Origin of the sequence: Loigolactobacillus backii, from assembly GCF_003946275.1 — a bacterium.
GTDB classification, from domain to species: Bacteria; Bacillota; Bacilli; order Lactobacillales; family Lactobacillaceae; genus Loigolactobacillus; species Loigolactobacillus backii.
Map to the genome: position 1 here is coordinate 1 of NZ_RHNQ01000009.1, position 47,759 is coordinate 47,759.

A 47,759-nucleotide genomic window follows, 5' to 3' on the forward strand; every position below is an offset into this window, starting at 1 on the left:
GGTAAGTACCAATTAAGCTCTTCATACTTAGGTGGCGACTACTCAGCTGCTAACCAAGAACGTGTTGCTAACAACTACGTTACTTCCCGTTACGGTTCATGGACTGGTGCCCAGGCCTTCTGGCAAGCAAACGGTTGGTACTAGACTTAAATTAAATAAATGATAAAACTAAAAGCGTTAATTAGTTTGATTAAAAAATCAAATTAATTAACGCTTTTTTATTTGGTTTAAACAATGGAACTAATACAAAACTAAAGTAGTTGTTATGTGAAATACAATCTAAGTGCAATTTAATTGTTAAAGCTTGGTGCGTTAGCCGGGGTTGGGACATTCATACTGCCTTGAACGCTACGGCCAGTTGTATAATCGAAAACAAAATTAGGTTGGACATTGAAAATATAAACGTTAAAATTTAGAGTTTTATCGGTACTAATTGCCTGAAGCTGAACGCCCCGGGGCATGAGCTCATTTCCGCGGAAGATTGCGTGGGGTTGATAAATAACTTGTTTGCCAGCGCGCAGTGCATCGCGAACTTCGGTTTCGTAAATTGTTTGGATTCTTTGGTTACTAAAGGCAGTCTGTGTAAATAAATTTTTAAGGTTGTTTTGATCGCCACTTTGTTGGCTAGGGTCATAATTACCGTCAAGGCTAATTCCCTTTGATAGGGAGTAGGCAACTAAATGCCCGCGATTTAAAATCGCCGTTTTACCCGCAAATTTTTGGTGCCAGCCAGTTGGTTGAACAGTTTGTCGGACACGAAGTGCATCATTTGCGACATTTCGTGATTCCAAATAGGCAGTGTTTGCACTGCTCGTTCGATTTAGACTATCCAGTGAGGAATAAATAACGCGGTTGGTGTGCCAATCAGCCGGATTGAGTGTTGATTTACCACCATTAACTTGGACGATTGGGTTTTGACCAGACTGATAATTAAGCGCGGCTAACTGAGTGGAACTAGTTGCTTTTGTGTTAGTTGCTGAAGATGATTGCTTAGTTTTATTTTTAGTCTGTGTAACGGTCGTGCTAATATTTTCGGCAACTGTGGTAACTTGGTGTGCCTGCTGTGGTTTTAGGCCAAAGAAGCCAGCAATTAGTAAAATTGCTATTAGAGTTAATGAAGATTTTCGTTTTTTACGCATATATGTAAAAGATCCTTTGCTAATGTCAGGAGTAATAATTGCAAACGTCTGTTCTCGCGTACCTATGATAGCAAATTTAGGCCGAAATGACAAACTGAGATCTGCCGGTTTGCTAGTTAGAGCGCCAGCAACAATAATTAAGTTTCGCTTATTTAGAGTACATGAATCCTAATACTTGTTAAATAGTCGCGCCAGTCCGTGTTTGGAAAATACTTTTATTTGTCTTTTCCTAACTAATCTGCTTTTTCAAACGGTCTCTAGTCTATTTTAAATACTAGTTACGCAGATTTCTTAGTGAATGCGTCAAACTTGAATTCTTAAGTCGGGTTGTTTACAATAGACTTGTAGTCCAATTTCGGTACGCGGAAGGGAGCTTGATGTTTAATGTATGATGTATTATTTCTTGGTAGTGGGCAAGGAGCTTGGAATGCAGCTGTTCCATTAGGTAAGGCAGGATTAAAGGTTGCGGTAGTTGAAGAAGATCGATTTGGAGGCGTTTGTACTAATCGAGGCTGTAACGCAAAGATTACTTTGGATAAACCTGTTGAATTAGTGCACACAATTGAACAATTGCAGGGCCGAGGTTTTGACACTGTACCCAAGATTAATTGGCCTGATTTGATGGCCCATAAACATGAAGTAATCGATGGTCTAGCCGCTGGTATCCAGCAACGATTAGTGGCGGCTGGTGTCGAAATTATTGAAGGTCATGGTACTTTTAAAGATGCGCGTACTATTCAAGTGGGTGAACGAACAGTTACTGCGAAAAAAATAGTGATCGTCTCTGGACAACGGCCCCATCAATTAAAAATTCCGGGACAAGAATTGATGCATAATAGTACTGATTTTCTCGTAATCCCAGAAATGCCCGCGCACATTACTTTGATTGGGGCCGGTTACGTTGCAATGGAAACTGCAAGTATTGCCAATGCTGCTGGGGCTAAAGTTGATATCGTTTTACGAGGTCATCAGCCGTTACGTGAGTTTTATCAACCCTACGTTCAACGCTTAATTAATAATATGCGCAATCGTGGGATTAAATTCTACTATGATGAAACAATTACGGCGGTGGTAAAAAAAGAAAGCCGGTTGGAGCTTCAAGGAACGGCTGGTTTTAGTTTACAAAGTGACTATATTGTTGACGCAACTGGACGTGTACCTAACGTTGAAAAATTAAATCTGGCCGCCGTTGGGATTAATTATAGTGAGAATGGCATTATTGTTAATGATCATTTAGAGACCAATGTTGCCGGTGTTTATGCAACTGGTGATGTTGTCGATAAAAAGTTGGCGAAGATCACGCCGACCGCAATTTTTGAGGCCCAGTACTTGGTAGCGTTGTTTACACAAAAAACTGAAGCAGCGATTAATTATCCACCAATCGCGACAACCGTCTTTACTTCACCACGTGTTGCCCGGGCAGGAATTTCACCAACTACTGCTAAGCAGCAGCCTGAGACTTATAGTATCGAGGTTGTTGACTATGAAAACGATTGGTTCCATCAAGTTCAAAACGAAACGGATGGTAGTTTAACGTTAGTATTTGATCGAAAAACGGATCGTCTGGTTGGTGCCACTGAGTACAGTAACGAGGCAGTTGATACGATTAATGGATTATTAGATTATATGGAATTAGGTGTTACTAAAGCCCAATTACAACGCTTGATTTATATTTTTCCAAGCACACAGCACAGTTACATGCGTAAAATTTAAACGTTGGGTTAATTGACCATTAAGTATTAAATCGGTAAGACTAAAGGGCTAACGTAAGCGCAATGTGACCTGAAGCATTGGGCGATAGATCTGTTCTATTTGGTTAGCAAATCCGGCAATTAAGTTGTTGTGTCAATTTGCGAGATTTGCTAGAATAAAAGAATACTTTAGAAAATAGGATGGAAAACGAATGAAAAAATCATTTTTCACGCACTATAGTCGTTATTACTGGTTTCGAATGGTCACAGATGCAAGTTTATTTTTACTCATTTTACTGGCCAGCAATATCATTGGTAATGAATTAAGCTTGGTTGAGGAATTATTTGGCAGCCTTACTTTGGGCCTGACAGCAGCACTGGCAGCGCCTAATCAACGTTTGGCAGCGCCGCAACCTAATGAACACATCCAAACAATTAAATCGTAAATAAAACAAATAGGGACTGAAACAAAATTTACTTTTGTTTCAGTCCCGTTTTCTGTCTATTGCGTATTTTTAATGTTAAATCTGGTAGTCGATACTTGAAATTTAACTGAACTTAACTCAAGTTGAGTGACTAGGCAATATATCAAGCTTAACAACCTTTTATTTTGTTTTCTTTTTCTTCGGATCCGTGGGTAAGCGCCGACCCGGTCGGTTTTCAAAAAGTGCTGCCAAGGCATCATTAACTTGGTCTGCTGACAAAGCTTTCTTATTATCTTGTTCGACTTTATCTGTCAAAATATCAACTCCTTTGTTAGCTGAAAGGCCAGCGGGATAAAAAGACAGTACAACAAGTTTCTTAACTTAATCGTTAAGGAAAGTTCCGGTGGTTAATTTATAACCAACAATCTGTTTTTTGATCCCACAGTTATAGAATTATCATTTTTTGGACGAAAGTCAAAGTACTCCTCTAGACTACGTTTTTGGCGTTCATTTGCGGAGATAGTCACAGATTCCGTCCAGACTTAATCCTATGCCTTTACGCGACAAAGGTCAATTAACTGACTCAACTTGGCGCCAGTTATTTTTGGTGAATTTCTTTCGCTTAGCAATCTCTTCTTGGTAACGTTGTGGATGATGTTTATAAAATTCTTGGTGTTCTGGTTCTGCCGGGTAAAATGGTTGAACCGCCTCAATTTTAGTCACAATTGGTTGATCAAAACGGCCACTTGTTGCTAGAGCGTGTCGTGAATCTTCAGCAATTTTTCGTTCATAATTATCAGCAACAAAGATGATTGGTCGATAATTATCGCCACGATCTTGAAATTGGCCCATGGCATCAGTTGGATCAGTTTGCTGCCAGTACAAGGCGATTAAGTCCGAATAACTGATAATTGCTGGATCGTAAACAATTTTGATGGCCTCTGTGTGGCCAGTTAAGTGTGCTTTGACCTGTTCGTAGGTTGGATTTACTGTGTGGCCTCCTGTGTAGCCAGAAATCACTTGTTTAATGCCAGGTGTTTCGTCAAACGGCCGAACCATACACCAAAAACACCCACCTGCAAATATTGCTGTTTTTACCATTTTGACAACCTCCTTCATTAAGTTTTTAAAATTAAGGCACTAAAAAAGTCCCTTTCCAAACGGAAAAGGACGCTTCTGCGCGGTACCACCTTATTTGCAATTAACATTGCCACTTAAAACACTTTTATAGAATAGGTTTTATAAATTTTTGGTCCCGGACTAACAAAAATAGTTGCGGGACGTATTCTAGTAAAAATGTACCGTTATAACGAACGCTAATCGTTGTCTACTAAATACCGGTAGACACCACTCCAAGGCCATCTTCCTCAACCTAACGTGGCATCTTCTCAGCTACCGATGTTCTCTAATCACGCCTAAGTGAGTACTCTTCTCTTCTTCATGTTTTTTCATTAAATTAACTTTTAGTTTAAACACTATTTTAATTCTGTCAAATCCTGATTAAGTTTTTTACTTTGCTCGCCGTTCACTGTGCGTTAAGATCAAGAGTGAAATAACAATTTAGGGGGATGATCAAGTGACTATTTTATTACTTGGTGCAGCGGCCAAAATGAAGGCACAACTCGAACAACAAACACAATTAACTGTGGTAGCGGCGACTACTGATATGACAAATGAACAATTACAGCAGGTAACAATTGTATTAGGCTGGGAACAGCAACTTGGTGAGCGTTTGCTACACTTAACCGATTCAAAATTAAAGTGGGTTCAGACTTATTCTGCAGGCGTTGATGATTTACCACTTGATGAATTGCGGCAAAAGGGTGTTTTAGTTTCCAATGCTAGTGGTATTCACGCTGAGCCCATTGCGGAATCCGTATTTGGCATGCTGCTATTTGCTACCCGGGGATTTAAATTGGCCGTGGATCAACAGGCACAGCATGTGTGGCACCGTCCTAGTGACACGTTTGACTTGGTAGCGGGCAAACAATTTTTAATTTATGGTACCGGACATATTGGCAAGCGAGTTGCTGAGTTGGCACAACAATTCAAAATGCAGACAATTGGGGTTAATCATGATGGCCACGCGGTTAATCACTTTAATCAGACAACGGATGATCAGGGCGGCCGTGCGTACTTAAAAACGGCAGACGTTATTTTGAATATTATGCCACTCACGGAAACAACCCGGAATTTTTTTGATGCCAGTTACTTTAAGCAAGTTAAACGGCAACCGATTTTTATTAATGCAGGTCGAGGGCCCTCAGTTGTTACTGCTGATTTAATTACTGCTTTACAAACTAGCCAGTTGGGCTTTGCCGCGTTGGATGTTGTTAATCCGGAACCACTACCAAGGACAAATCCACTGTGGCAATTACCTAACGTACTGCTAACACCACATATCTCCGGTGTATTTCCTGAATATGGTCAAGCGGTATTACAGATTTTCATGAAAAATTTAGCTACTTTTTTAAAAACTAGTAATTTAGAATTAAATCAAGTTAATTTAGAGCGAGGCTATTAGTTTAGGGTGATTAAAAGATTAGTGTTAATTCTAGAAATATGCTAGGGTTAAATGAGGGAATGGGGGCGATTGCTTGCAGAATTTTCGAATTAATTTTACTAATAAAGTGCGAACAGATCGTGTTGTGATTGGTTATACGGCAACAACGCGGACTCAAGATGGCCGACAGCGAATTATCTATCATGGAGAACAGGATTACTACCGGGATGTGGTACCGTTAATTTTTCTAGAGAGTGGTGCGGCCGCAGTTGAAGCGATCGGTCAAGTTATAAAGGGAATTGATACTGACTATGTTTTAAGTGAAGTTATTTTTGCGGTTCCACAAAATACGGCAATTCTAACGGTGCCTTCTTTTATGAGCTTTACGCGGTATTTGACGGATAATGGGTATTTGAGTCGGGTTTTAACGCACGCAACGGCGGAAGGCCAAATTGTTGATACTAAATTTTCACAGGAGTTACGCCTAGGCTAATTTAAGGGGATGAAGTAATTGACAGACAAAATTTTGGTAACGACGACCGAGCAAATACCTGGACAAAATTATGAAGTCATTGGGGAAGTTTTCGGTCTAACAACTCAATCGAAAAACATTGCCAAAAATATTGGTGCGGGGTTAAAAAATTTAGTTGGCGGAGAAATCAAGGCTTATACGGAACTGCTAAGTGATGCACGGGATATTGCAATTCAGCGATTACGGGCTAACGCAGTTGCACTAGGCGCGGACGCCGTTGTTATGATGCGTTTTGATTCTGATTCAATTAGCACGGATATGGAGACGGTGGCGGCATACGGGACAGCCGTTCGATTTAAGGATTAGGAGTGTTCGAAAAAGTGCCCAGGACACTGCTTTTTCAAACACGTTTATACTAAATTGGCTAGGAAAATATTAGTAAAGGTAATTTTCAAATAGGGACTAGTTATCGAATACGCTAGTTTGTGCTATGATTAGCAAGGTAAATTATCTTATCTGGAGGTAGAATATGGCAATTCTAGTAGCAGGTGGCGCAGGTTATATTGGGTCACACATGGTTGATCGATTAATTGAAAAGGGTCGCGATGTTGTTGTGGTTGATAATTTATCCACTGGACACCGTGCAGCAATTAATACTAAGGCACGTTTCTATGAGGGCGACACCCGTGATCACGATTTTTTGGAACAAGTTTTTACTAAAGAAACGATTGAGGGCGTTATTCATATGGATGCCTTTTCGTTAGTTGCTGAATCAATGAAGGATCCGTTGAAGTACTTTGATAATAACGTAATTGGAATGGTGGCTTTACTTGAAGTTATGCACCAGCATAATGTGAAGTACATGGTCTTTTCTTCCACCGCCGCAACTTACGGTGTGCCGGAACGAACACCAATTCATGAAGAGGATCGTAAGGAACCGATTAATCCTTATGGTGAAAGTAAATTAATGATGGAACACATGATTCGTTGGTGTGATAAGGCCTATGGGATTAAATTTGTTGCGCTGCGCTACTTTAATGCTGCTGGGGCCAAAGCAGATGGTAGTATCGGGGAAGATCACCATCCTGAAACTCATTTGATTCCGATTATTTTACAAGTCGCCGCTGGTCAACGGGACAAATTGAAGATCTTCGGAACAGACTATGCCACACCTGATGGAACCAATGTTCGTGACTACGTACATATTGTGGATTTGGCGGATGCTCATATTTTGGCGTTAGATTATTTAATCCAGGGTAATGACAGTCAGGCCTTCAATTTAGGTTCTTCTACTGGTTTCTCGAATAAACAAATTTTAGAGGCCGCTCGTGAGGTAACTGGAAAAGAAATTCCGGCCGAAGAAGCACCGCGTCGTGGCGGTGATCCTGATTCATTAGTTGCTAACTCAGATAAGGCGCGTAAGGTTTTGGGTTGGAAGCCACAATACGATGATGTTCACGATATTATCAAAACGGCCTGGACCTGGAAACAAAAACATCCAAAGGGTTACGAGGATTAATTTTAAGTAACCTAAGCAAAATTTATTTTATATGGTTACTAAATAATTGAATCAAAGGAGCTTGTTCAAATTGTGATCTTTCCCTCTAAAAATGGAGTGCGGATCGCTTTGGGCAGGCTCTTTTTATTATTTAGATCTAACTAATTTTCTTTCTTGGAGAATAATAAAAATTAAAGCGGCAAAATAAGTAGTTGACAATTCAAACAAATGGGATTATTCTAATTTTTAATTAATCGTATTGTTATTTATTTCTAATCTTTACGCATAAAAAAACATGTTGATGAGAAGAGTAGACTAAAAAGTAGCGTGAATAGCGACTATCGTTGGTGGAAGGATAGCATGTGAATTTAGTTGAAGATGATCTCGGAATCATGATTTACGATGAAAGTCAAAAATCCGGTAGGAACCGTTATTTTCCCAAGCATTTTGAGTGCTGTTGAGGTAATTCACGTGAATGAATTACGAATAAGGGGTGGTAACGCGGTAAATCGTCTCCTAATCATATTTATGATTAGGAGACTTTTTTATTTTGTAAATAATTTTACTTTACATTAAGGAGGAACATTTGATCATGGTTGATTTAAAAAAGAACGTTTTAAGGGCATTTGCAAATGAAGAGGAGGAGAAGGTACCAGTTTCATTTTGGCGGCACTTTGCTAAAAGTGAATTTACTGATGCCGCAACACATCCGGAGATAGTTGATATTAATGTAAAAGGGCATGAATCCTATATCAAAAAAGTTTCCCCAGATTTTATAAAATTTATGACTGATGGCTATTTTATTTATCCCTTTTTAAATGTAAAAGATGTTCGGCAACTCACTTCACTGGAACACTTAAAAAGTCTACCTAAAGATCATTCGTGGTTTAAAGAGCAAGCTTCCTTGGCCAAAAGACAAGTAAAAATTGCCAATGACCAATTTACTTTTTATACAATATTTTCACCACTTACCATTTTAAAGTGGGCGTTGATCGACCATGCTAAGGAACCTTTAACGTTAGCAGATAAAAGGTTTGCCGATCTTTATAGTGAAGATCCTAGGGCCTTGAAAAAAATTCTCACGATCATTGGTACGGATTTGAAGGAATTAGTAAAAGTTGTTTTAAATGCTGGAATTGATGGCATTTATTACAGCACACAGTCTATCCAGGATTCAAGAACTGATAATCTGGACTTCTTCAATGATATTCAAAGAGTTATTGATCACGATGTCATTAAAACAATCAATGAAAGGGCAGATTTTAATGTTTTACATATTTGTGGTTTTGATGGTGCTACTAATCACTTGGAATGGTATCGAGATTACCAACTTCAAATCATTAATTGGTCCACGCATAGTGATGGTTACTCATTAGCCGAAGGGAAAAAACTGTTTGGTGATCGGCCTGTTTTAGGCGGCTTTGGAATAGAAAAAACGGATGTACTGTATTCTGGATCAAAAGCAGAAATTCAGGCTGCCGCAAAAGAATTAGTTAATGAGGTTGGTAAGAAAGGAGTCATTATCGGTGCCGACTGTACAATTCAACGTGATATACCTTATGAGCATTTGATTTGGGCGATTGAGGCGGTACATAGCGTATAGGAGGAATGTCACTTGCTACTTGAAATAAAGAGTTTGAAGAAAAAATTTGCAAATAATACAGTTTTAAAAGGGATTAATCTTTCCATTAAGGCCGGGGAGGTTGTGGTAATTATTGGGCCTTCAGGTTCTGGTAAGACAACATTATTACGAAACATTAATTTTTTAGAACAGGCCGATTCTGGAACAATGGTTTTTAAAGATAAACAACTTAATTTAGCAAACTTATCGAATGAAGAAATTCTTTGGGTGAGAAGGCACACTGCGATGGTTTTCCAAAATTATAATTTATTTAAAAACAAAACGGCCATTGAAAATATTTCTGAGGGACTAATTTTTGGACAAAATAGATCTAAGAAGGACGCTCTTCAGTTAGCAAAGAAGGCCCTAGACAGTGTGGGACTTTTGGATAAACAGGATTTTTATCCTGCTCAATTATCTGGTGGTCAGCAACAAAGGATTGGAATCGTTCGCGCAACCGTTTTAAATCCTGACATCGTTTTATTTGATGAACCTACTTCTGCGCTTGATCCAGAGTTAGTTGGAACAGTTCTTTATGACATGAAGCAATTAGCGGATCAAGGGCAGACAATGATTGTTGTCACCCATCAAATGTCCTTTGCACGAAACGTAGCTAGCCGGGTTGTGTTTTTTGCTGACGGCGAGATTATTGAAACTGGTACGCCAAGTGAGGTTTTTGATCATCCTAAAAATAAACGGACAAAGCAATTCTTATCGGCAATAGCTGAGGATTATTAAGGAGGCCATCTATGAAGGTTAGTAAAGTTATTGTTACGTTATTGAATGGATTACCGGAGACCTTAAGTCTGCTTATAGCATCATTTTTCTTTGCCAGTTTGATCGGACTAGGTATGGCCTGGCTTTATCTACGAAAGAATCCAATTCTAAGTGCTTTGGCAAAATTTTATTTAGGAATCGTCCGGGGGACACCACCGTTATTAATGCTTTTATTATCGTATTTTGGCTTACCAAAACTTTTTACTCTAGTTGGAATCAATATTAATGATTGGGCAAAAATATTTTTCGGAATTGTTGGACTGTCCATAGGATGGGGTGCTTATCTAGAAGAAGCGTTTAGATCGGCCTACCTGTCAGTAGATAAAGGACAATATGAGGCCGCATTATCCGTTGGCATGGATGCTAAACACGCCTTCTTTCAAATCCTAATGCCACAAACATTTTTGATTGCTCTACCAAACATAGAAAACCTATTAATAGGTTTGGTTAAGGCAACATCCCTAGTCTATGTAATGGGGATGGTTGATATGTACAGCGAAGCCACTGATCTATCTAATCAAAATCAAGGCATATATCAATTGGAAATATTTATCATTTTAGCATTACTTTACTGGTTAATTGTTTTGCTAATTGAATGGGTATTCCGAATGTTTCACAGATATTATCGGTATGTCGAAATCTAAGTGTGTTTCAGAAAAATTAGATTTCATTCCGTCTTTTTCAACTAATTTTAATGCTCATTATAATAAAAAAATAATTTTAAGTGACACTTAAGGGAGGTGGACCACACTTGTTTGATTCTAATTTTGCAATCCAATCTTTTCCCAAAATTCTGGCCGTCGCACCAATGACAATTTATCTGTCAATTATTGCTGCAATAATTGGTTTGATTTTGGCCGTTTTAATTGCCGTTGTACGTGAACGCAAAGTACCTGTGCTAAGTCCAATTATCGGAATTATTGTTTCGTTTATCCGTGGTACACCAATTATTGTTCAGATGTATGTTGTTTATTATGGATTACCACAATTATTAATCGCCTTACAGAAATGGGGAATAAGCACTAATAGCAGTGGGGTTCCAGCAATTATGGTGGCAATTACTGCTTATTCGCTAAACGCGGCATCAAATATTTCAGAGAGTATTCGTTCAGCTTACCACTCAGTTGATTATAAACAGTATGAAGCGGCCATATCAGTTGGAATGACACCAGTAAAGGCAATGACCAGAATTATTGTGCCACAATTAATTGCTAATCTTATACCTAATTTTTCAAATATCTTTATTGACCTAATAAAGGATACGGCACTGGTGTATAACATTGGAATTGTTGAAATAATGGCGAAGGCCAATATCATTTCATCAGTAGGATTCAAATATATAGAAACATATTTAGATGCCCTAATTATTTATATTATAATTTGTTGGATTTTTGCGAAGTTATTTCAAATTAGTGAAGTCATTATCCGACGACGTGTTTTTGCAACTCAAAGAATAAATTAGAAAAAGAGGAAATTATGATGAAAATTAAAAATATTTTAACTGGTATTATTGCAACTTTTGCAGTTAGTGGGGTGTTCTTGCTTAAAAATAATGAAAAAACACCTGTTCAGGCCGCAAAAGTTCAAACGATTAATGTAGCAGCACCGAATAATAATCGACCTTATACTTATCCAAAAGGTTCAGGTATTGGTGGGTATTATGGCGATTTATTAAAACAAATAGATAAGGATTTGCCGCAGTATAAATTTAACGAAACTACTACATCGCAGAATTCCGTGTTTGTGGGTCTGCAATCAGGAAAGTATGATGTAGCGGCTTCAAATTGGTGGTATTCAAAGGATCGGTTTAAAACCTATTTACATTCAGATTCCAACGCGTTGGATGATTTACGTTTAGTTACTAAAAAGGGTGGCAAAACGGCAAATTCATTGGAGGATATTTCAAAAAAGAAGTTAAAGTTAGTGCCAATTTCAACGGATGATGCGCGTTATAGTTTTATCGAGACTTATAACCAACAAAATAAAAAACATAAAATCAGTTTGGAAGGTATCGGTGATCAATCCGCCGGCGATGCATTAAAAGAAGTATCTAATGGTAAATATGATGTGGCCATTTATCCTTATGCGGCCTATAAACCAGTGGCCAATAAAGCAGAAGGAAAGAAATTAGTAGTTTCTAAGTCAATTGGTTTAGAAAATAGCTACTTTTTACTAAATAAAAATAGTAAGAATAAGGCATTGGTTAAAGCAATCAATAATGATTTAAAAAAGCTAAAAGCAAATGGTTACTTGGAAAAAATTACTAAAAAGTATTTATATGAAGATACCTTTAAATTAGCAAACGCCAATAAAACTTTTAATTCCGAGGCTCATAAATAAGGAGGTCAGTATTATGATTGGTGACGGAAAAGTTGGTAATCTCAATCAAATTAAAGCAGTGAATAATCCTAAGTTGGCCGATGAAACAACGCTGGCCTTAAGGGCAATCACTGAAAAACGGGCATCCACACTTACATACATGGTGGATAACGCTAAAGAAGATACTGCTTTTGCAGTTAAATCGATTGAACAGTATGGGATTGATAACGGTCAGGATTTTAAAAAATCAATGACAAATCCGCATGATTTAAACGAGTTTGCTGATAAATTTACGGCGGGACTTGAGCCCCAGGTTTATGAAATGGAAACTGTTAGTCAAAACGATAAAGAATTTGAAGTACACTTTCATTATTGTCCGTATGTAAATCGGTGGCTTAAAATGGGGAAAACGCCAGATGAAATGAGTCAGTTATGCGATCTTTGTATGGGTGGTGATGCGGCGACTGCTTCGGTATTTGAAGATATCGATTTTCAATTAGGTACGACGATTGCAAAGGGTGGAAATTTTTGCGAACTACACTATTTGAAAAAAAGTAATGTGACAGCCGGTAAGAAACCACGAATTATTATGAGGAAAAATGAGTGACAACTTATCTTTCATTTTGAAGTGCCACTAGGAAGAATAAGTTTAATCCTTTGCCTGCATTCTATAAAAATATTTATAAAAAAGACGGGAGTGGGACAAAAGTCGGTTTTTGTCTCACTTTCGTCTGTTTTTACGATCGATTGGATGAAATTCGGTTAAAAATAACCAGATACTTAGTGTAAAATAGATTAATTATCGTCATGATGCCAGTTATAGCTAAGTAAATTCCTAAAAATAATTCTCCTTGAACCGCTAAGTAGATAACACTGAAAACGGCCGCCATCAAAACTGCATTACCAATTTGTAATAATGCCTGCCTCGGGGTCGCGTTTTTAAAACTTGATTTAACTTGTAAATGCATACAATCACCCTACTCCTTATTTATTTTTAATCTAGTATAACGTGTTTTTACCAGAAATCTAGAAAAATTTTATTAAAGTTTAGTAACGATAATCGCTGGCTAATTGTTAGGCTAAGTGAGCTCTTTTGAATTTTTAACCTTTTTTATCGCAAATTTCACTACATTTGGCGTAAAATAGTTGTAAATGAAATTTTTAGGATTACGCAAAATAAGGTTCAAAGAATTTAGGAGGACTACAGCGATGGCAGTGCAAATGATTGTGACCGATATGAATGGAACATTGTTAAATAATGTTCAGGAGTTTGATAAACGCCGTTTGGAACGGCAACTTACCAAAATGAAGGCTGCTGGAATTTGGTTTGTTGTTTGCAGCGGGAATCAATTTGCCCATTTAAAACGTTTGTTTTTCGGGATGACAACAGATAATGTGATCTTTGTTGCTGAAAATGGTGCCTCAATTTATCAGCAAGGGCAAGAAATATTTGATGGCGCAATTGCGGCGAATCGTTTGCAAGATTTCTTACAACACGATTGGCAATTACCGTTACTCAAGGCAGCACGAGTTATTTTGGTTGGTGCACAAGGAGCCTATACATTAAAAGGGGCGCCAAAACGATTAGTAGCCGTTGCCCGGCAATTTTATGATCAATTAGAGGAAGTAACTGATTTAACCCAAGTGACTGATACAATAAAAAAAATCAGTTTGAGTTGGGATGAAGGGGCACCAAAAAGTATCGTGCCCGAACTTAATCAATTATTCAAGAACAGTTTGGTGGCGCAAGATAGTGGCTATGGTGTTATTGATCTCATTCGGAATAATATTGGTAAGTTACCCGCTGTTCAGTTTCTACAGCAGCGTTTTAAGGTAGCCAATGCTGATGTTGTTGCTTTTGGCGATGGTGCTAATGATCTGGCAATGTTGCAGGCTGTTGGTAATGGTTACGCTATGAGGAACGCTTCGACTACTGTTAAACAGGCCGCTAAGTTTGTTACTACGAAAGATAATGAGCATAGCGGGGTGCTCGCCACCATTGAACAATTATTGGCCTTATAAATTATTGAGCGGCTAATTTTTAATAAAAGGGAGCGAAGAATTTGCGTCTGATTTTTCAGTGGTTACCACTAGTTCTAGCAGTGGTGGCCGGGTTTTATATTAGTCCTAAAATCTTATCTGGCAAAAAAACGGTTGGTCAGAAGATAACTTTATTAGCATTGGTAATCTATTTAATTAGTTTAGTGGCATTGTGTTTAGTCCCTGCGTTTTATTCGGTCAGTACTCATCAAGCAAGTTACATTATTGTAGGCCGAGCAATCGTTATTTACCGACCGTTTCAAGATCTAGATTTAGAGTATTGGCTAAACGCGGCCATGACCTTACCGCTGGGTATTTTATTAACGTTGATTTACCGGTTAAATTGGCGCCAATTAATTATGATTGGTTTTTTAACTAGCCTTTTTATTGAAACGAGCCAGTTTATCCTGGATCAGTTGGTTAATTTGCAGCGAACTGCCGATATTGATGATTTAATCACTAACACGGTTGGTGTTGTTATTGGCGGTCTAGTTGTTTACGGCTTAAAGAAAACGCGATTACGCCGTTTTGTTAGTTGGTTCAGTTTTAGTGAGTGATTGCTTGTGGTGGTTTTGGTAAGTGGTTAAAACGATACCCGCTAGTCGTAGCGTTGAAATATATCGCGATTAAAAATAATGCTTATGCCGATTGGCCACGGAATTATACGTGAACAGATTTAGTTAGGTTCCATTCCGGCGCTGGCGTATGGAATGCGTGCGACTTGGACTTGCCGGGCTTTGGCTTAGTCCAATCGACAACGGGAAGCGAGTTCTGTTTAGCGAATATGTTTTAGTAATTAATACTTGCTAAAATTAGTTGTTAAGAATGAGCGACAGTGGCGCGTTGACAAGCTAATTTTCTTTCCGATTAAACCCATTCGGAAAAGAAAATGGATCTTGTCAATCACGCAAGATACTAAATGACCACAATTCGGTCATCAAGTATCTTCGACACAGCTGATACGCCAGCGCCTTCATTTCACCTTGGCAGCGGTTGAGCTTTGATTATTGATTGATTTAATTATTTAGTTGGTCCAATTGAGTCGGAACCCACAGCTTTAATGCTACGCAACTTAGCGGTGATCTTAATTAGCCATAGACACTGATGAAGGCAGCTTTCACCTATTTGCAACACAATAACTGGCAATCGTTTTAAATATGGTCGCTATGATGCACTAAGCTCTTAATTGAAAGTATTTGAAGATTAAAATAGAGGTAACAACAAAAAACAATTTTGTTGTTACCTCTATTTTTTATTTTAGATTAGAAAGGGATCTAATTTCTTAATGACCACCTGAACGGACACCACGGCGGTGAGCGCTTAGATTATTAGTCTGTTTTTTAAATTTCTGCCAAGTTGTGTTTGTATTTTGTGTCTTTTTTTGTTTGTGCTGTTTAGTGTATTTCAATTTATGTCACCTCACTATGGATCAAAACTATGTGTTTCAATCATAACGCAAATTAATTTGTTTGCAATGAACTTGGTTACTTTTTGTTAGAAAAATTATAAAAAATAGAAGGACCTTTTTTCTTTCAGAATTTTCTAAGATTAGGCAGCAGTTACTAGCAATAACTTTTTGGCAGCACGCTCTTGAACTTATGGCAAAACGGTTTTATCAAAAATACCGTTACGTTTTCGTTAGTCATTAGATCAAGTTGTGGGGAAGTCCCTAATTTTATTGAGAAGTATTCTCAATTGGGTACCCGCCTGTTATACTTAGACTCATCAAATAGAATTTTAATACTAAGGTATTTTCACATATAAGGGGATAATGTTGATGACAACTGGCACGATTGATTTAAGCAAAACAGTTTACGAATTAGTGACGGCACACCCTGAAGTTGCCGAAATTTTGTACGGAATTGGCTTGAAAGAAATAAAAAATCCCGCAATGCTGAACACTGCCGGACGTTTCATGACCATTCCAAAGGGAGCGGCCTTGAAAAAGGTATCACTAGATGAAATTGTTGCCCAATTGAAGGCGCTGGGATTTGAGGTGATTAATGATGCCGGAGAATAAACATAACAGTGTTTTTCGGCAAAAAAAGATTGTCGAAATTCTGAAAATGTTGCATGAAGGTGGCAGTTTTGATGAAGCCAAAAAGATCTTTGATGCTACTTTTTCCAGTGTTGACGTATCCGAAATTACTTCCGCAGAACGTGAACTAATTGGCAGCGGACTGAATCCAATGGAAATTCAAAATTTATGTAACGTTCATGCCGCAGTTTTTAAAGGATCAATCAATCCAACTAAACCAATGAGTGCCGAGGATGAACCAGGGCATCCTGTGGCAGTAATGAAATTGGAAAACGTTGTCTTGACTTCGTTATTAGATGATGAATTATTACCTTGTTTAAAAAAATGGCAGCAATCGGCCAATGGTGATAGTGCAACGGCGACCGACCAACAATATTTAACTAGAATGCAAAATGCTTTAAAAGATTTGCAAACAATTGATTTACATTATGCCCGGAAAGAGAATTTGTTGTTTCCGTTGATGGACAAGTACGGTATTACTGCACCACCAAAGGTTATGTGGGGTGTAGATGATGAAATTCGGGGCTGGATTAAGGATGCCATTCGGTTGGTTAACACCACACCAATACCAGCAAAATATGATATTGAAGCGGCTATTGAAAAAGTAGCTAAAGAAATTGAAGAAATGATCTTTAAGGAAGAACAGATTCTATTGCCAATGGTTGCAGAAGTTTTTAAACCAGCGGACTGGGAACTAATTGCCAGCGAAAGTGATGAGGTCGGCTATACATTGATTCCCGATCCATTACCGTGGCACCCCTCACAAAAAGATATCGAAGAAGCGGCCAAACGCAAACCTTCGAAGATGGCGCAAGAATTGAATTCAATGGCGCAGTCCTTAGCTGACCAACAAGGTTTGGACGGTAAGGCACCTGCAAAAGATGCTAAGGCAACGATTAGTGAAGCAATGACGGACACAGTCGATGCGATGACCGATGTTGTTAAAGAAAATGAGGCCACAATTCCGACTAACTTAAAGGCCAAAGAAAATGATCCTGAAGCAATTAATGCACTCCCGTTACACTTACGCGCTGAATTTGGCGAAGTTAAGGCCTCTGCGCCAGCCAAAGATGATGCGCGGCAACAAATTGACGTGAATATTACAGCTCCTAAAAAGGCTGAAGTGGCCGAAAAGGCTGCTGAAACAGTAGAAGAAAAATCAATTGAACCTAAGACAACAGATGAAGCGGCAAGAATGCCTGATTTTGTTAAAAAGATGTTGGCCGATAAAGACAAGCCGACTACTCATAAACGGCACAAGAAACCAGCGCCACAAACCCATTTAGAAATTGGGGCCGACAATAGCGCGACAATTGTACTGCCAACTGGTAATTTGGATTTACGGCAATTAACGGCCATCCTGGGCGTTTTACCACTTGATGTGACGTTCGTTGATGCTAATGACATTGTGCGTTGGTTTTCGGATAATGGCGATCGGGTTTTCCCTAGAACACGAACAGTTATCGGTCGGGCGGTAGTTAACTGTCACCCACCAAAGAGTATGGGTAAGGTTCAAACAATCTTGGATGATTTTCGTAGTGGTGCGCAAGATCATGCTGATTTTTGGATTAATCTACACGGAACAAAGATGGTCTACATTCGCTATTTTGCAATGCGTGATCCCCAGAATAATTATCTTGGTTGTCTAGAAGTAACGCAAGAAATTACGGAAATTATGAATTTAAAGGGCGAAAAGCGCCTTTAAAAATGAAATTCGTAAGGCGTGGGGCAAAGTCAGTTTTGGCGCACGTTCTAGTGTGGCGCTGACTATTTCTGATCATTGCTCTAGAATGTGCGCCAAAACCGATTTTTTGTTTCACTCCCGCTGCCTATTTGCTTCTCCGAAGAGTAAGGCACCTCGCTATTTTAATTGTTGCGAGTTGTCATTAATTTCACTTTAGCCTAAAATTAAGACCAATAAACCAAGGAAAGAAGTGGACGTTTTAATGAGTCGTGAAGTGACATTACAGGATATAAAAAACTATCAGGCCGCTTATCATGCGGTTCCTGGTGGCGCCGTAGTTAAGCGGACGGTCATGAATAACGGTATTAATGCCGCAAGTGAAGATACGGCGGTTAAGGCCAAATTAAATCGTGCATTTTCACTGGAATTAGATACTGGCGCTGTGTCTAATCAGAAGAAAAGTGGTCGTTGCTGGTTATTTTCAACGTTGAACACAATTCGGCATGATGTGGCCAAGCAAATTAATCTGAAGGATTTTGAGTTCTCTGAGAATTATTTATCTTTTTGGGACCGTTTTGAAAAAGCCAATGCCTTTTATGAACACATTTTAGCAACTGCTAACGAACCAGCGGATAGTCGAATCGTGACCTGGCTATTAGAAATGCCGGATGACGATGGTGGTCAGTGGGATAATGCTGCGGCACTTATCAAAAAATACGGTGCCGTACCGCAATCGGTCATGCCAGAAACTTTTAATAGTGAAAATACTGCCGAATTCAGTCAAGTATTGGGGCTTAAACTACGCCATGATGCAGTTAATTTACGAAAATTAGTTCAAAACGAGGCCGCGGCTAGCAAAATAACGGAGACTAAGCAAAAAATGCTTGGTGAGGTCTACCGAATGTGTACTTATACTTTTGGTGAAGTGCCATCAACGTTTACGTTCACTTATCGGGATGATAATAAAAAATATCATCGGGAAACTAATTTAACGCCACAGCTTTTTGCACAGAAATATATTAGTCGTGATCTTGGCGATTACGTTGTGCTGATTAATTCACCAGATAAACCATTTAATCGCCTTTATACATTACCGATGGAAGACAACGTGATTGGTGGTCAACACGTGACTTTTTTAAATGTTGATCTCGCAACTTTCAAGGCCTTAACGATTCAACAATTGAAGGCCGGAGAAACAATCTGGTTTGGTAACGACGTTTTACAACAAATGAACCGACAAGAAGGGTTGCTTGATTCCGGACTTTATAAGCGGGCTGAATTATTTGGTGTTGATCTTAGCCTGTCTAAGGCTGATCGGCTGACTTATCGTGAAGCAGTTGTTTCTCACGCGATGACGTTAACTGGTGTTGATTTAGTTGCTGATTAACCAACTAAGTGGAAGGTCGAAAATTCTTGGGGTGAAAAGAATGGTGAAAAGGGTTATTTTGTGATGAGTGATGATTGGTTTGATGATTTTGTCTACCACACGGTCATTAATAAGAAGTTCTTAACGCCGGCGCAGAAAAAGATGTTAACAACGACACCAACTGAGCTAACGCCTTGGGATTCGATGGCTTAAATATAATGTTTGTTATAACTTACCTTTGCTAATAATTTTTGGATCAAGCTGGATAAATGCATAAAACTTGAGAACTTCCTTTAGTCGATGTTATAGTCGATATTAAGGAAGGTGTTTAATATGCAGATACAAAAAATTGTGGTACAAGATCTTGATGGTAAGAAACTTGGCAATTATTCTGGACGTTTAGTGGAGACGCCACATCATTGGCAACTTCAACTAACCGATCCAGTTGAGGCGGATGCCTTAGAGGAGCTGCTGGTTAAACATACCGATCAAAAATTAAATTTTAACCAACAGGCAATTTCACTAAAGAAAGTTGATCGAGGAACTATTGAGCACCAGGAAGATCCCAATGATTATTCGCATACAACTTTTATGATTGAAAAATAAATGGACGCTAACGAAAAATATTTAACGCAAAAAAAGAAGCCGTGACAAAATTTTGTCGCGACTTCTTTTTACAAGTAGCTAATAGTTTATGTTAAGAAATTCAATTGTAATTTAGCGTGCTTTTAGTAGTTAACCCGGACACCAAATGAAGGTTGGAAATAAGAGTTAATTGTCTGAATTTCAACATTTTGGCCTGGTTGAGGTGCACTAACATATTGGTTATTGCCAATATAAAGGGCCACGTGGTACGAAGCACCTTGAGCACCCCAGAAAACTAAATCACCAGGTTGTAATTGATCAAGTGGTTCTGCAACGCCGGCTGATTCCTGGTCAACTGTATAATGACCAACAGTAACGCCTGCCTGAGCTAACGCATACTGGGTAAGGCCAGAGCAATCAAAACCGACACCTGCTGTAGTACCACCCCAAACGTAAGGTGTTCCAACTTGTCCGATGGCAGCATTGACTGCGGCTTGTGCACCAGCGGTCGTTTGCGTACTCGTGGTCGTCGGTGTTGTCTGCGCGTTTACAGTAGCAGTCGTTGCTTGTGCATTTGAGTTACCAGTGTAAGCAACAGTCGTCGGTGCTATTTGGGTACTAGTCGTATTACCTGTTGTCGCCTGAGTATTATTTGAGTTGTTAGTGTAAGTAACGTTAGTCGGCGTTGTTTGTGTCCTTGCAGGGGTAACAGTTGGTGTAGTGTTGTTCGTATTTGAAGAATACCAAGCCGTTGTTTGTGCAGTTTGGGGATTATATTCGGCAGCATTAGCGTGTGCACTTGTTGCACCGAAAAGGGCTGCACCAGAAAGGCCCATGATACCAGTGGCCGTGATAGTTAGTAAGTTTTTCTTGAAATTTATAATCATAATGTACTCCTTTATTATTTGCCATTTATGTAAAGAACTGAATTAACATCAGTTCTTAATCTCAACATTGACTATCATAAACATTTTAGGTTACAGAGTGGTGACTTCGCGATAACAACTCGTTTACAGACTATTACAGTTTGACGTTAAAATGATTTAATTGGTTGAAATACACTATTAATGATAACTAGTTTATTGGTTTGCACAAAAAAGGGGCCGGGACACAAGTCCTAGCCTCTTATTATTTTCGAATCATTATTTTAGAACGTGAACCCAAAAGTGACTTTTGGCCACGCCATTACCAAATGTGAACGCGCTTTTCAGTAGCTAAGTACATGCCATCGCCTTGTTTAAGGTCAAAGGTTGTGAAGAAATCATCAAGATTTTGGATTTGGACGTTGGCTCGTAATTTTGCGGGTGCGTGGACATCAATCGCCAATAATAGTTGTTGGTATTCTGGTTGGGCCTTGGTTCGCCAAATGGTTGCCCAGTTGGTAAAGAAGACAGAGAGGTCAACGTCACTTTCACCTTTGGCGGCTTCAAGCGCACAGCTTAGACCGCCGGCATCGGCAATATTTTCCGATACGGTTAATTTACCATTCACTTGTTGACCTGCAAACGGTAAGCCAGCGAATTCGGTAATCATTGCTTGTGCCTTTTCTTTGAATTGCGCTGAATCTGCTTTGGTCCACCAATTGTGTAAATTACCAAATTCATCGAATAAGGCACCATTGTTATCGAAGGCGTGGGAAATTTCATGCGCAATCACTGCACCAATGCCACCATAGTTTGCACTAGAGGGTTGATCCAAACTGTAGAATGGTGCCTGTAAAATTGCGGCCGGAAAAACGATAATATTACGGAATGGATGGTAATAAGCGTTTACGGTTGCGGCGCTCATTTCCCATTTATCGCGGTCAACAGGTTGTTGCCATTTTGCAAAGCGATCTTGCTGGCTAATTCGAACAAAGTTAAGTGTATTTTCCAGTAGGGTACCACCTTGAGTAGCAGTTTTTGTTTTGAATAATTTGTATAAGGGATCTAACTGGTCAGGATAGCCAACTTGAATACCGAGATTATTAAGCTTAACAACGGCCTTTTCCCGAGTCGCTTTGGATAACCAATTATTGTTAGTTAGACGTTGTTTATAGACACTAATCATCTTGGTGACCATATCGTGGACGTCTTGTTTAGCGGTGGCGCCAAAATATTTGTGACCATAATAAAGACCAACAACCTGATCAAATTGACCAGAGGCTAAATAGTAGGCACTTTTTTGCTGCTTCGTGGCCTCTTTACTGCCAGAAAGTGCGCGACCGTAAATACCGGCAGTTTGGCGGAAGTCTTCAGATAGATAGCTTGAAAATCCCCGAATCGTTTGAACTAGTAACCAGCTCTTTAGTAACGGGAAGGTAGTATCATTAATCATTTCATCAAAGGCAGCGTAAAATTTAGGTTCAGTCACAATAATCTGTGTTGGTGTGCCCTTAACTAGTTGTTTAATTAGACTACCTAAATCCAGTGAGTGACTATTTGCTGTGAAAGTTGAAAAGTCTTGGGGATTATACATTTTGCTATAATCCGCGCTTTCTTCCGCACTCTTAACGTGAGGAGCAAGTGACTTATCAAAGGCCAGTGCTTCCGAAATGATTTTCTCTGCGTCGGCTGTTTGGTAACCGGCTAATGTAAATAACTTAGTCATCATTTGACTGAAGACTTGAAGCAGCTGGGGGCCGGCTTGATTGTCCTTAGCGTAGTAGGTCTTATCTGGTAGGATCAGACTGGGTGCACTGGCAAATAAAGTGTTGATTTTAGTATTTTTCATGTCGGCGTCAACATCGATATCAAACGGTGTTGGCAGGCCACTTAGAATCCATTCGGCCAGATTATTTTGCCAATCCTTTAGGCTAGTTAAGTTAGTAACTTGTGCCAGGATAGTTTTCAGCGGGGCAGCGCCATCTTGATCACGCTTAGTAAAGTCAGCTGCTAAACGATAGTAAGCTAAGAAAGATGCTAGTTGTTCGTTAGGAACAGTCAGTTGACCAGCATTCATCTGCTTAAAGTCGGCCATTAAGGTTTTATCAATCTCATCAACTAAATCTTGAAAACCGCCTGTTGCTGGTTTATCGGCCGGAATTGTCGCTGTTTTCAACCAATCAGCGTTAATTGCTTCATAGAAGTCATCTTTCAAAGTTGGTGTTGCAGTGTTAGTTGTTGTTTTATCTTGCGTCATCAAATCATCCTTCCGTAGGTATCAATCAATACCACTTTAAAATCCATGATACACGGATTAAGTGTAAAATAAAAAATAAAGTTACTTTTATTTTACATTAATGCTGGTATTTAATTGGGGCACAATTGACAGTCATTCTGAAAAACAAGTATGATGATAAAAATAGGTTATGTGGAGGTATTATGAAATTAAAATTTTGGGGTAATTTGTTTTTGATTAGTTCGCTACTTTTACTTTTTAATCAACCAGTCATAGCGGCTAAAAAGACAACAACTTACGTGGCTCCGTACGCTGGTAAGATTGAAAACTATCAGTATCAAGGTAAGAAATATCGAATTCCGGCCGCTTACATTCAACAAAAGGGACAGAAGATGGCGGCGCTGGCAGTGACTAATGATCATAAAGGCCACGTCATCTTGGTAAGTTACATTGGCGATGCAACGGCAACAAAAAAGTATTTTGCGTTTAGGGGCACGGTCCGTTACTTTGCCAGTCTCTATAACGAAAAGGACTTCATCGCTCGTTACTTGGAAGGCCAAGCCAGTTCAACTAAGCAAGATTATTTGGCAGCTTTGACCTACGCCGCAACGCACACCATGCCAGTCATCAATAAAAATAAGCACTCCACCCAATTTCAAACAGTTCCACAGCTTTATCAATTGGAAGACGTAAATGTGACCAGTTCAAATAAATTGATTCGAGCAAAATTAAAAACGTACACTAAAAAGGAACAGATGGATCTAGGCCAGTCGGTCTTAGCTACACCTGAGGTCACTATGTTGAATCAACAAGGTGAGCGCGGGGCCGTTTCTTATCAAGCAGGCGACGTTAGCCAAATTAATGTTGATCCACTGGCCTTTTTACGTAGCTGATGCTCATAAACTGAGCGTCTCTTCAAACACTCTTTAAAGTGAGGATAGGTGAAGACATGCTAAAAAAGCATTCGTGGTTAGTAGCGCTATTAGGATTGCTGTTGGTTATGTGCTGGTCACAACCGGCTGCGGCGAAAAGTTATAATATTACTAATTATTCAGTCAATATTAATGTGACAAAGAGCGGTGACGCGCAAGTTACCCAACGCATTCGTTATGATTTTGATGGTGATTTTAATGGTGTCTATTACAAACAAGATATTGCCGGTATTAAGGGATTAGTTAATCCACAGGTTGCAATTGACCAAGATGGTCACGAGCAACGGCTAGCGGAGAATACAACCGGGGCGCCTAATACTTTCAGTACAACGCAGACTGATGATGCCTACCAGCTAAAGGTTTACCATCCGATTAGTAACCAGGCGGCCACGTTTATTTATCGTTACCAGTTAAATGGGGTGGTTACTAACTATGCCGATACGGCTACGCTGAATTGGAAGGTAATTGGTACCGGCTGGGAAGTTCCGCTTAATAATGTTCACATTACAATTCAATTGCCGCAAAAATCTGTCCAAGGACTGCAGGCATGGGCACATGGTCCGCTAAATGGGCAAGTAACCGTTGACCGAAAAAATGGGCGTGTGGTGATGAAGGTGGCAGAAGTACCTGCGAAAACTTTTGTTCAAAGTCGCCTACTATTTCCGACAACGGTAACGGCGCAAAATCCACAACGCAGTACTAAAAAAATGAAGCACAAGATTCAAAAGCAAGAGGCAAAATTTGCCCAAGAGGCCAATCAGAAACGGGAAATGCAACGGCGAATTCCAATCATTATTGCGTTTTCAGCCTTGGCGATTGCTGCATTTAATTTGATTTATCAACTTATCTGGCTAACGCGGCATCCTGCTGATCATTATCCTAAGCCCACGCCAGTTCCACATAGTTTTGATATTCCGCCGTACTCACCAGCAGTTGCTCAGCGTTTGTTGAAGCGCGATGGACCAGACGCAAAGGCTTTTACAGCGACATTAATGGCGTTAGCGGCTAAAGGTGAGATTGTGATTGAAGCAGATCATAAAACTTATCGGCTTACCAAAACGGCCAAATTATCGGCCGCTATTTTGAAGCAACCGCTTTTTGATTTGTTATTTAACCAGATTGGTAAGGCAAGTTCAGTCACTATGGCCCAAATCCAGGCCTATGGTAGACAGCAAAACGGGCGGTTGAGTGACGCCTTTTCTAGTTGGGTAACTCACCAGCGGCAACAAACAACCGCGTTAGGCTTCAACAATAAAACAAATCAACTAGTACGCTCCCACGCTTTTACACTTGCGCTAATTAGCAGTATTTTTACTGTGATTGCGCTTGTCTGTGATTTTTATATTGCAACTGGAACAAAAAATAGTCCGTTAACCTGGCCAGTTATCGTTACGGCGGGTTTATTATTAGTGGTTAGTTGGGGCGTTTGGCTAGTTAAAGTGAGCCATTTGCCACGTTATGTTCAATCAGGTAGTCAAGCAATTGAAAAACTTCATGGCTTTGATCGAATGCTACGCGACATTGGCCATTTTGATACGGCAAAAGTTGGCGATTTAATATTGTGGGAGCAGATCTTACCCTATGCAGTTGCGTTTGGTTCGGCCAAAAAAGTTGCTGCAGCGTTGAAGGCCAATTTCTCTGATGAACAATTACGCGTTGGTTTACCAATTGGCTATCCATTATTTATTTACTCACAATCATTTGCCGGCACTGATTTTAGCAGTAGTTTCACGAGTACATTCTCTTCAAGTGTTGCTGCTAATTCAATATCAAGCACTAGTGGTGGTTCGGGTGGTTTCTCTGGTGGTGGCACTGGGGGCTTTGGTGGTGGTTCCGGCGGTGGCGCTTTCTAAAACGTAATGGAAAAAATGTGTAGGTGCTACTTCGAAGGACTACTTAATTATTTGCGGGTGCTACTAGAACCAACCGCCATTGTGCGGTAAGTTGGCTTTTAAAATACAGGTAAAAAAACAATGTTCCGCTATTTTTTAAATAGTCAGAACATTGTTTTTTAGTATTACGCCGATTTAGATTGTTGTTCCTTCAAAATGGCGTAAATTCGTTTAACATCGGCACTAGTTCCACGTAACTCGTAATCACCGATAAAGGGCATGTTGTAATCGCGGGCGTACATTTTTGCTGTTAAGCAGTATTGCTCGTTAAAATTACGGTTACCGGAGCCAACGACGCCTAAACAGTAGTCGCGGTTCTTATGGTAAGCAATATATTCACCCATTGCGTTGGTCATCAGTTCATCGACGCCATTATCAATGCCGTTTCCGCCATCTAAATAGGTGGGGACAAAGGCGAAATAGGCCTGTGTTTCATCAGCGTAAGGTGTTGCTTCCGAAATTTCTTTGAGGCTAATCAGGGGTTCATTGGCATCTTCTTGGTGTTTTTTTGCGGCATAGGTTTGTAAATCTTCAACAAAAGAGCGCGTATTACCGGAGATTGAAATATATAAAATGTTTAACATGATGAACTCCTTCAAGTATAAGATAATTTCTGTTCTTAATTTAACACAATCTGGCTCTTCAAACACGTTTACGTTATCAATTGAAAAATATAAAGTCGGGTTAAAAATGGTGTCAGGACCTACTTGGCGCTATGTTTAATTTGGTGGGTACTTTTTAATGAAAAAAGTTTAAGGGGCATTTTAAAAAACCATAAATTTTTCTTGCAATCCCAAAATAATCGCGTTAATATATGGCCTAAGTTATTTATTGAACAATACGGAGGGATTTTTATGGAGATCCAAATAGGCAATACTGTTCGATGCAAGGCAAATGGTAATATGGAAGCTGATTTTTCCGGTAAAGTGGAGAAAGTGTACGATAATTCAGCGTTAGTTAATATTACTGATTATGCCAAAACAGATGAAATCAACTTTGATGATTTACAGCACAAGGCCGTAATTAGTTTGGCCAAAATGAAATTAGTTGAATAGTGTGTTGGATGCTTTTTTTGTTCAATAGGGAGTGTTTGAAAAAGCGCTTAAAATCTGCGGATCCTGTTTTTTAAACGCATTTACGCCCAAGTAGTCAGGAAAATACTAGTAAGCCTACTTTCTATATCTGATTGCGACCTTAATTAATAATAGTGCCACTTGAATTCGCTTTCATTAAACAATTTTCAAAAAAAGGACTATCATGAAGTAGTAAGGTGAAACGTGGCTACAATAATGAGTGTTAATTTACCCATCGGTGCAAGAACGCTAAAATAACCTTTAATTTGTAAAGGAGATCATATTTTGGCAGAAGAACAGGCTAAGACTAAAAAACCGGAGATTACGTACGATCAAGCAGATATTGATAAGGCAGTTGACTTGATTAAAAAACAAGGCTACGTAACGCGTAAGGACATTCCTAACATTGACAACGATGATTGGGCGAAGGGTTTCACAACTAAGATCAGCGATACTTTTCATAATGCTGATGAAGATCCATATATTTATTACGAGCGGTACGATTTTGCTGATCATGAAATCACGGGAATTATTTTTGATATGGATCAAACTAAAACACGGCAAGAAGCTGGTCGGCTACTCGGACAGGCACTTAAATTAAAATCTTTTGAATAAAAAATAAAAGTGAGTGGGTAACAGCAGAATCTCTGCCGATTACTCACTCATTTTTATTTTTGGATTTTTTTTGCCGCAGTAGTACTTAAAGTCTGCCAAGCATTGGTCAACTTAAAGGTATAGTGTCGCCGCTGAAATTGGTTATTTTCACCAGTGATACCAAACAAAGTGTGCATCAATTGATTTCGGTACACCCACCGCGTTGTAGCAATGCTAACCTGAGCCTTATTCTGTCCTTTCTTGACGGTGTAACTAGTACGGACAGTTGAAGTTGGCGTTGGTTTTACTTGTTTTGAATTTGTTCGGTAAAGGTAAATTCTTTCGGTGCCATTTGTTCCTAGTGGTTGGTAGAGTAATAAGTTCATCTTACTAGCGGGCGTACTAGATAGGAGTGGTCTTTTACGGGTACTTGTTACTTCGTGCATTCCGAAGTGTGCCGTGTCGTTAAGTGTGATTAAACCCATACTAACAAAAATTAAAATTAAACTTAGCCAATTTATCCAACTTCGGCTGCCACTCTTTTTTAAAAAGATCATTGAGCCACTAAAAATAAGAATTCCAATGGTTAAAAAAACTAAAATCATAGTTACTTGGCCTCCTTAGCATCCAGCACTGAAGTACTCTGTGCGTTATTACCATCTTTCAGCATAAAGGTTAGGCAAAGTCCGATGGCGCAGAAGACAAGTGAAACGATGAAGGCAGCGTGGTAACCGGCCAAATTAGCGTTAATTGCCTGCGTTCGGTAGGTAAGGGGTGTTTGGTGTAAAAGCACTTTGGCCGGTAGTCGGTTAGTGGTAACGTTAGTTAAAATACTAATCAAAATGGCCGTTCCCATTGATGCTGCAACTTGCCGGGCAGTATTGTTGACGGCCGTTCCGTGACTAATTAAGCGAATTGGTAAGGCGTTCATACCAGTTGTAGTTACGGGCATTGTGACCATTGTGATACCGAACATTCGCATCGTATAAAGTGCCGTTATATAAATGAGTGGCGTTTTATCAGTTAGTGTAACAAAGAAAACCGTACCAGTGGTTAGTAGAATCATGCCTGTCATTGCTAAACGTTTGGCACCAATTTCGTCAAAAATTTTACCAGTGATCGGGCTCATAATTCCCATCATAATGGCACCAGGTAGTAAGATTAAACCAGACTGAAAGGCGGATTCACCCCGAACGGTTTGGATATAGAGGGGTAAGATCATTTCGACACCCATCATTGCCATGTAGGCAACGGCAGTTAAAATTGCTGACAAGGTGAAGGCCTTAACCCTAAAGACACGCAGCTCAAGTAACGGCTTGTCCATGTGTAGCTGGCGGTAGACAAAGAGTGCGACAAAGATTATCCCAATAATAAGGGGTACGTACACCTGGGCATCGCCCCAGCCCTTGGCACCAACTGATGAAAAGGCATAGAGCATGGTCCCAAAGCCGATTGTAGAAACAATAACGGATAGGATATCAATTTTTGGATGTGAGGTCTGTAAAACTTTCCGCATGGTGAAAAATGATAATACTAAAACAAAGCCGTTAACTGGTAGAATCACTAAAAACAGCATTCGCCATGAATAATGAACTAAAATCCAACCGGAAAGAGTTGGGCCAATAGCCGGTGCTAGACCAATAACAATTCCGGCCAGACCCATGGCAGTACCACGTTTTGCGGGCGGGAAAATAGTAAGCATAATCGTTTGAAAAACAGGTGCTGAAATACCAACGCCCATCGCTTCAATTAAACGCCCTGTGAGCAGCATCCCGAAGCTGCTGGCTTCATAACAAACGAAGGTACCAATCCAAAATAAGCTCATAGCTGTTATGTAAAGGTATTTTGAATTGAAACGAGTAAGCAATCATGCGGTAATAGGAATCATAATCCCCATAACAAGCATGAAGCCCGTTGTTAACCATTGAACGGTATCCGCCGTGATGTTAAAGTGTTTCATCAGGGTTGGAAAAGCCGTTGTTAGAATTGTCTGCATAATGAAAGTTGAAAAAGTACCAACCAATAACGTTAAAACTAATAGTAGCCGATTATAAGGTCGTCCATTAGCATCGATAACTTGATCAGTTGATGTTGATTGCTGTGCCATAAAATGTTCCTTCTTCTTTTTAGGATAATCACAACCATTAATTATACCACTTGTTATGATTGAGCCACCAATTACTGACTGTGAGCTTAGACTAAGGCGTGTTTGGAAGATACTTTTAATAGTCTTTCCTTGATCAAATTTGCGGAAACGTGTTGGGAAAGGCAGCTTCCTGCGGTTGCCATGTTTCAACTTGGCGGTCTTTGCCTTAGTTGAATGGGCAATGGATGAAGCATCAAGATTATTAGCGTACTTGGCTGTGACTCGGACTTCGGTCCATCTTAGTCCGATCGACATTGTTAGTAATGCTAAATTTAAAGCAGGTTTGGAAAGTGCTTTTACTTGTCCTTCTCTAACCAATTTGTGGAAACGTGTTGGGAAAAGCAGCTTCCTGCGGTTGCCATGTTTCAACTTGGCGCTTTTCGCCGTAGTTGAATGGACAACGTATGAAGCATCTAGATTATTAGCGTTTTGTGCTAATAATCCTCAATTGCGGAATAGTAGCTACAACAGCCAAATCACCTTTTTCAAAGGTAATTCGTCTGTTTAGGCTAATGCTCGGAAGCTAATCGCTTTTCCCAACACTCTTTAGTTGACGGCTAAGTAATTTGATGCTATGCTCCAATGAGTTTAATAAAAGTGTGAGGTAGACCTTTAAGTAATCTATTATCTGGGTGTCAGGAAGTCGGTGGGTGCTGCGAACCGATCAGGGTAATAAGCTTGAAATACGGTTTACTGTTGAAGCATACGGTAGAAATCTCGTTAACGATTTTTAAGTGGAGGCCAGATTCTGGTCTCAATTTGGGTGGTACCACGGTTAAATCGTCCCTGTTGCAATTTTGCAGCAGGGACTTTTTTTATGGAAAGGATGAAGAAAATGCGGACAAAGGTTGGTTTTAGTGAAGCACTTGTTGTTTTAATTATTATGTTAACAATCATGGGGGTTGGCGTGATCGGCTTTGGCCTATCACCACAGACACCAGTCATGCTAGTAATTGCGTTAATCATGTTGTGGGCGCGTTTGCGTCATTTTGAATTTACGGTGATTAATAAGGGTATTCAAGAAGGAATTGAAACTGGTATTATTCCAATCTTTATTTTTATTTTAGTTGGGGCACTCATTAGTACTTGGATTGCTGCTGGAATTATTCCTTCGTTAATGGTTTTTGGTTTTAAATTAATTAGCGTTCGTTGGTTTGTTCCATCAGTATTTGTTGTTTGTGCACTCGTTGGAACGTCCGTTGGCAGTGCTTTTACCGTTATTTCGACTGTAGGGATTGCTTTCTTTGGGATGGGAATGACCATGGGTGTCAATCCGGCATTAGTTGCCGGAGCAATTATTTCTGGTGCTGTGTTTGGCGATAAGTCGTCACCTTTATCAGAATCGACTAATCTGACCGCGGCAGTCGTAGGAGCAGATTTATTTAAACACATTGAAAATTTAATGTGGACTACCATTCCTGCCTTTATCATTAGCCTGTTGGGTTTTACAATTTTAGGCCATGGTGCGGCGGCCGCAAACTTTGGCAAAATCAATCGAACTGTTGCCGTTCTAACACAGAACTTTAACGTTTCACTGTGGGCGATCGTGCCGATAAGTTTAATGTTTATCTGTGCTTGGCGAAAGATGCCCGCCATTCCAACTTTATTTTTGAATATTTTTGTCTCAGTTTTGATGATTTTCATTGAACAACCTTCAATGTCCTTGAAAAAGATTGCCGCCATTATTGAAACAGGTTTTGTTGCCAAAAGCGGTAATACTGATGTTGATATGTTACTAACACGGGGTGGAATTTCCAGTATGATGGGGACGGTTTCGTTGATTGTTTTAACCTTATCGCTTGGTGGTCTTTTAATGAAATTAGGTTTAATTGATGCAATTATGGTGCCCCTGGCCAAACGACTTAATACTGATGGTAAATTGGTGACAGCTGGGATTGTCGCTGGGATCGGTGTTAATTTATTTATCGGCGAGCAATTCTTATCCGTTATTTTGCCAGGCAAGGCTTTTAAAAAGGCATTTAATCAGGCTGGACTGGCTAATGTTGCATTGGGGCGTGTTTTGGAAGATGGCGGGACCGTGATTAATTATTTAGTTCCTTGGGGAGTAGCTGGTGTTTTTGCCGCGAATACATTAGGGGTTCCAACGCTGGACTACTTACCATTTACTTTCTTTAGTTTGCTCTCGCCAATTTTTTCTTTACTAAGTGGTTACACTGGTATTGGTTTGAAACGAATAGCTAGTAAGTAAGTGGTGTTTGAAATCATTCTTTTTAAAGGCGCGCAAGTAAGATTGACGAAATTTTTGCGCTAGGGGCGTATAATAGACAACATCAGATATAGGAGTTGATGAGGATGGATTGGTTTAAGGTGATGTGGGATTGTGTTATCACCCTTAACACCGTACTTGCTGTTGTAACGGTTTTTCGCCAGCACCGTGATATTTCAACAACGTGGGCCTGGTTATTGGTTTTAGTAATGTTGCCAGTTATTGGTTTTATTTTATATCTCTTTACCGGGCGTGGGTTAGGCCGGGAGAAGATTTTTAATTTAGAACATCAGGATCGCACGGGGCTGGCCCAGATGATTGCTTCCCAAAGAAAGGATGATATTGAATTTGCAACGCCAATATCGGAGAATATGACCGCCAACGCTAGCAGTCTTGTTCATTTTTTTGAAATGACTGATCAGGCACCTTTGACTAAACGGAATAAAGTTGAGATTTTTACTGATGGTGAAGAAAAGTTTGCCGCTTTATTTAAAGACATTCGGCAGGCAAAGCATAGCATTCACGTTGAATATTACACAATTTATAATGATCAAATTGGTAACGAATTGCTGCGGATACTGGAACAAAAGGCCAAAGAGGGCGTCGAAGTTCGCGTACTCTACGATGCATTTGGTTCGCACGGGACAACGGCAAAGTGGTTCCGCACCTTGGAGTCATTAGGCGGCCAAGCGGCGACCTTCATCACATCGCATAATTCAATCACCAAAACCCGCTTAAATTATCATGTCCATCGTAAAATTGTCGTGGTGGATGGTCAAATCGGCTATACCGGTGGGTTTAATGTGGGTGATCAATATTTAGGTCGAAGTAAGAAATTTGGTTATTGGCGTGATACGCACCTGCGTATTATTGGTACCGGTGTTATGGCGTTACAAACACATTTTATTATGGATTGGAATGCCTCGGTTAAAGAAGATCGACACCTTAATTACCAATTACGTTTTTTCCCGACGCCATTACGGCCGAAGGATGCAACAACGGCGTTACAAATTGTGACCTCTGGCCCGTCAGCACAGAAAGAACAAATTAAATCTGGTTACATTAAAATGATTAGTATGGCCAAAAAAAATGTCTGGATTCAATCGCCCTATTTAGTACCGGATGAAAGTGTACTTTCGGCGCTAACGATTGCGGCCGAATCGGGGATTGATGTTCGCATAATGATTCCGAATATGCCAGATCATCCGTTCATTTACCGGGCAACGCAGTATTACGCAAAAATTTTATTCGCGGCCGGGGTTAAAATTTACATCTACGAAAAAGGCTTCCTCCACGCTAAAACAGTCGTCACTGACGGTAAATTGGCGACCGTTGGTTCAGCAAATCAGGATTTTCGGAGTTATAAGTTGAATTTTGAAGTGAACGCTTTTCTTTATGATATTAAAGTTGCACGCCAGCTGGCTCGAATTTTTGAAAAGGATATGACTGATTCTCGCTTGTTAACGCAGGCCGAAATCGATGATCAATCACGTTGGCTAGTATTAAAACAGAATTTTTCTAGATTGTTATCGCCAGTTCTATAATTTTCGCCTTACAATTATTTTAATTATTGCCAAAGGGAACGAAGGGAAGTTTCAAAAATTAAACGACAAATTAATTGGCGTCAATTAGGGGTAGGTATTTTGGCTTTTTTAGTGGCCGTACTTTTAGGCTACGCAATTATTTATCGATTAACCCATCGCGGTCACTTTGGAATTGGGCCTTTTCGACTGTTACGATTAGGTGTCTTGATGGTCATTGCGTTATCGTTTGGAATTCGCCAAATCCAAAATAGTTTAAATAAATAGTTAATTAGAAATTAGTAGCCTAATGAAATTGACAGCCGCTGTTCGATGGCTGTTTTATGAAACATGTTTTAGCTATATTGTATGAAAAAGCAAAACAGGAGGTCACGACATAGATAATTTATGTCGTGACCTCCTGTTTTGATTAGTATTTGTGCGCAGCAAATGGATGCAATTAAAAGCTTATTTTTGCTCGTCTTGCTCACTTTCGACAAGTTTCGGTATTATCGGCTGAATTTTAACCTCAAACCAATTGATGTAGGCATTTTCCATATCGGCAACTTTTAAAGAAAACTGATCGATTTGAACAATATCATTCAAATGAATACTAGGATTATCTTTCATGACAAAACCAGTTAAAGTGACGACGTCTGAGTCATCAAAGCTTTTGATTTTAACGTTGAAGTAGCGTTCAAAATCGTAAAGCGTTATTTTACCATTAACCCGGTAAGTTTCATCGGCCTGCTTGAGCACATATTCTTCAGAAGGTTTTTCATTTTCATCCTTAACGGTTCCAAAAAGTTCTTCATAAATGTCCCGATCAGTGACAATACCACTGGTACCACCGTATTCATCAACAACGACGACAATTGGTGTTTGCTTTTGGACCATCTGTGCCAACACGGTTTGTAATGAGGCCGTTTCTGGAACGGTAATAATATTGCGAAGCATTTTACTGACGTGAATTGAATCATCACTTTCGGCTTGTTTGATTAAATCGTAATTATAAACGTAGCCTAAAATGTCGTCCTTGTCATTGTGTTCAACGACTGGAAAACGGCTGAAGCCTTCTTTAACGTAAAGATCAATTACTTCGGCAACAGTTGCTGTAACATCAACCACAATTAAGGAAGTGCGATCAATCATGATATCCTTAGCGACTTTATCGTTCATTTCAAAAGCACGTTCCATATAAATGTAGTCATTTCGTTCCAATTGACCGCCGGAAACTGCATTTTTAGATAATTTCAAAATTTCAGCCTGCGAATAGTTAGCATTTTCTTCATCTGCTGGTTGTAAGCCGATTAATTTAACGACGCCAGTTGAGGAAGTATTTAGGAGCCAAACAAACGGATAAAATAGAATGTGAAAATAATGTAATGGTGTTGTGACAAACATCATCGCCTGCATTGGCATATCAATTGAGATATTTTTTGGAACAATTTCGGTAAAGACAACTTCTAAGTAGGTTAGAACTAGGACACCGAGAATTGCGCCAACAATGTGTAAAACGGCGGGACTCAGTAAATGATCAAGATTGAATAGATCAATTAAAATGGATTCCACTGTTGATTCACCAATCCAACCTAAAATAATCCCAGCAACACTAACCCCAACTTGAGTAGTCGATAAATATTCATTTAATTTGTGTACCATGTCTAAAGCGGTACTGATTTTACGTGACTTACCCCCACGTTTTTCTAATTCTTCCTCTAAAGCGCTAGGTCGAACCTGAACTAAGGCAAATTCACAGGCAACGAAGAAAGCCGCAAAGAGAAAGGTGATTAACATAATCAGTAGGTTAATAGCGATTTGACTACTTGCCACAATTATTCCCCATTTCACTCGATAATTAGTCTATTTTAACATGTTTAACTTTAAGAAGCCTAAAATAATTAAATTTATACTTATAGTTATGTCATTATTAAGGTATATTCAAAAAAGTAAATTTAACCGGCATTTAATATATAATGCTTAACGAATACTTAAATCGGCCTTCAGACCGTTTTTATTCACTAGCACTGTGCTAACATGTAGAAAAGATTTTACGTTTACACGAAAGATAGACATTGAAAATGAAGAGGAGCCATGTTTCGAGTGCTCGATTTTCGTGCAAGGAGAATGGACATCCAATGAAAATGAGATTTTTACGTTAACGTAAAATAGACATTAATAATGAAGAGGAGCCATGTTTCGAGTGCACGGTTTTCGTGCAAGGAGAATGGACATCCAATGAAAATGAGATTTTTACGTTAACGTAAAAATAGACATTAATAATGAAGAGGAGCCCGCCACCATGCTATTAACTATTATTATCGTTGTGCTTTTAGGCTTAGCAATCTATCGCGGCTTGCATCGTGGCCTAATTGTTGAATTATTATATTCACTAGGCTATATTGCCGTTTTTATCTTTGCCCGAATGACCTACCAAACAGTTGGGGTGGCATTAGCTAATCTAACTGGAACAACGACAACCAATTTTGGACTTGCAAATTCAATTGCCTTTTTGTTACTTACTGCAATTGGCTGGATGCTAATTCACTTTATTGCTAGATTATCACGTTACATTACCTTTTTACCGGTTATCCATCAGGCCAATGGTTTGGCAGGTGGCATTGTTGGTTTCGTGATTACTTACCTGATGGTTTTTGTAGTTCTTTGCATTGGCGCGCTGTTACCAGTGCAGTCATTTCAAAATCAACTGCAGGAATCAACCGTTGCCCAAACTATTTTGACTAAGACCCCCGTTCTAACCAGTAACTTATTGCAACGGTATCTAGGGCATACGGATTCTAATTCCGATACTTCAAATAAAACCACTACCGATCAAACAACTAATCAGACATCGATCTAAATAGTGGGACAAAGTAACTAGCGGTAGGCAATCTAAGCCGTGTTAGTAAAATGCTTTTACCACAAGAATAGACAACATTCGAAGCAGCATCAGCCAGTTATGATCTTTGTAAATAACTAACTTTAACTGCGAAGTAGAAGCTAACCACTTTTTCAACCACTCTCTAAGCGGATTACTTTGGCCCACTTTTTTTAATTTTAATTAAAAAAAGTGGGCCAATTCTGCTATGATGTACTTAATTGGGAAATGGAAAGGTTAGTTGTCGCTTATGAAGAGAGAAAATGCGCTATCAATTTTAAAAAAACTAATTCAAATTAAATCAGTTAATCAAAATGAAGCGACCGTGGCGGATTATATTGCGGATTTATTTCATCCGTATCCGGCTGCACAAGTAACGCGCGTTGAGTACGCACCAGGCCGAACTAATTTAGTAATTACAGTGAATGGTCAGGCTGATGGAAAAATAATTGGTCTAGCCGGGCACACCGACGTTGTTGCGCCAGGGGATGTTGCTAATTGGAAGTACCCACCATTTAGTGGAACTGAGGCAATGAATAAGATTTATGGTCGCGGTGCTACTGATATGAAGAGCGGGTTAGCGGCTATGGTTTGCGTTTTGTTAGATCTCTTAGCGGCAGGGACACCTTTTAACGGGAAAATTCGTTTATTTGCAACTGTTGGTGAAGAAACCGGGGAGTACGGTGCCGCCCAGTTAACTAAACAGGGATTTGCGGATGATTTAGATGCTTTAATCATTGGCGAGCCTAGTAACCTGAATGTTGAATACACGCACCGCGGTGTCATTGACTATACTGTCATGTCTGTCGGTAAGAGCGCTCATAGTGCCGAGCCACAACGCGGTATTAATGCTATTCAGAATCTACTATTGTTCTATCCGCGAATTCAGGCGTTAATGGCCAGCAAGGATCAGGTTGATCCGGTACTTGGTGGGCTATTACATAATATTACGTTGATTTCTGGTGGTGATCAGATTAATAGTATTCCGGCACGGGCAATGCTGTCAGGCAATGTGCGGACAATTCCGGCATACCCAACCAAAAATTTAATGACAGAAATAACGCAATTAGTTGCTGAGCTTAATCAAATAGATGGTGTTCATCTTGAAATCACTTATCATTATCCAGAAAGTCCGTTACCTGGCAACCCTAAGGCACCATTTGTTCAGCTAGTTAAACAAATTGCTGCTGAACGATTGGATCGGGAAATTCCAGTAGTTGGCGATAGTGGCGCAACGGATGCTTCAGAATTTATTCACGCTGCAAAACGATTTCCAATTGTTATTTTTGGACCGGGTAACGATTCGGGACATCAAGTTGATGAGAACGTAGTAATTTCAGATTATTTGGCTGCGATCCAAATTTACCATCAGGTTATTGATACGTTTTTAAAATAGAAAATAAATAGGACTTCAGAATTGGCCATCTTAGCTGGCAATTCTGAAGTCCTTTTAGGTGCTTTATACTAAGTAAATTTGTTGAAGTTCCTTGATATCGTGATCACTCAGATCAAGATCAGTGTGCAAGTAATTTTTTAGATCACCAGCCTCGTGCTTAATTTCAGTTAAGGCAGTAGCCAGGTAATCAGGATGAACGGTTAACAGCGACTGAATATTTGTGACGACGTTTTGATGTGCGTTTAGTGATTTTAATTCAGCGAGCCGGTGTTCAATGTGCGGGGCCGCAATTGTATTTGTTAGTAAATAATCAGCCTTAATTGTTTCACGGTCCACACCTAACGCAGTGAGCAAGAAAACGGCACCCATACCAGTACGGTCCTTCCCAGCAGTACAGTGAAATAAAACAGCCTCATTATCCTCTGTATTAGCCAATAACGTTGCAAAAAAATCATGATAAACTTTTTTGGCGTGGGGATCGGCAATCAAATTATGGTAGACCTTGAGCATTCGTTCATGGCCGCTATTTGGATTATCCCGGTATTCAATTTCTAATTCGTGCATTGATTGTGAATTTTGGGTCTGATCATAATCAAATACTGGAAGATAGTGATAGGTTGCACGAACAGGAACCTTATCTGGTGTTTGAGTAACTTCATCATTTGAACGAAAATCGATATCTTGACGGACACCGTAATCACTTAAATAGGTTAAGTCACGGGAATTTAGTTCGCCTAATAGGCCTGAACGCACTAATTTATGGTACTTAACGTGTTGACCGTTTTGTGATTCGTAACCACCAAGTTCACGAAAATTACTGCCAGTTGTGATGGGTAATGCCTGATTTGCTGTCTGTTCTACCATTTGTGGATCCTCCTAAGTTCTGTAAGGGTTATGTGACATGAAATTTATTTTCAAAGGCCAACGGTTTATTTGGGCCATGTTTAAAAATTACTTTTGCGAAAGTATTCTTCTGACTGATTTAGTGTAAACGTGCTTAAAAATTGGCTTTTTCAAACACTCCTTGTAACCCCATAGCGTGCACTAGAAACGTGGTCACAAATAAAGGCAGCTTAAAAGAAGTTGCCTTTCGTCAATACTGTACCATAAAAAGTGTCTTTAACGGTAAAATTTGTTCAATCAGATCGTTAATCGTTAACCATTTCAAGACCAAGTACGGTCAAGTGACCATTGGCGATTAACTGAATGATTAATTTAGCGAGGTGCTCCGGTGAAAAACTACCATCAGAATACACCCACCAATGAACCGTGCCAATAAAAATCGAAGTCATGTAGGAAACAATAAAGCTAGTCGGAATGGGTGTTTCGTCCTGGGTAATTTTAAGTTGCGAGAATAATTGTGCGTATCTTTTTTGTAAAAGATCCTGAAGCATTTTTGCCAACGTATTTTGATTGGTTTCGCTAGATGCTAATACGAAAAATTCACGGTTGGCCCAGATTTCTTGAAAGAGTTGCGTTAAGAGGGTTTCAATTGTATTTATTTTGAGTTTGTTGCCATCGCGGATGATATCAGCATCCAGAATTTTCGCGAATGAAGTTATCGCTTTATTGAAAATTTGTTGGTAAAGGTCCTGCTTATCCTTGAAATGGGCGTAGAAGGTAGCACGATTGATCATTGCCTCATCGGCAATTTCCTGAATTGTTACGGCAGAAAGGCCTTTTTTTTCCACCAATTTCATAAAAGCACTGAAGATCATCTTTTTAGTTCGAATAACACGCAAATCAGTTTGTTTGGCCATAGAGGCACTTCCTAAACGTTTTTTGAGTAGAGTTCGATAACATATAAAAATTGATTATTTGTAGAATGGATATTTCCTGGGACTTTACCGGCCTATGCAAAAATAAAATAACCAGATATCCAACAATTTTAAACTGTTCGTCGTGTAAGCTCACAAATCGGCCTAAATTGCTGATTGCATAAACATTGTGAAGCAGTAGACTAAACATATATAGTATAACAGACAAGTTGTTGGTTATTCAACGATCTGTTAGTTAATGAAGGACAACTGATGTGATCGCTAAGGGCGAGAGACTTAGATGGGAGGAATACTATGACAAAACTACGTGGTGGGATCGACGTTGGGTCGACAACTGTGAAACTTGTTATTATGAATGAGCAAAATGAGACGTTATTTGCTCGTTATGAGCGCCATTATTCCGATGTGAAAACAGCGAGTAAAAAAATTATCGATGAAGCAATTAAGGAATTAGGGCCGACTGTGCCAATTTCATTTACAATCACGGGTTCTGGTGGTATGGGCCTCGCAAACTTACTACAACTTAAATTTATTCAAGAAGTTATTGCTTGTACCAAAACGGTTGAGGAATTAATTCCGCAAACGGATGTCAGTATTGAACTTGGTGGTGAGGACGCCAAGATTACGTTCTTTGGTGCTTCACTTGAACAACGGATGAACGGTAGTTGTGCCGGTGGGACTGGTGCTTTTATTGACCAAATGGCAACACTTTTAAAAACCGATGCAAATGGCCTTAATATAATGGCTAGGGATTACGAAATGATTTATCCGATTGCTTCGCGTTGTGGTGTCTTTGCAAAAACGGATGTTCAGCCGCTGATTAATGATGGTGCTAAAAAGGCGGATATCGCTGCGAGTATCTTTCAGGCAGTGGTCAACCAAACAATCGCCGGGTTGGCCTCTGGTCGTAAAATTCGCGGTAAGGTGGCCTTTCTTGGTGGCCCACTGTATTTTATGGATCAACTGCGCGCCCGTTTTATTGATACTTTGAATTTAGCACCAGAAGATGTTGTCTTTCCAGCTGATCCACAATTATTTGTGGCTAAAGGTGCCGCATTTTATGCTGCTGACCAACCAGAAATAACGTTAGTCACTTTGGCCGATCGGTTAGTTAACGGCGATGATAGTGTTATGAAACCTTCCCGCTCCTTAGCGCCATTATTTAAAAATGATGATGAGTTGCAGGAATTTCGCAAGCGCCACGCCCAGGCTAAGGTTGAAGAACGTGATCTAGCTAGTTATCACGGCACGGCCTTTTTAGGAATTGATGCGGGATCAACCACAACTAAAGTGGCTTTGATGAGTACCGATCACAAGCTACTATATACTTATTATGACAGCAATGATGGCGATCCGCTAAAGAAAACGGAAGAAATTTTGAGGGACTTATACGCTAAATTACCTGCTGATGTGGTTATTGGTAAAACGGCCGTTACTGGTTACGGTGAACATTTAATCAAAAACGCCTTAATGGTTGATATTGGTGAAGTTGAAACGGTAGCCCATTACCGAGCGGCTCATTATTTCCAACCAAACGTCGATTTTATCCTCGATATTGGCGGTCAAGATATGAAAGCAATGACCGTTAAAAACGATGCTTTAGCGACAATTAAATTGAACGAGGCCTGTTCTTCTGGGTGTGGTTCTTTCATTGAAACGTTTGCGACCTCACTAAAGTATTCAGTTAAGAATTTTGCGCAGGCGGCTTTGCTTGCACAGCATCCCGCTGATCTTGGTTCCCGCTGTACTGTCTTTATGAACTCTAAGGTCAAACAAGTTCAAAAAGAGGGTGCCTCAATTGGTGACATTTCTGCCGGCTTATCAATGTCGGTAATTAAAAATGCCCTTTATAAGGTTATTAAATTACGGCGGCCTGAAGATTTAGGCGAGAATATTGTTTGTCAAGGTGGGACTTTTTATAATGAGGCCGTTTTACGGGCCTTTGAACTTATTTCTGGGCGCCAAGTAATCCGGCCTAACATTGCGGGTTTAATGGGCGCTTATGGGGCGGCGTTGATCGCCGAAGAGGCGTACCAAGATGGGGACCAAACAACCTTACTAAAGCCTGAACAGATGGATAACTTAACCTCTAAAAAAGAATTTATGCACTGTGGCCTTTGTGAAAACAACTGTGCCTTAACGATCACTATTTTTAATGATGGGCGCCGCTTTGTCACCGGTAATCGGTGTGAACGTGGTGAGGCACGGGGCATGAAGCAACGAGTGCCGAAGAGTAACGGTAAAATTAATCTTGTTCAAGAAAAGTATAAATTACTATTTAGTTACCGGCCACTACGTAAAAAATTAGCTACCCGGGGTATTATTGGAATGCCACGCGTTCTAAATATGTACGAAGACTATCCTATGTGGCAAACTTTTTTCACTAAGTTAGGCATTCGCGCTGAATTATCACCAAAGGGCAGCAAAGAACAATACGAAAAAGGGATTGAAACAATTCCTAGCGACACAGTTTGTTATCCGGCCAAACAAGTTCATGGCCATATTCAGGCTTTAATTGACAAGGGCGTTAAGACAATCTTCTATCCCGGAGTTGTTTATGAACGCGAAGAAAATAAAGATGCACAAAACCATTTTAACTGTCCAATTGTTCAGTCGTACCCCGATGTTATCAAAAATAATGTTGACGAGATTCGTGAGGGTAAAGTGAACTACCTTGATCCTTATTTAAACTTGGCCGATCACGAATCAACGGCGAAAAACCTTTGTGAGGCACTTAGTAGTTTTGACGTTAGCTTAGATGAAGTCAAAACGGCCTTAGAAGCGGGCTATGCTGAATTAGAACACTTTAAACAGCAGGTTCGCGATCGCGGTGAAGATACCTTACGTTTATTAAAACAAAATGGTGAACGGGGGATTGTTTTAGCTGGCCGACCTTATCACCTTGATCCTGAAGTCAATCATGGTATTTCGCAGATTATGACTGCGGAAGGCTTTAACGTGTTGACGGAAGACTCAATTGCGCATCTTGGCGACGTTAAAGGTCTACGAGTTGTCAATCAGTGGGTTTATCATTCCCGTCTTTACGCTGCGGCTCGAGTAGCGGCGCGTGATCCACAGCTGGAACTAGTTCAGTTAAATTCGTTTGGTTGTGGCCTAGACGCCATTGATACGGACCAGGTTGAAGATATTATGAGCCAGTACAATCGACTTTACACCGTTTTGAAAATTGATGAGGGTACCAATATGGGTGCAGTTCGAATTCGGTTACGTTCGTTAAAGGCCGCGGTTAAGGAACGAAATAAACGTTTGATTATGCCAACGAAACAATTCGAAGATGACAAACCAATTACCTTTACCAAAGATATGCAAAAAGAACACTATACTTTACTGATGCCAATGATGTCCCCAATTCATCAAAATGGGTTGGTTGATGTTGCTTTACAAGCGTCTGGTTATAACGTGGTTAATTTGCCAACTGATGACCACCACGCAATTGATGAAGGGCAGAAGTTTGTTAATAACGATGCTTGTTTCCCAGCAATTATTTCAATTGGCCAGATGTTAGAGGCATTGAAGAGTGGCAAATATGATCTGGATCATACTGCCGTGATGATGACACAAACAGGTGGTGGCTGCCGAGCAACCAACTATATTCCACTAATCCGTAAGGCCTTGAAGGACGCTGGCTTCGCAAAGATTCCAGTTGTTTCAATGTCATTAGGTAATCAAGGCGTTGAAGAAACACCTGGCTTCAAGTTAACCTTACCGTTACTCAAACGAGTAGCATTAGGTTTCTTGTATGGTGATTTATTCGAGCGTGTGGTTTATAAGACTCGCCCTTATGAACAGAATCCAGGGCAAGTTGACCAAATGCATGCGGATTGGTTAAAGCTTGTTAAACCAAGTATCGTTAAGGGCAGCTTCCGGCAATTCAAAAAGAACGTTCGCCAAATTGTTCGCGACTTCGATACTGTTCCGTTAACTGATGAAATCCGACCAAAAGTTGGTTTAGTCGGTGAAATTTTAGTTAAATATTCGCCAATCGCTAATAATGATCTTGTTCATTTATTAGAAAGTGAAGGTGCTGAAGCCGTTGTTCCTGATATTGTCGGTTTCATGAATTACTCGCTCTATAATCAAATCTATAAGTATAAACAGTTTGGTTTTGCTAAAAAGTCAGAGGTTCTGGCGGAGATGGGCCTGAAACTGATTAATTGGTGTGAGAAGCCAATGCAGGCGGCCTTAGTTGCTTCCGATCGTTTTACTGGGATTGATGCAATTGAAACGTTAGCAAATGATGCCAGCAAGGTACTTTCATTAGGAAATCAAACTGGAGAAGGTTGGTTCTTAACTGGTGAAATGATTAGTCTGTTGAAAGAAGACGTCAATAATATCATTTGCATGCAGCCATTTGGTTGTTTGCCCAATCACGTGGTTGGTAAAGGTGTGGTCAAAGAATTACGCCGGGAATATCCGAAGGCAAACATCGCTCCAATTGACTACGATCCTGGTGTTTCAATTGTTAACCAACTTAATCGAATTCGGCTGATGTTGGCTACGGCTAATAAAGCTTTGGATAAGGAAGAAGAAGTTAAGGTTCATTAATTGAGTCAAAGCAACTACTTGATTTGATCTATCTGCCAGTAATATAGCCAATTTTTAAGACGCAATAAAAAGAACGTAGCCGTTACTTGGCTACGTTCTTTGCGTCTCGGAAATAAATAAAGTTATTGAACTAGTTTCTGCTGGAGAAATTCTTGAAGAACGACGGCCTGATTATGAGTCTCATCCTTTGCACCGAAAAGTAAAATGACGTTACCAACGGCCAGTTTTTCTTTAACTAGTTGGCAAAAATCAGTAGTTGCTGGATTACTATTTAATTCGGTGAGGTAACGTTGTTTAAATTCCGGGTATTTAGAAATTTCGTGGTTAAACCACTGCCGCAATTCTTTACTAGGCGCAATCTCTTTTTCCCAGCTGGCCAATGCTGCATTGACCTTAGAAATATCACGTGGCCAAACACGATCAACCAAAATTCGGTAGCCGGCAGTATCAACTGGTTTTGTATAGATTCGTTCAATTTTTAATGCCATACTGTTCCACCTCTTTTTAAATTCAATCAATTATGGCAGGTGTATCGAGAAATTAATTTTACTAATGTTTTTTCGCCAAGTTTAATCTAAATCGCAGATTGTAAAAATAATTTACCAAGCGACAGTTCCGTAAGTATTCGTAAAAGTAGCAGTAGCTTGATTATTGGGACTAGTGGCAAGTTCAATTGTACGTGCGATTCCAAAACTAACTGGTTTTGCTCCTAATTTCTTGACCAGTTCAGGTGTGGCACCGCCAAATTCGGTTGCCACCATACCTGGGTCGATTGCATTGACTGTAATTGGCAAATTAGCGCTAGACATTTCCTTAGCCAGCTGAACAGTATACATGTTAGCCGCTGCCTTTGCTGATTGGTAACCGACTGCCACAGCGTGATAGACGTTTGCCTTGGGATTCAGCGTTTCGGTCTTAGAGCCCATGATACTTGAAATATTAATAATCTTGGCCTTTGAACTCTTTTTAAGTAAAGGTAACATCTTTTGGGTGACGTCAACCAGACCAAAATAGTTAATTTCAAAATCCGCGCGGAGATTAGTCAATTTAACTTCAGACGGCTTTTGTTGAAAATCAAATACCGCACCGGCATTATTGATTAGTATGGTAAGATACCCGTATTTATCAGTGATTATTTGGGCGGCCTTTGAGACAGAGATTGGATCTGTTACATCTAACTGGACCAAATCTGCTTTGATTTCTATTTGCGCTAACTGAGCAATAGCCGCCTTTCCCTTTTCCAAATTTCGCGATCCCATGATGACCCGCTGACCTTTTTGACTCAATTCTTTGACAACTTCTAATCCCATACCGCGATTACCGCCGGTTACTAAGGTAATAATTTCATTTGTATTCATAAGCGCTAACTTCCTTTCAGGTAATTAATAGTTAATTCAATCCACTGGTATTGCTAGGAGGAGCCAGCACTTCGCGAACACTTAAATGATAAAGTGAATCAGAATATGACTACTTATTGAGAAACAAAAAGATTCGGTCTTAAAAGGTACGCACCAAAATAAGCGGTGACAACATCAGTAATGATCTTAAATTGAAAAGTGGAATCTAAATATCCTTTGCGGCGCACACCAGTGGCTTGTTAGAGTAATTGCAAGGTTGGTAGTAATTTTTCTGGCTGGTCAATAAATTTTGTCGGTTTGGCGGCCGAGAGTTCTGTTATTGAGCCGAAACCATAAGTTACCGCAACACTTTGTAAATGGTGATCATGGGCACCATTAATGTCATTTTCCCGGTCACCAACCATAGCAATTTTGGCAGGCTGGGTGAGCTTTTCCGCGTTGAGGGCGTAGGCAATGATTTCACTCTTTGCTGCGCGTTTTTCATCCATACTGGCACCATAAATACCATTAAAATAGGTTGTTAGACCAAAGTGTTCGCAGATTTGTTCCGCGTATTTTTCAGGTTTAGAGGTTGTCATAAAAATTTGGTAACCAGTTTGTTGTAATGCAGCAAGCATCGCCGGGACACCTTGATAAACGGAATTTTCAAAAATACCTTGTTCAACGTAATATTCTCGGTAGGCCTTAAGGGCATCTTCTGCTTGCAGTGCTGTTAGACCAAAGTATTTTTCGTATGAGGCCAACAGTGGTGGCCCGATAAAAAGCTGTAGGGTAGCCGCCGATTTTTGCGGTAAACCAAGTTTTTTAATTGAATAGTTTAACGAATTAATAATTCCTGGCTTTGAGTCGGTTAAGGTACCATCGAGGTCAAAGAGGACTGTTTTGATTGTCATTGCGATCCAACTTTCTAATCGATTTATCCTTATTATAAGTCATGTTCAAAATGGTTGACAGTGTCCGGGTCAATTCTGTGGTAAAATAAGTTTAATTTGACGAAAGGACGTGAAAACGTCATGCGTGAAACACGAAGAGCACAGCAACAGGGTAATCGCGCTCAAAAAGAACCACGGCCCGTAAAACACCATTCTGTGATCGGTGCACTACTAACTATTATTTTAACTTTTAGCTTATTTATAGCCGTCGGTAGTGGGGTTCTAAGGCAAACAGCATTTAATCCAGATTTTGTTGCTAATGAAATCACTAAAACTAACGCTGCCAAGACACTGACGAAAAAAGTTAATACTGAGGCCGTGAATTACGCAACGCAGTATCACATTCCGGCATCTGCAGTCGCTCATTTAGTAACTAAAACTGCGGTGCAAAGTGATCTGACGCAAACGATTAAAAATATTTACGCAAATAAAACTGATCCTGTAAGTACGACCCACATTATTGCCCACGTTAAGCAAAATTTAACGACCGCAATTGAAAAGAATGTGCCCTTACTAGCAGGTTCGACAACAATTGTTGATTTAATCACAACGCAGCTTACTTCAAGTTATCAACAAATGCTGCAGGTGCCACAAGTGACGCAAGCTGAATCACAATTGGCTAGTTATAATCAGATCATTCAGGCCGTCTTTTGGATTGCTTTAGTTATTTCAGTAGTCGGTTTAATCCTATTATTGATTAGTGATCATCATTTATTTTTGACGTTACGGCATATTGGTTGGGCAGCCTTAATTAGTGGCGGACTCCTATTTTTACTACGAATAGGAATGAACGCCTTAGGGATTGTTGATTATCTGGCCATTGCGGCAAAAGAGTTTAGTGAAGTGGCTACCCAGTTAGGGAATTCGATTATTAGCAGTTTTACACTGCCTAGCATAGTTTTAATGTTAATTGGAATAGTTAGCTTGATTGTTGGTCATTTAAAACGAGTTCGCTAAAAAAGTAGGACAAAAAGTCGGTTTTAGGTTCACTGCGTCAGGCAAGCTAATCTAATAACCATACTATGGCTATTGGATTAGCTGTAGTCGTGTTTAGCGCACGTTCTAGGGTAACGTTCAGAAACAATAAGAGGCTGGGACTTTTGTCCCAGCCTCTTTAAGCATTTTAGTTGTTTCCCGAATTATTCATACGAGGTTTAATATCGGCATACCGCACAATTTTGGACCAATTCTCGTGCTGCTATGGCGTAGT

43 protein-coding genes, 2 pseudogenes and 1 other annotated feature are annotated in these 47,759 nt (G+C 39.7%); of the genes and pseudogenes, 30 read left to right on the forward strand and 15 right to left on the reverse strand.

The window, feature by feature from the left end; translation table 11 throughout:
- The coding region (locus EKM61_RS02925; protein ID WP_455709270.1) for an aggregation-promoting factor C-terminal-like domain-containing protein at window positions 1–144 on the forward strand (144 nt) is incomplete at its 5' end.
- Between the two features lie 146 nt (window positions 145–290).
- Here EKM61_RS02925 and EKM61_RS02930 read toward each other — a convergent pair.
- Entirely contained in the window at window positions 291–1,139 is an 849-nt protein-coding gene (locus EKM61_RS02930) for a DNA/RNA non-specific endonuclease (protein WP_068225669.1), read from the reverse strand.
- 384 nt (window positions 1,140–1,523) lie between these two features.
- On the opposite strand from EKM61_RS02930, the gene EKM61_RS02935 reads away from it, so the two are divergent.
- Together EKM61_RS02935 and EKM61_RS02940 are read left to right on the forward strand one after the other, a co-directional pair.
- Window positions 1,524–2,852 carry a dihydrolipoyl dehydrogenase family protein gene (locus EKM61_RS02935; RefSeq protein ID WP_068225668.1) on the forward strand — a complete coding sequence of 443 codons (1,329 nt, stop codon included), beginning with the start codon at window positions 1,524–1,526 and terminating at the stop codon, window positions 2,850–2,852.
- A 190-nt stretch (window positions 2,853–3,042) separates the two neighbouring features.
- Window positions 3,043–3,276, forward strand: a complete 234-nt coding sequence (locus EKM61_RS02940; protein ID WP_068225667.1) for a hypothetical protein — start codon at window positions 3,043–3,045, stop codon at window positions 3,274–3,276.
- Between the two features lie 159 nt (window positions 3,277–3,435).
- Here EKM61_RS02940 and EKM61_RS12270 read toward each other — a convergent pair whose 3' ends face one another.
- Both EKM61_RS12270 and msrA read right to left on the reverse strand, forming a co-directional pair.
- A complete protein-coding gene (locus tag EKM61_RS12270) occupies window positions 3,436–3,570 on the reverse strand; it encodes a hypothetical protein (RefSeq protein WP_257749630.1) in 135 nt (44 codons plus the stop codon).
- Between the two features lie 255 nt (window positions 3,571–3,825).
- Window positions 3,826–4,356: a peptide-methionine (S)-S-oxide reductase MsrA gene (gene msrA / locus EKM61_RS02945; RefSeq protein ID WP_068225666.1), complete on the reverse strand. Its 531-nt coding sequence runs from the start codon at window positions 4,354–4,356 to the stop codon at window positions 3,826–3,828.
- 62 nt (window positions 4,357–4,418) lie between these two features.
- Window positions 4,419–4,705 (reverse strand) — a binding site (T-box leader).
- 126 nt (window positions 4,706–4,831) lie between these two features.
- Between msrA and EKM61_RS02950 the strand changes: the two genes are divergently transcribed.
- The 10 genes from EKM61_RS02950 (at window position 4,832) to EKM61_RS02995 (ending at window position 13,052) form a co-directional block, all read left to right on the forward strand.
- A complete protein-coding gene (locus tag EKM61_RS02950) occupies window positions 4,832–5,779 on the forward strand; it encodes an NAD(P)-dependent oxidoreductase (protein WP_068225665.1) in 948 nt (315 codons plus the stop codon).
- A 73-nt stretch (window positions 5,780–5,852) separates the two neighbouring features.
- Entirely contained in the window at window positions 5,853–6,251 is a 399-nt protein-coding gene (locus EKM61_RS02955; protein WP_068225664.1) for a hypothetical protein, read from the forward strand.
- Window positions 6,252–6,269: 18 nt separating this feature from the next.
- A complete protein-coding gene (locus EKM61_RS02960) occupies window positions 6,270–6,596 on the forward strand; it encodes a heavy metal-binding domain-containing protein (protein WP_068225663.1) in 327 nt (108 codons plus the stop codon).
- Between the two features lie 163 nt (window positions 6,597–6,759).
- Window positions 6,760–7,749, forward strand: a complete 990-nt coding sequence (gene galE / locus EKM61_RS02965) for a UDP-glucose 4-epimerase GalE (protein ID WP_068225662.1) — start codon at window positions 6,760–6,762, stop codon at window positions 7,747–7,749.
- A gap of 571 nt (window positions 7,750–8,320) precedes the next feature.
- A complete protein-coding gene (locus tag EKM61_RS02970; RefSeq protein ID WP_068225661.1) occupies window positions 8,321–9,331 on the forward strand; it encodes a uroporphyrinogen decarboxylase family protein in 1,011 nt (336 codons plus the stop codon).
- Between the two features lie 12 nt (window positions 9,332–9,343).
- Window positions 9,344–10,087 (forward strand): amino acid ABC transporter ATP-binding protein, encoded by a 744-nt coding sequence (locus EKM61_RS02975; protein ID WP_068225660.1) that lies wholly within the window; start codon window positions 9,344–9,346, stop codon window positions 10,085–10,087.
- An 11-nt stretch (window positions 10,088–10,098) separates the two neighbouring features.
- The gene (locus tag EKM61_RS02980) at window positions 10,099–10,770 is read left to right on the forward strand and encodes an amino acid ABC transporter permease (RefSeq protein WP_068225659.1); all 672 of its coding nucleotides are present in this window, start codon (window positions 10,099–10,101) and stop codon (window positions 10,768–10,770) included.
- 107 nt (window positions 10,771–10,877) lie between these two features.
- A complete protein-coding gene (locus tag EKM61_RS02985; RefSeq protein WP_068225658.1) occupies window positions 10,878–11,588 on the forward strand; it encodes an amino acid ABC transporter permease in 711 nt (236 codons plus the stop codon).
- A 14-nt stretch (window positions 11,589–11,602) separates the two neighbouring features.
- Window positions 11,603–12,466, forward strand: coding sequence for a transporter substrate-binding domain-containing protein (locus EKM61_RS02990; RefSeq protein ID WP_225359721.1), 864 nt, complete (start codon window positions 11,603–11,605; stop codon window positions 12,464–12,466).
- A 13-nt stretch (window positions 12,467–12,479) separates the two neighbouring features.
- The gene (locus tag EKM61_RS02995; RefSeq protein WP_068225656.1) at window positions 12,480–13,052 is read left to right on the forward strand and encodes an L-2-amino-thiazoline-4-carboxylic acid hydrolase; all 573 of its coding nucleotides are present in this window, start codon (window positions 12,480–12,482) and stop codon (window positions 13,050–13,052) included.
- Between the two features lie 130 nt (window positions 13,053–13,182).
- Here the strand turns inward: EKM61_RS02995 and EKM61_RS03000 are convergent, their stop codons facing one another.
- Window positions 13,183–13,413, reverse strand: a complete 231-nt coding sequence (locus EKM61_RS03000; protein ID WP_068225655.1) for a hypothetical protein — start codon at window positions 13,411–13,413, stop codon at window positions 13,183–13,185.
- A gap of 241 nt (window positions 13,414–13,654) precedes the next feature.
- On the opposite strand from EKM61_RS03000, the gene EKM61_RS03005 reads away from it, so the two are divergent.
- The 6 genes and pseudogenes from EKM61_RS03005 (at window position 13,655) to EKM61_RS03030 (ending at window position 20,179) form a co-directional block, all read left to right on the forward strand.
- Window positions 13,655–14,467, forward strand: coding sequence for a Cof-type HAD-IIB family hydrolase (locus EKM61_RS03005; RefSeq protein ID WP_068377084.1), 813 nt, complete (start codon window positions 13,655–13,657; stop codon window positions 14,465–14,467).
- A 41-nt stretch (window positions 14,468–14,508) separates the two neighbouring features.
- Window positions 14,509–15,042, forward strand: coding sequence for a VanZ family protein (locus EKM61_RS03010; protein ID WP_082918526.1), 534 nt, complete (start codon window positions 14,509–14,511; stop codon window positions 15,040–15,042).
- A 1,220-nt stretch (window positions 15,043–16,262) separates the two neighbouring features.
- Complete coding sequence (locus EKM61_RS03015) at window positions 16,263–16,505, forward strand: DUF1858 domain-containing protein (protein ID WP_068225653.1); 243 nt, start codon at window positions 16,263–16,265, stop codon at window positions 16,503–16,505.
- Window positions 16,492–18,228 (forward strand): DUF438 domain-containing protein, encoded by a 1,737-nt coding sequence (locus tag EKM61_RS03020; RefSeq protein ID WP_068225652.1) that lies wholly within the window; start codon window positions 16,492–16,494, stop codon window positions 18,226–18,228. Before EKM61_RS03015 ends, EKM61_RS03020 begins: the two co-directional genes overlap by 14 nt.
- Window positions 18,229–18,469: 241 nt before the next feature.
- Window positions 18,470–19,786, forward strand: a pseudogene (locus EKM61_RS03025) (aminopeptidase C).
- Between the two features lie 120 nt (window positions 19,787–19,906).
- Window positions 19,907–20,179: a hypothetical protein gene (locus EKM61_RS03030; RefSeq protein ID WP_068225651.1), complete on the forward strand. Its 273-nt coding sequence runs from the start codon at window positions 19,907–19,909 to the stop codon at window positions 20,177–20,179.
- Between the two features lie 122 nt (window positions 20,180–20,301).
- On the opposite strand, the gene EKM61_RS12320 is transcribed toward EKM61_RS03030, so the two are convergent.
- Together EKM61_RS12320 and EKM61_RS03040 are read right to left on the reverse strand one after the other, a co-directional pair.
- Entirely contained in the window at window positions 20,302–21,045 is a 744-nt protein-coding gene (locus EKM61_RS12320; RefSeq protein ID WP_068225650.1) for a C40 family peptidase, read from the reverse strand.
- A 298-nt stretch (window positions 21,046–21,343) separates the two neighbouring features.
- The gene (locus EKM61_RS03040) at window positions 21,344–23,278 is read right to left on the reverse strand and encodes a M13 family metallopeptidase (RefSeq protein WP_068225649.1); all 1,935 of its coding nucleotides are present in this window, start codon (window positions 23,276–23,278) and stop codon (window positions 21,344–21,346) included.
- Window positions 23,279–23,460: 182 nt separating this feature from the next.
- Between EKM61_RS03040 and EKM61_RS03045 the strand changes: the two genes are divergently transcribed.
- Together EKM61_RS03045 and EKM61_RS03050 are read left to right on the forward strand one after the other, a co-directional pair.
- Window positions 23,461–24,150 (forward strand): hypothetical protein, encoded by a 690-nt coding sequence (locus EKM61_RS03045; protein ID WP_068225648.1) that lies wholly within the window; start codon window positions 23,461–23,463, stop codon window positions 24,148–24,150.
- A 56-nt stretch (window positions 24,151–24,206) separates the two neighbouring features.
- On the forward strand, window positions 24,207–26,042 hold the full coding sequence (locus EKM61_RS03050; RefSeq protein ID WP_068225647.1) for a DUF2207 domain-containing protein: 1,836 nt from the start codon (window positions 24,207–24,209) through the stop codon (window positions 26,040–26,042).
- Window positions 26,043–26,206: 164 nt separating this feature from the next.
- Here the strand turns inward: EKM61_RS03050 and nrdI are convergent, their stop codons facing one another.
- On the reverse strand, window positions 26,207–26,665 hold the full coding sequence (nrdI, locus tag EKM61_RS03055) for a class Ib ribonucleoside-diphosphate reductase assembly flavoprotein NrdI (protein ID WP_068225646.1): 459 nt from the start codon (window positions 26,663–26,665) through the stop codon (window positions 26,207–26,209).
- Window positions 26,666–26,935: 270 nt separating this feature from the next.
- Here nrdI and EKM61_RS03060 point away from each other — a divergent pair, with 270 nt between their 5' ends.
- Together EKM61_RS03060 and EKM61_RS03065 are read left to right on the forward strand one after the other, a co-directional pair.
- Window positions 26,936–27,136: a DUF2187 family protein gene (locus EKM61_RS03060; RefSeq protein WP_068225645.1), complete on the forward strand. Its 201-nt coding sequence runs from the start codon at window positions 26,936–26,938 to the stop codon at window positions 27,134–27,136.
- Window positions 27,137–27,439: 303 nt separating this feature from the next.
- Window positions 27,440–27,769 carry a hypothetical protein gene (locus tag EKM61_RS03065; RefSeq protein ID WP_068225644.1) on the forward strand — a complete coding sequence of 110 codons (330 nt, stop codon included), beginning with the start codon at window positions 27,440–27,442 and terminating at the stop codon, window positions 27,767–27,769.
- Window positions 27,770–27,822: 53 nt separating this feature from the next.
- Here the strand turns inward: EKM61_RS03065 and EKM61_RS03070 are convergent, their stop codons facing one another.
- Window positions 27,823–28,353 (reverse strand): DUF4811 domain-containing protein, encoded by a 531-nt coding sequence (locus EKM61_RS03070; protein ID WP_068225643.1) that lies wholly within the window; start codon window positions 28,351–28,353, stop codon window positions 27,823–27,825.
- Window positions 28,354–28,355: 2 nt separating this feature from the next.
- A pseudogene (locus EKM61_RS03075) lies at window positions 28,356–29,855 on the reverse strand (MDR family MFS transporter).
- Window positions 29,856–30,720: 865 nt separating this feature from the next.
- On the opposite strand from EKM61_RS03075, the gene nhaC reads away from it, so the two are divergent.
- From nhaC to EKM61_RS11990, 3 genes are all read left to right on the forward strand, one after another.
- Entirely contained in the window at window positions 30,721–32,103 is a 1,383-nt protein-coding gene (gene nhaC, locus EKM61_RS03080; protein WP_075168902.1) for a Na+/H+ antiporter NhaC, read from the forward strand.
- Window positions 32,104–32,207: 104 nt separating this feature from the next.
- Window positions 32,208–33,665: a cardiolipin synthase gene (cls, locus tag EKM61_RS03085; RefSeq protein ID WP_068225641.1), complete on the forward strand. Its 1,458-nt coding sequence runs from the start codon at window positions 32,208–32,210 to the stop codon at window positions 33,663–33,665.
- 99 nt (window positions 33,666–33,764) lie between these two features.
- A complete protein-coding gene (locus tag EKM61_RS11990; protein WP_156519999.1) occupies window positions 33,765–33,929 on the forward strand; it encodes a hypothetical protein in 165 nt (54 codons plus the stop codon).
- 180 nt (window positions 33,930–34,109) lie between these two features.
- Here EKM61_RS11990 and EKM61_RS03090 read toward each other — a convergent pair whose 3' ends face one another.
- On the reverse strand, window positions 34,110–35,474 hold the full coding sequence (locus EKM61_RS03090; RefSeq protein WP_068225639.1) for a hemolysin family protein: 1,365 nt from the start codon (window positions 35,472–35,474) through the stop codon (window positions 34,110–34,112).
- Between the two features lie 469 nt (window positions 35,475–35,943).
- Between EKM61_RS03090 and EKM61_RS03095 the strand changes: the two genes are divergently transcribed.
- Both EKM61_RS03095 and EKM61_RS03100 read left to right on the forward strand, forming a co-directional pair.
- Complete coding sequence (locus EKM61_RS03095; protein WP_068225638.1) at window positions 35,944–36,501, forward strand: CvpA family protein; 558 nt, start codon at window positions 35,944–35,946, stop codon at window positions 36,499–36,501.
- Window positions 36,502–36,769: 268 nt separating this feature from the next.
- Window positions 36,770–37,915, forward strand: a complete 1,146-nt coding sequence (locus EKM61_RS03100) for an ArgE/DapE family deacylase (protein WP_068225637.1) — start codon at window positions 36,770–36,772, stop codon at window positions 37,913–37,915.
- Between the two features lie 63 nt (window positions 37,916–37,978).
- Here the strand turns inward: EKM61_RS03100 and EKM61_RS03105 are convergent, their stop codons facing one another.
- Window positions 37,979–38,779: a tyrosine-protein phosphatase gene (locus EKM61_RS03105; RefSeq protein WP_068225636.1), complete on the reverse strand. Its 801-nt coding sequence runs from the start codon at window positions 38,777–38,779 to the stop codon at window positions 37,979–37,981.
- A gap of 284 nt (window positions 38,780–39,063) precedes the next feature.
- On the reverse strand, window positions 39,064–39,675 hold the full coding sequence (locus EKM61_RS03110) for a TetR/AcrR family transcriptional regulator (protein WP_068225635.1): 612 nt from the start codon (window positions 39,673–39,675) through the stop codon (window positions 39,064–39,066).
- A 312-nt stretch (window positions 39,676–39,987) separates the two neighbouring features.
- On the opposite strand from EKM61_RS03110, the gene EKM61_RS03115 reads away from it, so the two are divergent.
- A complete protein-coding gene (locus tag EKM61_RS03115) occupies window positions 39,988–44,259 on the forward strand; it encodes a 2-hydroxyacyl-CoA dehydratase (RefSeq protein ID WP_068225634.1) in 4,272 nt (1,423 codons plus the stop codon).
- Between the two features lie 122 nt (window positions 44,260–44,381).
- Here EKM61_RS03115 and EKM61_RS03120 read toward each other — a convergent pair whose 3' ends face one another.
- The 3 genes from EKM61_RS03120 to EKM61_RS03130 all read right to left on the reverse strand — a co-directional run bounded on the left by EKM61_RS03120 (window position 44,382) and on the right by EKM61_RS03130 (window position 46,510).
- Window positions 44,382–44,747: a DUF488 domain-containing protein gene (locus tag EKM61_RS03120; RefSeq protein WP_068225633.1), complete on the reverse strand. Its 366-nt coding sequence runs from the start codon at window positions 44,745–44,747 to the stop codon at window positions 44,382–44,384.
- Between the two features lie 111 nt (window positions 44,748–44,858).
- The gene (locus EKM61_RS03125) at window positions 44,859–45,617 is read right to left on the reverse strand and encodes an SDR family NAD(P)-dependent oxidoreductase (protein ID WP_068377080.1); all 759 of its coding nucleotides are present in this window, start codon (window positions 45,615–45,617) and stop codon (window positions 44,859–44,861) included.
- 239 nt (window positions 45,618–45,856) lie between these two features.
- Window positions 45,857–46,510, reverse strand: a complete 654-nt coding sequence (locus EKM61_RS03130) for an HAD-IA family hydrolase (protein WP_068225631.1) — start codon at window positions 46,508–46,510, stop codon at window positions 45,857–45,859.
- A 120-nt stretch (window positions 46,511–46,630) separates the two neighbouring features.
- On the opposite strand from EKM61_RS03130, the gene EKM61_RS03135 reads away from it, so the two are divergent.
- Complete coding sequence (locus EKM61_RS03135; protein ID WP_068225630.1) at window positions 46,631–47,506, forward strand: hypothetical protein; 876 nt, start codon at window positions 46,631–46,633, stop codon at window positions 47,504–47,506.
- The last annotated feature ends 253 nt before the right edge of the window (window positions 47,507–47,759 follow it).

Coding starts and splice junctions, on each gene's coding strand:
- EKM61_RS02930 (WP_068225669.1), bottom strand. CDS start 1,139: ATGCGTAAAAAACGAAAATCTTCATTAACTCTAATAGCAATTTTACTA.
- EKM61_RS02935 (WP_068225668.1), top strand. CDS start 1,524: ATGTATGATGTATTATTTCTTGGTAGTGGGCAAGGAGCTTGGAATGCA.
- EKM61_RS02940 (WP_068225667.1), top strand. CDS start 3,043: ATGAAAAAATCATTTTTCACGCACTATAGTCGTTATTACTGGTTTCGA.
- msrA (WP_068225666.1), bottom strand. CDS start 4,356: ATGGTAAAAACAGCAATATTTGCAGGTGGGTGTTTTTGGTGTATGGTT.
- galE (WP_068225662.1), top strand. CDS start 6,760: ATGGCAATTCTAGTAGCAGGTGGCGCAGGTTATATTGGGTCACACATG.
- EKM61_RS02970 (WP_068225661.1), top strand. CDS start 8,321: ATGGTTGATTTAAAAAAGAACGTTTTAAGGGCATTTGCAAATGAAGAG.
- EKM61_RS02980 (WP_068225659.1), top strand. CDS start 10,099: ATGAAGGTTAGTAAAGTTATTGTTACGTTATTGAATGGATTACCGGAG.
- EKM61_RS02990 (WP_225359721.1), top strand. CDS start 11,603: ATGATGAAAATTAAAAATATTTTAACTGGTATTATTGCAACTTTTGCA.
- EKM61_RS02995 (WP_068225656.1), top strand. CDS start 12,480: ATGATTGGTGACGGAAAAGTTGGTAATCTCAATCAAATTAAAGCAGTG.
- EKM61_RS03000 (WP_068225655.1), bottom strand. CDS start 13,413: ATGCATTTACAAGTTAAATCAAGTTTTAAAAACGCGACCCCGAGGCAG.
- EKM61_RS03005 (WP_068377084.1), top strand. CDS start 13,655: ATGGCAGTGCAAATGATTGTGACCGATATGAATGGAACATTGTTAAAT.
- EKM61_RS03015 (WP_068225653.1), top strand. CDS start 16,263: ATGACAACTGGCACGATTGATTTAAGCAAAACAGTTTACGAATTAGTG.
- EKM61_RS03020 (WP_068225652.1), top strand. CDS start 16,492: ATGCCGGAGAATAAACATAACAGTGTTTTTCGGCAAAAAAAGATTGTC.
- EKM61_RS03030 (WP_068225651.1), top strand. CDS start 19,907: ATGCAGATACAAAAAATTGTGGTACAAGATCTTGATGGTAAGAAACTT.
- EKM61_RS12320 (WP_068225650.1), bottom strand. CDS start 21,045: ATGATTATAAATTTCAAGAAAAACTTACTAACTATCACGGCCACTGGT.
- EKM61_RS03040 (WP_068225649.1), bottom strand. CDS start 23,278: ATGACGCAAGATAAAACAACAACTAACACTGCAACACCAACTTTGAAA.
- EKM61_RS03045 (WP_068225648.1), top strand. CDS start 23,461: ATGAAATTAAAATTTTGGGGTAATTTGTTTTTGATTAGTTCGCTACTT.
- EKM61_RS03050 (WP_068225647.1), top strand. CDS start 24,207: ATGCTAAAAAAGCATTCGTGGTTAGTAGCGCTATTAGGATTGCTGTTG.
- nrdI (WP_068225646.1), bottom strand. CDS start 26,665: ATGTTAAACATTTTATATATTTCAATCTCCGGTAATACGCGCTCTTTT.
- EKM61_RS03060 (WP_068225645.1), top strand. CDS start 26,936: ATGGAGATCCAAATAGGCAATACTGTTCGATGCAAGGCAAATGGTAAT.
- EKM61_RS03070 (WP_068225643.1), bottom strand. CDS start 28,353: ATGATTTTAGTTTTTTTAACCATTGGAATTCTTATTTTTAGTGGCTCA.
- nhaC (WP_075168902.1), top strand. CDS start 30,721: ATGAAGAAAATGCGGACAAAGGTTGGTTTTAGTGAAGCACTTGTTGTT.
- cls (WP_068225641.1), top strand. CDS start 32,208: ATGGATTGGTTTAAGGTGATGTGGGATTGTGTTATCACCCTTAACACC.
- EKM61_RS03095 (WP_068225638.1), top strand. CDS start 35,944: ATGCTATTAACTATTATTATCGTTGTGCTTTTAGGCTTAGCAATCTAT.
- EKM61_RS03100 (WP_068225637.1), top strand. CDS start 36,770: ATGAAGAGAGAAAATGCGCTATCAATTTTAAAAAAACTAATTCAAATT.
- EKM61_RS03105 (WP_068225636.1), bottom strand. CDS start 38,779: ATGGTAGAACAGACAGCAAATCAGGCATTACCCATCACAACTGGCAGT.
- EKM61_RS03110 (WP_068225635.1), bottom strand. CDS start 39,675: ATGGCCAAACAAACTGATTTGCGTGTTATTCGAACTAAAAAGATGATC.
- EKM61_RS03115 (WP_068225634.1), top strand. CDS start 39,988: ATGACAAAACTACGTGGTGGGATCGACGTTGGGTCGACAACTGTGAAA.
- EKM61_RS03120 (WP_068225633.1), bottom strand. CDS start 44,747: ATGGCATTAAAAATTGAACGAATCTATACAAAACCAGTTGATACTGCC.
- EKM61_RS03125 (WP_068377080.1), bottom strand. CDS start 45,617: ATGAATACAAATGAAATTATTACCTTAGTAACCGGCGGTAATCGCGGT.
- EKM61_RS03130 (WP_068225631.1), bottom strand. CDS start 46,510: ATGACAATCAAAACAGTCCTCTTTGACCTCGATGGTACCTTAACCGAC.
- EKM61_RS03135 (WP_068225630.1), top strand. CDS start 46,631: ATGCGTGAAACACGAAGAGCACAGCAACAGGGTAATCGCGCTCAAAAA.